A 55,786-nucleotide genomic window follows, 5' to 3' on the forward strand; every position below is an offset into this window, starting at 1 on the left:
CACGGCGGTTCGCTGACCCTGATCCGGCCCAGCCTCGGGGACTTCATCGCCGATCGGTCCGAACTGCTCCGACGGGCCGCCGATGTGTTCGAGTGGGTGCGCTCCAAGGCGCTTGAGGTCACCGTAACGGGCCGCTACGCATTGTCCGAAGCCGCCCAGGCCCACAGCGATCTGGAGGCTCGGCGTACCACCGGCAAGCTGCTCGTCATACCCGATGCGGCCGCTATCGGACGCCGCGAGGAGACGCAGAGCTGATCGCGGGTGACGAGGTCGGGGATCTTGGAGACTGAGATGTCGACGGCATGGCCGACCGTCCACAACCTCCCGGGACGGAGCACCTAGCGCTTTTCGAAGAGCTGGAGTGTCTTGGTTCGGCGGGCGTCGAGACGCTGGGACACGGGCTCGGGGAAGCGGATTCCCTCGTAGTAGTTGCCGACCTTGGTCTGGTCGTGACACACCGGGGCAGGACCGCGGTAGCGGCCGATGCAAGGGAGAACGGCGTTAGCTGTCTCCCAGCAACGGAAGATCCCGCTACTCAACTCCTGCCGGCACCCCGGAGAGATCGAAGGACGCAGGACGGCCAGCGGAACCGTGACGTCACGTTCGACGTCACCCACGGCCAGAAGGACCCCAAGGCCGGGAACATCATCCGCGGTTGACGTCCCCTCCCACGTTTCTCTGCAGTCAAGAGCTGCCCGCCCGCCTTGCCGAGGGGTGAGGGTACCCGCAACTCACACGCCGGTCCCGCTCCTGAGCCGCGCCTTCTCGAATTCGGACACCGGGTCGCCTCCGACGCTCCAGGGCCAGGCCGCGACTATGCCGTTGATCGCCTCGAAGACCGGACGGGCCTCGCCTCGCCGCTCGGCGGCCACCAGCGCGTAGGCCAGCAGATTCAGGTCCGCGAGGGCCGCCGCGTGGTGGAAGAACCCGGGCTGGGCCCAGATGTGTGCCGCACGGTCGAGGGCCTGGGCGGCCGATCCGCGCGACCAGTGGTGGCGTGCCAGCAGCGCCTCGACTCCGCCCCGGGTGAGGACGGATTGGTACTGCAGAACCTGGGCGGTGAGCTCGGTGGCCGCGCAGGGCGCGTTCGCGGGAGTGCGGGCGCGGACCGCTTCGACGAAGTCCAGTACCTGGATGCGCGATCCCATCTCCTCCCGCCCCAGATAACGCAGCATGCCCAGGTGCGCCTCGCGGTTCCAGCGGTCGCGGGCCACTACCTCGTTCAACAGACCGAACACCTCCGGCTGGCTGCGGCGCTCCAGCCGTGACAGGCCCAGCAGGACCACCCAGGGAGTGGGGTCCTCCGGCGCCAGTTCGGCGGCGCGTAGACAGCTGTCGGCAATGCCGGCCGCGTCCTCCAGAGACCCCCGGGAGCGTCCGCGTTCGAGCTGCGCCCATGCGGACAGAACGAGCGCGCTCGCGTTGCGCGGCTCACGAGCGGCCCAGGCACGGGGCCCGTGCGATTCGGACAGGTGGTAGGCCAGCACGGAGAGCTGGTGCGTGCGGCGGTCCCAGTCGGCCCGGCTCTGGTCCAGGAGGCGCGATACCTGGGCCATGAACAGGTCCATCGTCCCGATTGTGCCCGTACTTGCCGTCGCCTGGAGGGACTTCAGCAGCCGGCCGAGGGCAGCGTCGTCGAACTCCAGGACAACACGTGCCCGCCTGCGGCGACTTGAGAGAAAGGCCATGCACGGAGGCTAGAGGTGACGAGCCGTGACGCAAGGTGTGCACCGAGATCGTTATCAATTCCATCTGCAATCGAGCCGTTACCTGCCGGTACGTGAGACGAGGCGCGTTGCGCGATGGTCGGCTGTGCCGGGTGCTGTACCGGGATGTGCATCAAGGGCCTGGCCCACGCCGACGACCTCCAGTTGAGGACCGTGCTCTGTAGCCGTCGCTGCAGTTCACAGACGGGCGGCGACCTGCGGCCCGTACCGCTCGACACAAAAACGTGACAACCCGGCCGCGAATGCCTCGATGCTGCGCAGCGCGTAGTGCCCGGCGTCCCACGCCGCGTGCAGGTGGATCTGCAGCGGTTCGCCCGTGCTGTCGAGGATCAGCAGCGGGTGCAGGTCGAAGCGGGGATCGTCGGAGACCACCGCGACACCATGGCCCGAAGCCGCCATGGCCTGTGCGACGTGCGGGGTGTCGCATTCGAGCACGATGTCGTACGAGGCGTCCGCATCCTGCACGGCGTGGTCCAGGATGCGGCGGGTGCCATGTGCCGGGGTGAGGACGATGAGGGGCTTCGCGGCAAGTTCCCTGATGGTGACGTCATCGCGGTCCGCCCAGGGATGGTCGGCACGGACGTAGGCCCACAGCGGCAGGCGGGCCACCGGGGCCCCGGCGAAACGGTGCCTGGGAGGTGCCGAGGAGATGGCTACATCGGCGCCACCCGCAAGGGCCTGGTAGGCACGTGCCGGACTCTCGGCCTGCACGGTGACGAGCGGATCCTCCGGCCCCCAGGTGGCCAGGAACGGCGCGATCACGTCGGTGATGGTGGTGAGCGGCGCCGCCACGGTGATCCGCATGGCACGACCGGCAGCCAGCGCACCGACTGCGGCCTCGGCGGCGTCCGCCCGGGCGACCAGGTCGCGGGCCAGGGGAAGAAAGCGCCGCCCGCCCGCCGTCAGGACCATCTGCTTGCCGCCGCGATCGAAGAGCGTCATCCCCAAGGACCCTTCCAGGCCGCGCAGTTGGCGCGACAGTGAAGGCTGGGCGACGCGGACCACCTCGGCAGCCTTGGTGACGGAACCGGTCTCCACGATGGTCAGGAAGTAGCGCAGCACTCGAATTTCCATGGCGTGGTCCCTCGGGCGACGGAGGAGGCACGACACCTTCATGCCTCAAAGGCATGATAATAAACCCTTCCAAGTATTTGAGGCTATGGCTGACTGGACGCATTCTTATCTCACCGGAACTTCTGGTTACCGGCACCCGAATCTTCGCCGACTTCTCCTCGTAGAACCCTCCCTTCGATTGGCTGGTGTCCCCCATGGCCCGCCCCCTGCCCCTGATCCTCGCCCAGGCGCCCGGCCGCCCGGCCGACGACCTCGCAGGCTTTGCCGCCGACGTGGAGCGGCGCGTGAAATTCCACGCCCCCGGCGCCCTCGTCGTCTACCCCGAACTGCACCTCGGCGAGAGCGCCCCCGGCATCCCGGCCGCCCCGGAGCAGGCCGCCGAGCCGCTCGACGGCAAACGCGATGCGGTCTTCGCCGAGCTCGCGGGGGATCTGGGCATCTGGCTGGTACCCGGCAGCGTCTACGAGCAAGGCACCAGCGACCACGTCCACAACACGACACCGGTCTATTCACCACAGGGTGAGCGCATCGCCGCGTACCGCAAGATCTGCCCGTGGCGCCCCTACGAGACGACCACACCCGGCAACCGGTTCGAGGTCGTCGACCTCGCCGGGGTCGGCCGCATCGGACTGTCCATCTGCTACGACACCTGGTTCCCGGAGATCTCCCGCCATCTGGCCTGGATGGGCGCAGAGCTGATCGTCAACGTGGTCCGCACCCCGACGAGCGACCGCGCGCAGGAACTCGTCCTCAACCGCGCCAACGCCATCACCAACCAGGTCTTCGTCGCCAGCGTCAACTCCGCCGCCCCATCCGGGACCGGCCGCAGCCTCGTCATCGACCCGCAGGGCACGGTGCGCGCCGAAACCGTCGACGCCAGCGACACCACCCTCACCGACGTGATCGACCTCGACGAGGTCAGCAACGTCCGCCGCCACGGCACCGCCGGCCTCAACCGGATCTGGGACCAATTCCGCCCCGGCGACCCGGCCCTCGAGCTCCCGCTCTACGGAGGCCGCATCGACCCCGCCACCTGGACCCCCGCCCACACCACCGAGGAGCCCCCGCGATGAACAGCGAGACCGGTAACAGCATGAGACTGAAGGGCGACCTGAGCCTCTTCTCGGTCGTCCTCTTCGGCCTGGCCTACATCTCCCCCGGCATCGTCGTCACGATCTTCGGCGTGGTCGCCGCCACCAGCGACGGCGTGGCCCCCACCGCGTTCGCCGTAGCCACCCTCGCGATGCTGCTCACCGGACTGAGTTACGCGAAGATGGCGCGCGCCGTGCCCGGCGCGGGGTCGGTCTACACCTACGCCCGCAAGATGCTCGACAGCCGCATCGGCTTCCTGTCCGGCTGGGCGATGCTGCTCGACTACTTCTTCATCCCGATGGTCGGCTGGCTGATCACGGCGATCTACTTCCACGCCCAGTTCCCCGCAGTACCCAAGTGGGTCTGGCTGATCGTCTCGGTGGGCCTCACCACCGGCATCAACGTCTTCGGCATGAAACTCGCGGACCGCGTCAACAAGGTCCTCATGTTTGTCGCTCTGGGGTCGCTGACCCTCTTCGCCACCCTGTGTGTCGTCTTCCTCGGCAAGCACGGCTCCTCCGCCCCCGCCACGGACGCCCTGTGGAACTCCGGCACCTCGATCGGCGCGGTCACCGCAGCCGCCGCCATCGCCGCATACTCCTTCCTCGGCTTCGACGCCGTCTCCACCCTGGGCGAGGAAGCCAGGGGCGGGGCCAGGACGATCGGCCGCGCCATCATCGGCTGCGTCATCGCCGCCGGAGTGATCTTCATCGTGCTGTCCTTCGTGATGCAACTGGTCCACCCCGGCGCGAAGTTCGCCGACGTCGACGCGGCCGCCTACCACCTGAAGGTCCAGGTCGGCGGCAAGACGTACGCCGAGATGATCAACTTCGTCACGATCGCCGGATCCATCGCCTCCTGTATCGCCCTGCAAGCCTCCGCCGCCCGCCTCATGTACGTCATGGGACGCGACGGCGCACTGCCCAAGGCCGTCTTCGGAAAACTGTCGGGAAAGACCGGCACGCCCGTCCTGAACCTGCTGCTGACCGCGGCCGCCGGTGTCATCGCCATCAGACTCGACCTGACCACAGCCACCTCGTTCATCAACTTCGGCGCCTTCCTCGGCTTCGCCCTGGTGAACGTCTGCGTGATCGCCCACCTGGTCCGAGAGCGCCGACACGGCCGCACCCCCAACCTCTTCTCGTACCTGGTGATGCCGGCCATCGGCGCCGGCGTCTCCATCTACCTGCTCACGAAGCTCGGTGACGTCGCACTCCAGATCGGCGGCGTATGGCTGGCGATCGGCGTCGTCTACCTGGCCGTCCTGACCAAGGGCTTCCGCCGGCCCGCACCGGAGATGACCTTCGACGACGACATCCCGGCCGCGGACAGAGTCACCACGTAGCTCCCCTCCCTCACTCGGGCTCGTCGTGCGGTGTCGCGACGCCATCACCCGGCCGTACGCCCTCCGAGCTGCCTTTGCCCTGCCTCCAGGGCCGGCTGCGGAGAAGTCGACGGAGGGAAGCGAGTCCATCAGCTCGCACACGGCGAAGCGGATGGCGCGGCGGATCAGACCAGCCGCGTACGCCTCCACCGACACCGGAAAGTGGACCCCTTTGGCGCCGCACCAAGCACAAGAGAGTGTCCGTCCCACGCTTACCTAACGCGCACCACCACCCGTCCTTGAAACCTGTCGCCGGTCGTGAGACCGCCGCCCCGGCCACGAAGCTGGGGCGGCAGCACCGGCAGCAGCCAGTGGGGGAACCCCAGACCCGGAACCGCCCAGGTTGCGGGCAAACGGGCAGCTTGCCTCGGTGACGAGTAGACATGCCCCGACCTCCGGGAAGCACCATGCGCCTCATCAACACCTCCTGCACTGCGCCGCGTCGACCCCTTGCCCTGGCTTCCCAGGTGCACAGCGTCCGCGTAACAGCACCAGCACAGGCCGGATCCGTCGGCCTTCTCAGAGAACGTGCCTCCGCTCTCTTCGCCGCCTGGGCAATGAGCGCCGACGCCCAGGCCACCGCGAAACTGGTGATCAGCGAGCTCTTGACCAACGCGGTGCTGCACGGACACGACGTGATGACGCTCGCGATCGCTCGCACCGGCCCGACGCTGGAGATAACAGTTACCGATCACGGGCAGCCCAAAACGGCCACCGCGCCCACTGACCCCGACGAGCACGGCCGCGGGCTGGCCATCGTCGCGGCTGTTACTCATGACCTGCAGATCGATGAGACGCCACGAGGCTGGCGAACTCAAGCACGCATGAAACTCGATTCCTAGTGGTCGGCCCCGGAAATCCTTCAGGGGTGACGTGAGGGTACGAGCCGCCCTGAGCCGTGATCAGTGTCATAGTGCCACCTGAGCCACGTTTGCCCTGCGGTTCGCAGCCTGCCATGGGTAGTTTCTGCACGTCAGCCGTGACCGTGCGTCCCCAACGTCGAGTCACGCACCGAGTTGTGCACGGATGAGCGTGTCGAGTCGCCGCCATGCCGGGGACCAGGCATTGACCGTCCCCTGCACGAGGGCCGGGATCTGGGGGTCCGCATTTCTGCCCGGGCAGGAAGCTGGTCGTCAGGTAACCATTGGCGCGCTCGACCAGGCCCTTCGCCCCCGGATCGCGGGGCCGCCGGCTCCCTGGTGACGGGTCAGGTCCGCGCCTACGACCTGCTGCGGACGCTCGGCCGCGAGGGCCGCCTGACCCAGCTCAGGCAGGTGTTCATGGAGTACGGGCGGATCGCCAAGACCCTGCACCTGTTGCGAGTGGTCGACCCGGTGGATGGCGCCTACCGGAGGCAGATGAGCCGCCAGCTCACCGTCCAGGAGTCCCACCGCAAGCTCGCCCGCGACATCTGCCACGGCAGGCGCGGGCAGATCATGCAGGCGTACCACGATAGCCAGGAGAATCAACTCGGCTCGCTCGGCCTGGTGTTGAACGCCGCCGTGCTGTGGACGACCCGCTACTTGGACGCCGCCGTCGCCGCGCTGCGTGAGCTGCCCGCCGAGCAGCGCGAGCACGCCGGCCTGGACCAGGACGTTGCCCGGCTGTCCCCGCTCCGCCACGCGAACCTCAACGTGCTGGGCCGATACAGCTTCCGGGCCTCCAGCCCGGCCGGCGGGGAGCTGCGGCCCTGCGCAACCCGGCCACGGACTCGGGCGACAACGAACCCACCGAGGACTGACCCTCCTCCCCGGGCCCTGTGCCGAACGGGCTCAGGAATGCGTGCGGCTGTACGAGCGCTGTCGGATCGACCCGCGTCGCATGCGCCGAGGCGATTTCAGGCCGTGACTTGGGGCTCGGCCGGGCTGAGGTAGCGCACGGAGGTCTGGTCGGCGTGCGGGGCGAGCAGACCCTGCAGTTCCTCTGCCGCGGTCTTGAGGAGGTGGCCGTCTCGTGTGGCGTGGAGGGTTTCGAGGACGAAGGCGACGTGGGTGGAGTTCTCGGTGACGCGGGTGCGGTGGGCGTCGCGGTGGTTCCAGTGGCGGGTCAGGACATCGGTGGTGTCGGTGTAGATGATCTCGCCGGGCTTCGGGTGTTCGATGGTGTCGGGTTCGCCGAGCGGGGTGAAGGTCTCGGTGCCGTCCGCGTGGCGGATGAGGACGTCGTCAGTGACCTGGTCGAGGTCGAAGGCGCCGGCAGGCAGGGCGTGGCGGACGGAGATCGCGTTGTAGGAGTCGACAGCCGGGTTGATGCGCGGCAGGGTTCCCTTCTTGGTGAGGCGACGGCCGAGGGCGTCGACGCTGGGGCGGATGCGGCGGGGGTTGGTGCCGAAGGAGCGGTAGGCGGTGTGCCAGGCCTCGATGCGGGGGTCGGTCTCGTCGGCGGGGTGCCAGGTGCCGTCGGCGAGCTTGCGCTCCAGTTCGTCCAGGGCAGCGGCGGTGTCGGGCCAGGGTTTGTGGCCGCGCACGCCGGTGGCGGTGACCAAGGCGATGAGTGTGTCGGGGAAGGCCTCGGTGACGGCGGAGTCGAGGTGGAAAGCGGTCATGGGCGTAGTTCCGTTCGTCCGGGTGGGTGGGTGGGGGTCAGGGCTTCCAGGTGCCGATGCGGTCCAGGCGACGGAGCTGCTGGCGTGCGGCGGGTGCGTCGAGGCCCAGGCCGCGTTCGGTGAGGTGGTCGGCGACGGCAGTGCGGTGCTCGACGGGCTCCTCGTCGTCGTACTTGAACTTGGCCTGCACGTCGGTGACTTCCAGGCGCAGGCCGCGGATACCGGACAGCATCCGGCCGTACGGGGGCCGGCCGACGGCGACGAGCGCGTAGTCGCCGTCCGGCTGGAAGTGGGCGAGCTGGTGGCGCAGCAGTTCGGCCTTGGCGTCGGGGTCGTCGACGATGCGGGCTCGGCAGGTGAACTGCACTGCGGTGTAGTAGCTGGTGGGGACGCCGTCGTGGGCCGGGGCGCCGGGTTCGGCGCGCCAGGGGCCGGGGATGAAGGCGTAGTCGCCGAAGACGGTGAACAGGACGTTCGGGTCGTGCTCGATCGCCTTCCAGGCCGGATTGGGCCGGGCGAGGTGGATCAGCAGGTCCTGTCCGTTGGGGGCGAAGTGGATGGGGACTGCGATGGGCGGGTGGCCGGGCGGGCCGTTGGCGCTCAGCAGGCCGAAGTCGTGGCCTTCGGCGATCCAGGTCTGCCATTCGGCGTCGTCCAGGCCGGCGTCCCAGGGGTGGACGAGCATGAGGGGTCTCCTTGCGTTCGGCGGTGTGGTGGGCTCGGGCGGGTTCAGGTCAGGGCGAGGAGGCTGACGGCGATGGCTGCGGTGCCCAGGCCGACGAGTTGGCTGCGGTGGATGCGTTCGCCGAGCACGGAACGGGCGAGCAGGACAGTGCCGGCCGGGTAGAGGGCGGTGATCACGGCGACGACGGCGAGGTCTCCACTGCGGGCGGCGAACAGGAACAGCAGGTTCGCCACGGAGTCCAGCACGCCCGCGGCGGCCGACATCGCGTACGCGGGCCGTTCGGAGCCGAGCCTGTGGCGCATCAGGGCGGCGGCGGCCAGGGTGACGGCCGAGGAGACGGCCCGGCCGATGATCAGCGGGGCGACCCCGCTGTCGGACGGCGCCTGGTGCAGGAAGATCAACTGGAGGGCGATGGCGGCGCCCGCACCGAGGGCCAGCAGCAATGCGGTACGCGAGGGGCGCGCCGATCCCGTCCCGGGTCCGGCGCTGGCCAGCACCACCGCCATCAGCGCGAGCGGCAGACCGACCAGTCCGGCAAGGCCCAGGTGCTCGCCCTGCAGCAGGCCCACGCCGACGGGCAGCGCGGCGGACACCAGCGCGGTCACGGGCGAGAGCACGTTCATCGGCCCGATCGCCAGGGTGCGGTACAGCAGGACGAAGGCGACGGCCGAGGCTAGGCCTGATGCGGCGCCCCAACCGAGGGCGCTGGCGCTGAACGAGGCGCCGAGCACCGGCCACAGCAGGAGTTCGGCCGCGAGAGAGGCCGGGGCAGCGATCATCACGGTGCGCAGCACATGGGCCTTGCGGGAGCCGAGGCCGCCGAGGAAGTCGGCGCATCCGTAGGCGAGTGAGCTGCCCAGGGCCAGCAGCAGAGCGATCACGGTTACATCCCTTACTATTCACTGGAACGACCAAACGGTACATCGGATCGACCGGCGGATGCCAACAGACCGACCGTGTAGTGCATTCAAATGGTCCAGTGGAAGGATGGTGCTCAGATGGCCGAAACGGCCGCAGCCCTGCGGACGGTCGCGAACAACGTCAGGGCGGCCCGTGTCCGCGCGGGCCTGTCCCTGGAGGAGCTCAGCCGGCGCGCGCAGGTCAGCAAGGGCGCCCTGGTGGGACTGGAGAAGGCCCAAGGCAACCCCAACCTGGCCACCCTCGTCCGGCTGGCCGACACCCTCGGCGTCTCGGTGTCCGCCCTGATGCAGGGACCGCCCGAAGGCCGCGTCCGCGTCGTGACCGCCGACGCCGTGGCACCCCTGTGGACCGGAGAACGGGGCAGCGAGGCCCGCCTCATGCTGACCACCTCGGGTCCGGCCCCCGTCGAGGTCTGGCGCTGGCAACTCGAGCCGGACGAGGAGTACCCCAGCCACCCCCACCAGGCCGGAGTCGTGGAGACTGTCAGCGTCACCGCCGGCCGGATGATCCTGGTCGTCGACGGCACCGAACACGCCCTCGAAGCCGGGCAGACCGCCACCTTCGACGGCGATGCCCCACACACCTACCGCGGCTCGGGCACCGATACCTGCCACCTGATCATGACGGTTCACCTTCCGCCCGGACCTGCTCCCACCACCTGACTCGCGCCACGCACGCGAAGGCCGCAGCCGTCTCGTCCCGAAACGCGCCCACCCCGCTACTCGGCGCGCGCCACGCGGCTGTGGCCAGGGCGCCGGACGGGCCGGGCAGTCCGGGCTCCTCAGCACCGAGCTGGAGGGCGCCGCCCTTGAGCCGTGCTCGCCGGGGATCACCGGGTACCGCTTCGAGCTGGGCGGGGATACCGGTGTGGCTCACAGATCGAGGAGCCGGAGGTGGCCGAAGGCGGGGATGAGGTCGCGCTCGACGCACGCGGCCTGGCCAACGTATGTGTTCGGCGTCAGGTGCGGCTCCTTCGTGGCGAGCCACTCGCGCAGGTAGCTCGCGACGGTGGTGCGGCGGTTCTCGTAGCCCCCCAGCTCGCCGTCGAGTACAGCCTTCATCTCCCGGGCGGCCCCCGCACGGCTGGCGAAGCCGCCACGTCGACGCGTACGGCCCTTGCCCTCCTCCCAGGCCAGGTCGACGCAGTACGGCCACGACCGGTAGCCCGCCTCCTCCAGCAACCGCACGGACCACGGACTCAACTGCATCCCGTGCCCGTCCGTACAACCACACCGCCGATAGACGGCTGGTCGCTCCCCAGGGCTCTGTGGGCCCTGCCGCTGCATCAGGCGCGCTCCTTAGCGTCGCTCAGGGGCCGCTTGCCGGACGGCTTGGTCCGCGAGGCGCATGGTCGCGGCCATCAGGTCGAGCTTGGCCGCAACGTCCGACCTGGTCACTTCCCACCAGCCTGCCCGGTCGTACATCCACCAGGACTCCCTGTACCTGGTGAAGTCGCGGATCGTCTCGCTCATGTACCAAGCGGTGCCGTCCGCGAAGGCAGCGTCCATGGCAGCGTGGCTGAGGTCGGCCGACATGCTCGGGTCATTGATCACCTTGCTCCCCCTCACGGCCGGATGGTCGGCTGGATGGTGGGGGCTTGCTGCGCCGGTGGCGGTTGCAAGAGCGGCGCCGACTCCACCTGGGGGGCCGGCGCGGTCGCCCTAACGTCCAGGCTCGGCTTGGGCTCCGAACCGGGGCCGCGGGAGGTCACGTCGATACTGCCGAAGTCGCTCGCGAGCTTCGCCCGGATGTCCTCGGCCATGATCTCCCCGCCGAGTTCGACGGCGGCACCGACGACGACGGCTGTGGTGGCGAGTCGGGCGAGGTAGTCGGGGCGCTCTTCGACGCTCACCTCGACCTTGTCCTCATAGCGCTCCGGGTCCTGCCGGTACACCTCCCACTCGACGGTCAGCTGGTCGACCGGCTCACCGCGCTCGGCGACGACGACGATTGCCTCGTAGACCTCTCTGCGGGCCCCTGCCTCGAATGCCTCGGGGTAGAGCCAGGCACTCACTTCCCGGACGTGCTCGGGGTGTTGAAGGAGATCGGCGAGCACGGTGTCCTGACGCTCAAGCCGGAAGTCGACCTGGGCCTCCTGTCCGCTCGTCGGCCGTGCTCGCGGCTCGTACAGCTCGGGGGCAGGCTCGTTGAACTTGGCGGACGGCAGAGTTTGTTCGGCTCGCTGTGCCAGACGGTCGAGCAGCGGGTCGGGCCCACGCTGGCCTGTGGCGGTCGTCCGGAGCCGGTCGACGTGAAGTGCGAGGTCCCGCCGGACGGCGGCTTCTTGGACGAGTCGGGCGTAACTGGCGATGTGGCGGGGCTGCGGCGCAGCGTCGGCAAGCCGTCGGAGGTAGTCGGCACCGACGCCCCGGACGGCGGCCCTCTGGGCGATCAGGTCCGGCATCCGGGTGGCGGATGCGGTCGGGTCGCTGGTTCGCGACTCGATCAGGGCGGTCAGCAGGGCGCGGTTGGTGGGGTGGGCCATCCGGTCCGGGGTCAAGTAGGCGATCTGGTCGAGCCGTTGGGGCTCGCGCAGTGCGGCACCGATCACGGCTTGCTCGGCACGGAGCGCGAGATCGGGGTTGGTCATCTGTTCGTCCTCGACTTCGATCCGGTGGTGGCTTCCCTGTATCGGTGGGCGGCGTCATCGGCGGCGGCCATCCGGGCAGCTGCCTCTTCGAGCCTCTCCAGGAGGTCCTCGTTGGCGACACGCAGCCAGTCGCCGCCCACCTCGACAGCCCACCAGGCATCGGCGAACTTCATGTACTCGGGGATGCCGGGGCTGATCGGCGTGGCGAGGCCGCGGGTGCGCGCGTCGTCCATCTGGGCGGCGGTGAGACGGTCGGGGCTGCCGGATTCGGCAGTGTCCGCGTGGGCGGCCAGCAGTCGGCTGGGAATCCCGGCCCAAGCGTCGGCTTCGGTCCAGCGTTTCTGGAGTTCGGGGGATTCAGCGGCCCGAACTTCCGCTCTGCGGTGCCCAGTTCGGCAAGCCGTGGCATAGACACCGGTCGCGTTCGCCACTACCGCGCGCAGTTCGGCGTGCCAGTAGCGGGCGGCTTGGCCCACCTGCTGGTCCGGGGCGGCTCCGTAGATCTCCTCGCGCCAGACCTTGAGTGCCCACAGCTCCTCGATCAGCCCGGGGTGCTCCGCCCAGCACTGGGGCAACCTCGATTCCACGGCCAGCTCGTAGCGGTCGTGGAGCCAGATCACCCAGTCGCAGAGAGTGGCCCAGGCTGCGACGCGTTCGGGGCCGGTCATGGTGTGCCACTCGACCAGCTGGATCCGAGGGTTCGCCACGGCGGTGGTTGAGCCTGTGTCGGCAGCTGGTGGGCTGTCGGCGCGGCGCTGTCGGAGGGGTCGAATCCGGGCGTGCGGGCGATGCTTGACTCGGCCGATCGGCGTGATCGCGTGCTCGGTCATCTCTGGTCCTGGAGCTGGGCGGGCAGGGTGCGGGTGGCTTCGGGGAAGCCCGGGCACAGGTCGGCGTCCGTGTGCGGCTCGGCGTGGTACCCGCTCCATGCGGGTCGCGGGGTCACGCGGCCACCACCTCGGCTGGGTCGAGCTCGCCCGCGCGGTAGCGCCGGGACCACTCGATGCTCTCTTCGTATGCCTTGCGGTCGGGGCCTTCGTAGTGGCGCTGCATACGGATCTTGGTGATGGGGGTGGTGGCGTGGATGACCAGGGCTTCGCGCTTCTCCTCGTCCAGGGTGCGAATCTCGTCCGGCGTGACGGTCTTGCGGTCCTGGAGGGTGGTCTGCATCGTGGTGCCGTGGCTGCCGCTCTGGTAGGTCGTCAGGGACTCGCGGTAGATGCCGGCCAGCTTGCTGAACTCTTCGAGTTCGTCGCCGCCGAGGCCGCCGAGGGCGACCTTGACGGTGGAGCTGCCCCAGAGCATCTCCGCCCCGTCGCGCCCCCAGACCTTGCGGGCCTGGGCCATGTTCTGGAGCACGGCGACGACGTAGATGCCCGAACCGCCGGCAAAGCTCATCAGGTCGGGCAGGTTGGGCAACGGCGAAACGTTGGCGACCTCGTCCAGCAGGGCGCCCAGTGGCGGGTCGAGTCGGCCGCCGGGTGAGCGGTCGGCGAGGCGTTTGGCGGTGGCGAACACCTCGGAGACGAAGGCGGAGATCAGCGGGGCGAGCGCGGTGGCCTCCTCCTTGTCCACCAGCAGGTAGATGGTGCCGTTGCTCCGCAGCCAGTGCTCGATGTCGATGCCGTTGCCGGCCTTGGGGACGAAGGTGACGCGGGCCCGGGGCGAGAAGAGGGGCGTCAGCGCGGTCTGCACCGTGCTGAACAGGTTCGCCCGGGTCTCACCGGGTTGCCGGTACAGGGCGTCCAGCATCTCGGCTACGCCGGGCTCGGCACGGTGGGATTCGGCGAGCAGCCGGATCGGCTCCTCGACCTGGGGATTGAACGCCCAGCGGAGCACATCCTCCATGCTGCGGCCGGTGATCTCTGCGGCGTGCAGCCACGCGGCCAGCAGGGATGTCGCGGTAGCGCCGAAGAACCCCGCACCGCTGGAGTCGGAGGTCTCGCTCTTGCCGATCTTGACCATCAGGTCCGAGCGTTTCATCGCCTTGCCGAAATCGGCGCAGCCGCTGGCGGGCGACCACTGCACCTGGTCCGGCCACTCGACCATGCCAGTCGGCGCCATTGCCAGGGTCGGGCCGAGGTGGCGTCGGATCAGCGCGGTCGCGTCGAGCACGTCGCCGCGGACGCTGGTGACCAGCATCGGGCCGTGCCACGCCTTGATCCAGGGGATGATCACCTGGCTGGTCTTGCCCTGTCGGGGGGCTGCGAGCATCAGCACGGAGTTCTCGATGCAGACCCACAACAGCATCCCCGCCATGGTCCGGCCGAGCTGCACCGCAACGTCTTCGGGGGTGAACCGGCTGCCCTTGAGGGAGGGCCGGACGATGAGCCCGCGCTTCACGACCGCGTTGGCGGATAGCGTCTTCGACAGCTGCCTCGTAGAGGCGAACCCACGTACGGATCGGCCACGACGCAGACGGCGCAGGGCGAAGGCGCACGCCGTGATCATCGTTGAGGCGACGAACCCGGCGGCGACGGCGAAGCCGACGGGACCGGGCAGGTCTGCGCGGACGGGCTCGGGCCAGGCAACCTTCGGGTCGTCCAGGTGGTGCGGAATCTGCTTGGCGACGGCGAAGGCGTCGCCGAACGGAACGGCGGGCCAGGCGGAGTGCGTGATCAGTCCGGCGACCTGGCCGGTGGCCCAGGTCCCCACGGTGACAGTGACCACCACGATGATCAGCAGAACGATCAGGTAGTCCGCTGGTCCGTCCAGTACCGGCCGCCGGGCGACGGTGGAGTTCGAGGCAGCCACCATCAAACGGCCATTCGCTCGTTCGTGTAGTACAACTGACGCTCGATCGGACTGAGGATGGTCTGGACGACGTGGCTGGAGTTCCTGCCGATCTTCCAGATCGCGCGGCCGATCTGTTCACCGCTCCACGAGGCGATGTGCGCGCACTCAGTGTCGGTCAGGCCGATCGCGTCGCGCGTCATCGCCAGGGGCGCGGTGTCCTGACGCAGGCAGATCCGTACGTCGCAGGACGCGATCAGGTTGCGGGCGATGCTGACTTCTTCGCTGCCCTGGGCGCCGACGGCCTCGAAGTCCGAGAGGCGGTGGGTGCTGAGCACCTGGATGGTGCCCTGTGCGCGGGAGAGCCGGAGGTCGGAGTCGAGCTTGCGGATCATCGCCGGCACGCGCATCGCTCTCCACAGCTCGTCGCGCACGACCAGGCGCACGGGCCCACCGGGCTCGTCGATCGCTGCCTGACCCCAACTCGACACGCAGGCCAGGGTCATGGCCACGGTCTCGTCGCCGCGGCCGTCAATCCGGGACAGGTCGACGGTCTGGATCGGCGCTCCGAAGTCCGGCCTGACGGTGGTGGGGCCGTCGAACAGCCCACTGAGGGAGCCACGGACCATGTTGCCGAGTGCGTCGGCGGCGGGCCGGATCATCTCGCGCAGTTCGCTCACGTCGTCGCCGCGGACGCGCAGGTCCTCGGCCATCTCGGGCAGTGGGTCGCGCAGCAGGGCCCAGACTTGCGGGATCGTCGGGTCAGTGAGGTGGCTGGCGCCGGTGGCTTGGCCGGAGGCGTGCTGGATGGCGAGGGAGAGGGCGGCTTCCTCGGTGGGCGTCAGGTTGCGGCCAAGTCGCATGACCAGCAGGGAGGAGAGCAGGGTGATGCGTCGACGGTGGACTTCGTCCAAACGCTCGCGCAGTTCCTCCGGATCGGTGGGCAGATGGCTGCCGAGTGGGCCGGAGTCCAGCGGGTTGAGCCGGTTCCGCAACCCCGGTCCGAGTTCCACCGGTTCGACGCCGAACGCCCTTGCCAGCGCGGCGTACTCGTTCTTGATGTCCCCGAGGATGAAGGATCGGACACCGTAGGCGGCCAGACGGGTCACCAGTGCCTTGATGGTCGCGCTCTTGCCGGTGCCCGGGACTCCGGTGATCAGCAGGTTCGGGTTCGTGATGAGCCCGCGATGCAGCCACTCGATCGGATGGCAGGAGAAGGCCCCGCCAGCCAGGCAGTCCACACCGATGTAGGCGCCCGCCGGGGGCATGGACGCCCCGTACAGCCAGGGGTACAGCCCCTGGACCTGACCCGTGCTGCCTCGGAAGACTGCGGTCTGCGGCATCCTCGGTGCCCTGCCGGCGTACGGGCGGGCGTAGCCACGCCGGGGCGCAACTGGCACACAGCGCTGCTTCGGTGCCTTCTGCTTGCCGGAGATCGCGGCCACCGGGGCCGGGCGGCCAAGGACATTGGTCAGGTCGAGAATGGGGAGGTCTGGAGCGGATCGACGGAACATCACGCCACCCGCTTCTTGGGCAGACCCATGCCGACCGGCAGCGCGCCGATGGCGAACCCGATGTCCTGGGCCATCCACATCCGCTGAAGTTCGATCCGGCCCTGGTTGGCGTCGGCCTCCAGCGCAGCGCAGGCGTCTTCGAGGTCGGCCGGGTCGGTGACGGTGACGGTGCAGTAGGCGGTGTAGCGGACCAGGCCGTGGCCAGCCGCGCGCTCCTGGTCCTGCGCCTCGGCGTGGCGGAGAGCCTGCTTCTCGTGCTCCGGGATGATCTGGCCGGTCTTCTGCCGCATGCTGACGGCGACCTCGCGGGCGGTGCGTTCCTGCATGACCTCGCGTTCGGCAGCGCGGGGGCCGCGCGGCTCGATGTGCAGGTTGAACGTCCGGCGGTACATGCCCTCGCCCAGCAGCGGAGCCAGAGCGGTCGAATGCACCTGGTTCTTGGGCCAGTTGAGGACGTTGTAGGTGACGGAAACGGCGCCGTCGTGCTCGTACCGGCCGCGCCGGTTCCAAGCGGCGGATGGGCCGGCCGCTGCCGGATCCACTCCTGCTTCGAAGGGGACCTCGTGCCCGCGGAAGACGGCTGCGGTGGCTGCCGCCTTCCGCTCGGCGAGCATCCGGCTGGAGTCCGGGTCGAAGGCCGTCCGCATGACCTCGGCGAGCTCACGGGGGTTGAGCCAACTCTCGACCTGGAGGTCCGCGGAGGCGATCGAGGATGTCAGGGCCCGCAGGTGGCGGACCAGGACGGCGGCGGCTCCGGCCGTGCCGCCGCCAGCTGCCTTGATGGGACCGGCGGCGCGGGCTGCGTCCATCGTGATCGCGAGGTACGCCTCTCGCTGGCTGGTGGCGAGGGTGGCGCTGGACAACAGTGACTTGGTGATATCGACCGCGACGGTGGGCGCCTCGTCCGCAACGTGGTCGGCGTGCCAGCGCTGGAGCGCGGCGCCGGACTCCGGGACCAGGCGCTGAAGCGCCTGGATACGGATGATCGGGTTGCCCTCGGTGCACATCCCGTTGAGCAGCTGACCCCAGCTGGCCACGCGCTGGTCGCGCCGGTGGGAGTCGACCAGACCGATGCCAGGAAACCGCACACGGGCGACTGCCGTGTGGGTGCGGTCGAGCTGGTGGTGGACCACGGCGATCGGGGCACCGCCGCCCCCGTCGGCTTCGAGGATCGTCAGCGGGGCGAGGATGCCGGGCAGGTCCATCTTCGGCTCGGCCGTGCCGCCCCTGCGCGGTGCGAAGGCACCGGAGAGGAAGCGGTTCTGCCCGCGGAATCGGAGGATTTCGAAGGACACGAAGGCGACCGCCCATTCGTCAACTGTTCGTCCGGCGATCCGGACGAACGCGAGAAGGAAGAGAACAAAGGACAGAGGCCAGGTCACGAGGCCGGCCCGGACGTGGGAGATGGCGAACGGCCAGATGGTCAGGAGGACTGCCGCCCCGAGCATCGCCGCCCGCTGGGCAGACAGGCCGAACAGGAAGTTGACCTTCTCCTGCTGCCACCCGAAGTAAGTGCGGGTAGCGGCCCTGTCGGTGCTCACGACTGGTCGCCTCCTTCGGGTTGGTCAGGGTCAGTGGTCGTGGCGGGCGGCGCGCTCGGGCTGTCGCCCCGGACGGCCTCCGGCCGGGGCACATGGGGACGGTTCACCGGGGCCGGAACGGGAGTGGGTGCCTGTTCCTGGGGTACAGCCCGCTGCGGGCCAGGGGCTGGCCCTGTCGTGTTGAGCGGGGCCGCACTGGTAGCCGACCGAGAAGTAGTGCCCGGGGCCTGCGTCGCTGCAGGCACCGCCGCGCCGGACGCGGAGGGTGCGTTGCCCGAGCTACCCGGTTGGGGCACCCTGGGCGGAGAGCCCGGCCCGGGACCGCTCTGCGGTGCGGGCCCTGCTGAGGTGCCACCGGCCGCTGCGGCACTGGCGGGGACCGCAAGCATCTCGATCGTGGGCGGGTCACTGCGCGGGGTACTAGCCACCCGCAGATCCGGAGTTGCGCCTTGGAGCGCCTGCTGATGGTCCGTCTGCTGGCCGACCGGTTCGACCGGAGAGTCCTGCTGTCCCGACCAGTCCGGCTCCGGCTGGTCCGGCAGCAGTCCGCCAGCGGTGGGCAACGGCGCGCCCGCGTTGCGGTTGACGTACCCGGCCGGTGTCGCGGCGTAGGGATTCGCCCCGGGCGCCCCGGCATGCCCAGCCATCTTCTCCATACCACCGGCCAAGCTGTTGGCAGCTTGCTGCGCAAGCCGCACCCCGGCAGCCGCAACCATGCCGATCGGACCGGCTGCGGCACCACCACCGGCCGCCGCACCTCCGGCGCCGCCAGAAGCTGCACCACCGGCAGCGCTTCCGCCCTTGCTGGCGAAGCTGCTCATGGTGCGGCTGGCACTCTCCTGACCGAAGGAGTCAGGGGAGGGGCCGGACGTCGGCCCACCGGCCGTGCTGAGGCGGCCTCCAGCGAAACCGAGCAGCGCAGCGAGACCGGCGCCCCCTCCGACCTGGACGGATGCGAAAGTGAAGAACCGCGCGATCGCGGGCCAGGCGAGCGCCGCGAGCAGCAGGACGAGCATCCCGGAGAGGGTGGTCGTCAGGTCCTGGCTGTCCCCGGCCATGGCGAAGCCGAGCGCGAAGACGAGCGCCACGATCGGCTTGAGGATGATCAGCTGGACAGTCATCGCGACGAGCTTCGACCACCAGGACTTGGTGGACTCCGACACCTGTCCAGCCGCACTGATCGGCGACGTCGCGACAAGCACCGCGATGGCCGCGCCGCGCAGCAACATCTCGAACCACAGCACCAACGTCAGCAGGATGCCGATGATCGACAGGATCAGCACCAGTGCGACCGAGTTGCCCGGTGGCATGGACACCAGCTTGGAGATCTTGTCGCTGAACGCCTGTTGCCCGCCCAGGCTGTTGTCCACGATGTACTTGGTCAGCTCGTCGCTGGCCACCAGAGCCGTGGAGGCGATGGTCAACGTGAGTGCGAAGGCGAGGACCGCTCGCCCGAGTCCCACCGCAGCGGTGGCCAGGGGCCGACCGTCGTGCGTCACGGCGGAACGGATCACCTGACCGATGACCAGCAGGCACGCCACGAGCGCCGCCACCCCCAGAGACATCGCGTAGACACTGCGTATGCCATGGGCAGCGAGGTCGACGGGCGGGATCTTGACGAAGGCGTCGGCGAAGACTTTGAGCAACTGCGTCAGAGCGTCGGCGAAGGACTTGCAGATCGACTCCCAGGCGGAGGTCGCCAGTTTGCCGACGGCGTCGCCTGTCAGGCCACCGAGCACGGTGTCGCTGACGCAGCCGATCGGATCGGTCAGGCCGCAGGGCATGCCGTCCCCCCGTTCATGGTGCTCATGGTTATCGCTTCAATTCCTGCCAGCCCTTCGCCGATGCCTGGGGACTGCCCGGCTCGGCGATAAGGCTGGTGTAGTCGGTAGTGGACTTGCCCGACGGGGATGGGATGCGCCAGTCGCCCCCGGACCAGATGAGGTCGAGCGGGTAGACGCCCATGCGGGTCTGCATACCGCTGCCCGGCACGCTGGTGGTGTAGGTCGCCAGCAACAGCACCTCGATGCTGTCCGCACGGACGGCCCGCACCTGGTACTCCACTGGCGACAGCACGACCGAGGACCCCGGATCCAACTGGCCGCTCACGGACAGCCCGAGGGCCTTGCGCGTCGCAGCCGGCCCCTTGGCCAGGGCATCCGCCGCATCGGACCAGGCGTCGTCAGCAACGATCCGGCCGACGGCCGCGGCCCGATCGGCCTCCAGCGTGCTGCCGAGCTGCCGCCAGTACTCGACTGCCGCCGACACCGCGCCTACGCTGGAATGCGGGTAGCCCACCGCGACACCGTTGACCAGGCGCGCCCCGCGCACGAGCTGGAGCGGGCCAGTCAGTCCGGTTGAGGGTGACCCGCTGGGCTGCACGCCGGTGACCGAACCCGGCGCCGGGATGGCGGCTGGCGGTGTGTACACCTTGGGGCTGCTGGGACCGCTCTCCGACTGGATGGCGACGCCAACAGCGATGAAGCCCAGGAAGACAATCACGGCGACGAGAAGGAGCGGAAGAACTCGGCGACGCGGACGACGGTCGAGGAACTCGTTCATGGCGATTCCCTAGGCCGCGGCACCGAAGACGGTGTTCACGAGGGGGATGGCACAGGCGGTGACGATCACGCCGCCGAGGCTCCAGACGAGCGAGCGCTTGCCCTTCTCTGCCGAGTCAGGCCGGTTGCTCAGGTGGCCGATGCCCATGAGACCGCCGGAGACCACGGCCGCCACGGCACACGCGATCAAGGCGCCCCACTTGGCGTACGACAAGAGGAGTTCGGCGCCCTTGGACCCATTCGTGGGGTCGGCCGGAGCCGGATTCTGGATGTCGGCGAGGTACTGGACGACATGCAGGGTGGTGGACATAGAGGCTCCCGGAAGTGCGGATGTGCCAGCGGCCTGCAAGGCCGGTTGGCTACAAGGAGCCGCCCCTGCTCGATCGGCGCGGGGAGGCAGGAAGCCCTGGCTTCGGAGTCGGCACGCCAATAGGTGCGATTCACTCTGGCTAACGGGCTGTAGGCAAACGATAGACGTACGTGAACAGACCCCGTCAACCAAAGTGAATGTGAGGAGCCTCACCACAACACTCTCTGTTTTCAGTGGCTAATAAGCGTCACTGTGCGCAACGATGAGGCCCAGTCAGCCGAGAGGAGTGCTACGCGCGTCATGTCAGACGAGATGCCCCCCGAGGGTGGAATGGTCGCTGCGCGGCTCACCCACCTCTTCAGCACCATCCACCCCGCCGACCGAGGGCCGTACAGCAACCCGGAAGTCGCGAAAGCGATCAACGAGAAGGCAGGCGACCAAGTCCTGAGTGCCACCTACCTGTGGCAGCTGAGGACAGGCAAGCGTTCTGACCCAACTCACAGTCGCATCAAGGCGATCGCCGATTTCTTCGGGGTCGACGTCGCCTACTTCTACGAAGACGACGCCGCCCGCCGGACCAACGAGCAACTCAGCCTCGCGGCCGCCCTGTCTGATCCGCTGATCCGGCAGCTGGCACTCTCTGCGAACGGCCTCTCCAACGAGACCCTTCGGGCAATCGAGGCCATGATCCAGTCGGCACGGAAGATCGAGGGCCTCACCACCTCCGACCAGACGGGCGAGTGACGCGCACCACTGCACCGGATCATCACAACTTCATACACCCCTCACGCTCTGGGCAACCGTTCGCATACGCTTCTGCAAGTCCGGGGGCGAGTGACCGACTGACCACGTCACCTCGTAGCAAGTGCCTCCCGATTGGGAGGCATTTTCATGAGCGCGATCTTCTGCGGTGCCTGGCGGCCTGGCCGTCGGCACGCACCGCCACAGGCAGACCCGGGCACACCTGCGGTTCCACCGACCCACGCCGCGAAACCACTGGTGGCGTCGACGCTCCGCCTGGGCGCCGCCGCCCCGGATCGCACTGCTGGCGCCGACTCGACCCCGACTGGCCAGCCTGTCCCATCAGCACTGGCGGCCCTATTTCCCGACCTTCTGCCGGCCGCACTCCAGCACATGCTCGGCGGACCCTGAGCCTCCTCCGGTGAACCCGTTCCGGATGATGCCGACCAGGGCCGTGCCCCACGAGACGCCGAACGGGACTCCTTCATCCTGGCTAATTTGTTGGCCTCATCACGTTCACTTTGGTTGACCTGACTACCTCACTTCAGCCTATGGTTTGAGCCCATTCCATTAGCTGAAATGAAGTGCCTGGCGCCCGTTGCGCGCTGGCCACCTGAGGTGCTCGTGAAGCAGGCAGCCCAGATAGCAGTCGTGGCAGTCCTCGCGCCGTTCGGCGTCGTCCTCGGCGTCGCGCTCTCCGGCGGTAGCGCGTCGGCGACAACACCACTGGCCGCAGTGGGTAGCGGCATCGGGGGGATCGGCTGTTTCAAGCCGGTCGGCCCCGAAGAGGCCGTCGCCGACGGGCAGCAACTGACCACCGAGCAGATCAACAACGCTCAGATCATCTACCAGGTGTCCGTCCAGCTCCAGCTTCCCGCGCGCGCCGCAGTTGTCGCCCTCGCCACCGCGATGCAGGAGAGCACGTTGACGAACCTGGCGTGGGGGGACCGTGACTCGCTGGGCCTGTTCCAGCAGCGGCCGAGCCAGGGATGGGGAACCGCGGCCCAGATCATGGACCCCGTCTACTCCTCGAAAGCGTTCTACGCCCAGCTCGTGAAGGTGCCACTGTGGGAAGTCCTCCCGGTCACCGTGGCGGCTCAGCGCGTACAGCGGAGCGCCTTCCCCGACGCCTACGCGAAGTGGGAGGGGACGTCCCAGCATCTGGTGGCCACCTTCGGCGGCTCTGCCACCAACTGCTCGACCGGCAACGGCGACGGGGGCGGAGGAACGGCAACCGAGACAGTCCTGCCAGCAGGCTTCTCCCTCCCGGCCGGCACCCCGGTCCAGGTCGTCACGGCGATCACCTTCGGCGTCTCCAAGCTGGGCATGCCCTACCAGTGGGGCGGTACGGGGAACCCGAGCTACGACTGCTCGGGCCTGCTCATGCGCGCCTACGAAGCGGCTGGGATCCATATCAGTCGGACGACCTTCGAGCAGGTCTACGACGGGACGCCCGTCTACAACGCCTCCCAGCTCAAGCCGGGCGACCTGATCTTCCTGGCCGGCTCCGACGGCACCCCGAGCGCACCCGGACACATCGGGATGTACCTCGGCTCGAACCTGGTCCTCGACGCCCCCCGAACTGGAAAGAACATCCAGATCACCACGTTCGCCGGCGGTTACTGGGACAAGGAAGCGGTGGCCTTCCGCCGCATCGTCCCGTTGTAGATGCCGGTTGGACCGATCAGATTCCGATCGAGTCGTCACCAGGTTCTCGGTGTATTACCACCAGGCCCTCGGGCAGGTGAATTTGCCCTGGCCGCTCGTTCGAACACCGACGAGCGGCCGGGGTTGCCCGGCCAGGGCCAGCCTGGCGCGGCAACCGCAAGCGCACCAGAGCGAGGTGGCTAGGTTTCGGCAGTTGGCTCAGGAGCCAACTGGGGCGTCGATCTTCGCTTTCGCGACCACACTCACCGCTGTCGTCGCGGCACCCAGCCCCGTCAACAACCCCGTGATGTCCGCGATGCTGAGATTGCCGCCTTGGACGGCATAGACATGGCCCCTCTGCGCTGATTCGCCGATGGCGACCGCCCCATCCGATCTGGTGGCGCCGGGCCCAGACCCGCCCTCATCAATCGGCTGACGAGGCGCCTCATGGTCGCCATGGTCGGCCGTCTCCTCGCCAAGAGGCTCAGGTTCCGTTGACATGGCGTCAGAGTATGGCTCCAAGCCTGATGCGAATAGGGGACCGACCTCACCCCGAGCACCTCGCTTGACTTAGCTTGGCATCTATCCCCGCCGGGCTTAGTGCAGAGAAGTTGGTGACGACTCGAACGGACGGTTCCCCCTCGATACGCTGACGCCTCAAGTACGACCGGGCGTGGATCATCAGACGGAGGACGCTGTGAGCGGGGAGTTGGTCATCGCAATCACGACTGCGGGTGTCAGCGTGAGCGCCGCCGGGATCGCGATCTGGCAGGCCGTCATCGCGAGGCGCCAAGCGACGACTGCCAAGGATGCAGCTTCGTTCGCCCAGCGACAGGCTGCCGCCGCCGAGGTTGGGGCTGTTGCTGCCCAGGAACAAGTCGCACTGATGCGCCGTCAGCTCGACGCCGAAGACACTGAGCGCCGACAGGCTCGCGGCCCGGAGTTCACCGTCACCTCCGGGGTCGTCGACCGGGTGACGGATAACAACTACGTCCGGGCGGTGGTGACGCTGCGGCAGACCTCCGGTCCATCGCTGAGCTCCATCGTGGTCATCGCAAGCGGACCGGTCATGACCAATACTCAGGACACCCGCGCGCAGTTCGGTCCGATAGCTGCTGGCGGAAGCGAGACGATCACGTTTGATCTGGACTGGGATGCCCCGTCCGAGGGCCGGATCGTCCTGAACCTTGAGTGCGTGGGGAACTCCGGGGACTGGTGGGAGCGATCGGTGTCGCACGACCTCGTCCCTGTGCCTGACCTCTCCCCCCGGTTCCGGCGGCTGTGACCGGAAAGGAACCGGTACCCCCTCTCACGATTGAAGGCTGGGGACCTCGCCGTTCGCGGTGAGGTCCCCAGCCTTCTGTCTGCTCACTCCCTAGTGAGTGTCCCTCTATCTATGGCGGTCCATCCTGTGGAAGCCACCCTCCCTTCCGAGGGTGGCCACTCGACATGAACGCCTCCGGGTCGAACATCGAGGATCAGGCCGCGGAGGTACCGGCCGGTGCCGTCCCGGGAGGTCGAGAGCCAGTGCCGACCGACCCAGGTGGCGGGGGGCTGCTCGGCGTAGCGGTTGTGGGTGAAGTTCTGCATGGTGATCTCCTGCGGATGCTGGTTTTGGGTGTCCGAGCGGCGCTGTGGGCAATCAGCAGCCCTCAAGGTGGGCGGGGCGGCTGCGAGACTGCGCCCAGCCGGGCCGGTCGACGCGTGGGGAGCGCCTCCCGTCCCCCGGTCACCGCGCTGCCCGGTTCCAACTGCGGCCGTCGCGCACCAACCCCGTCGAGGCCCACAGTCGGACATCCGCCGGCCGGTAGTGCCGAGCCGCATCTGAGCCCTCGGTGTACTTGGGCCCGATGCCTGCGACAGTCAACTCCCGCAGGTCCGAGGTCGTGATGCCGAGATGGAAGGCCGCGTCGTCCACGGACCACCAGGAGTGGCGGCGGGCTGCGTTGCTCGACCGCTTCATCGCGCGCTCCCCGTGTCGGAGGAGCGGGCTTCCAGCCACTGCCGCACGTCGGCAGGGTCGTAGCGCCTGTGTCGGCCCACCTTGAAGCTCCGCGGCCCGGTGCCCTTCCAGTTCATCTGGTAGATCGACTGCGTCGGCAGCCCCAGGAACTCCGCGAGCTCCTGCAAGGACCACAACCTGTCCGTACTCATGAGTACTCACATTCATCTCGTTCGTCATTTCGACAACCTGAGCTGTCGTTTGAACAACCGAGATGAGCATCAGCCAGGCCTAGCCAGCTTGTCAATACGACTCATTCATTTGTCATATCGACAAGAAGGCCGCGAACTGCAGCCACCAAGGCTGGCGACCCGTCGAAACGACACCAGTGGCAGCCGGCTCTCTGTCGATTGCACAATCGAGAGACGGTAGGTAGAGTCGCCGATACGACAAGCAAGGAGGCCAGATGTCCAGCGGCTCAGCTCCACCGACGCTGTCGGTGAGCGACGCGGCAGCGGTCCGACTGCGGGAGGCTCGTACTCGACGCGGGTGGACCACCAAGCAGCTGGCGGACGCCTGCGGCGCGGCTGGCGCGACCAAGCTGACAGCCGCCGTGCTGGCCAACATCGAAACCGGCCGGAGAGACTCGGACGGTGTTCGGCGTCGCGAGTTGTCGATCGACGAACTCGTGGTCCTGGCGGTCGTGCTGGATGTCGCCCCGCTCCATCTGTTGGGCTTGCCCGACAGTGCCGAGCCGGGAACGAAGATCCAGTTGACTCCTGAACTCGCAGTGAGTGACGGCGAGTTGCTGCTGGAGTGGCTCTGCGGGCAGCGACCGTTGCCCCAGACCGACTCTCGGCAGTTCTACTCGGCGACTCTCCAGCGGATGCCGGCCGCCGACGGTCAGCAGGCCATCGCCGACCTCACCCGCTCGGTGCTCCAAGACCGGGCCGCAGCAGTAGTCGAGTCCTTCAACTCGGAGCTGGCCGCGACTCTGGAGAAGATCAACGCCGCAGTTCAGTCGGGTGCGAGCCCGGAGGAACTTGCCGCACTGCTCAAGTCCGACGAGTCCGGCTCGAAGTAGACCCTGCACCACACCGGCGTCCGGCACGGCCGCGACGCCAGTTCAACGAACCCGCTTGCGGAGCCGTCCGGCTCCGCATCCGTACGGGCAGAGAAGAGGAAGCCTCATGACATGGATGAATCAGCGATTGGCAGAACGACATGCACCACGCTCGGATCGAGGACCGCGGTAAAAACGCGGACTACCTGACGGCCGTCGCACGCGCTCGCGCGGCCGGCCGAACACCGCCGGACCGCTACCGCATCCGCTGGCGCGACGAAGAGCTCGTCCTCCGCAGTATGAGCGTGGCGACTAGGGATCTCGCGAGAGCCCTGCAGGCCGATCTCGCCTACGGCTGGCCTCCGTTGACGCTGAACCATCTCGTTGAGCTCTGGTCCGCGATGCCAGTGGGACCCTCCCGGACGCTCGTGCCGCAGCAGCTGCCCAACCGCAGACCACTCGACTTGCACGCACTGCCACGCCTCGGGGCCAAGCTCGCCATCACGATCACCGGAGCAGACATCGAGCGCTTGATGTCAGCGCTTCACGCCGAAGGCCACCTGAGCATCGCCACGATCAACGGCATCCTCTCAACGCTCAAGCGCGCCTTGCAGTTTGGCGTCAGTGGCAGACACCTCCCCAGCAACCCTGCCTTCGGCATTCGGCCGATTCCCCGGCCAGCCTGATCCGCCCTGCAGCAACCGGCCCCTGCCCCCGCTCCCCTGCACAGAGCAATCTCCACTCCGATGTCTGCGTGCAGCCCCCTTGGCAAATCATGCAACCCGAAATGCGGCAGAAGCCGATCATGAGAACGGGCAGAAAGAAGGAATCGATATGACCGTGGAAACTGCGAAGCAAATCAAGGTGATTTATGTCCCGCGTGTGGATAGAAGACCGGATTAACCATGCCGCCTTCAAGGCGGCCGTGAAAAAGGCCAAGGCCTCCGGGCGCACACCTCCCGGCCGGTACCGCGTCCGGTGGTATGACCCGGACGGCCAGTCCCGGGCGAAGACCGTTCACCTCAAGATCGAGGCAGAGACGGCACGTGCGGAGCTCAACGAGAGGCTGGGCAACGGAACTTACCGAGACCCGTCGGCAGGACGTACCAAGCTCACCGAAGTCGCGGAGGAGTGGTTCTCGGCGAAGCTCAACGTGAGGCGGTCAACTCATGCTCGGTACCGGGGCATCCTGGACACACACATTCTCCCCAAGTGGGGAACGACTCCAGTCGCTCGCATTCAGTTCGACAGCATCGCGACGTGGCTGGGCGATGTCCTGAAAGACTCTGTCGCCAGCGGAAAGGCGCTCTCGGCCAGCACAATCAAGAAAATTCATGTCGTCCTCAAGGGAATTCTCGACTACGCGGTGCGGTCCCGACGGATCGCGTTCAATCCAGCAGTGGGAGTCCCGCTCCCCCGATACGTTCCTGCCGAGCACGTCTACCTGGACAACCTCCAAGTGGAAACGCTCGCGGACTCGTCTGCCGAGTACCGCACGTTGGTCCTCTTTCTCGCCTACACAGGTGTTCGCTGGGGCGAGGCAACAGCCATCAGGGTCAGCCGAGTTGACCTCACGGCACGTCGGGTTCGCATCTCCGAGACCTGGAGCCGCGACAAATCCGGGCCCTACCTCGACGCCCCGAAGAACCACGAACGGCGGTCGGTCCCCATCCCGGCCTTCCTGGTCAAGGAACTCAAGGCCCTCATGGCCGGCCAAGCCCCGGACGATCTCCTCTTCAGGGCACCCGAGGGCGGCATGCTCCATCTCAACAACTTCACCCGGCGCCGATTCAAGCAGGCCCTGGATGCGGCCGGGCTCGCACTTCGCGGGATCACGCCGCACAAGCTGCGGCACACTGCTGCTTCACTGGCCATCGCCAGCGGGGCCGATGTCAAAGTCGTTCAGACCATGCTCGGCCACAAGACCGCGACCCTGACCCTCGACACGTACGGTCACCTGTGGCCGGACCGGCTTGACGAGGTCTCGGACCGTCTCGACACCCAGCGCACGAAGGTCCTGAAGCAGGCGCAGAAGAAGGCCGAGAAGGCCAAGCGGAAGGCGGAGAAGCTCGCTGCCGAGCTGGCCGCACTGGAGGCCGAGGCGGACACCCACGGAGCCTGATGTGTACTGAATGTGTATGGGGCCCCGATCCGAGCCCTTAAAACAGCAACCCGCAGGTCTCTGACCTGCGGGTTCGTTGTGGGCGCAGACGGTTTCGAACCGCCGACATCCGCCTTGTAAGGGCGGCGCTCTACCGCTGAGCTATGCGCCCCCATCGTGGCGCGCCGAGGGTCCGGCGGCGTACGACGAGAGCCAAGAGTACCTGGTCCGGGGAGTGGTCCGCCGCAGGCTTTCGGGCCGGGGGGCCGGAAGGGTGCCGGGATCGTGGGGTGATCGGCGAGAATGGGGCGGAGGCGTGCGGACCGGACTGGGAGTGTGGGCGTGAGGGTGGCCGGTGGCGGCGGCGGGCGGGGTGGCTGGTGGCGGCGGGCCGATACGCAGCGGGCGGAGGCCCAGGCCGCCAGGGACGCGGCGCAGCAGGCGTTCTACGAGCTGGACTCCGCTCAGCGGGAGGTCGAGCTCGCGGTCGAGACGATCCGCGCGGCCGAGGACGACCGGACGGCCCGTCAGGCGCTCACCGACTTCCAGCAGCTCTCGGGCCGGGTCAACGAGGTGAGCGTCGAGTACCTGGCCGCGCTGGACGCGCACGATCTGGAGGACGCGGAGCTGGACGCGGCCACCGCGAACCAGGCCCGCCGGCAGCTGGATCAGGCCAAGCAGAAGCTGACGGGCACCCAGACCGAGCTGACCGGCTTCCTGGCCCGGCTGCAGCCGATACTGCAGCACGCCGAGGCTCAGCTGATCCGGGTCACCCCGGCGGTGGAGCGGGCCAAGCGGGCGCTGCTGGGTGCCACCACCGCACTGGAGGCGGTCCGCTCTGCGGGGCTGAAGGCGGACGACCTGGCGGCCCGACTCGCCGAGCTGGCACCGGAGTTGACCAGGCTGAACGAGGGTGCGGGCCGGCACGGCGTGGCGCCGACGCTCAAGCGGGCCGAGGACGTGGCGCTGCGCGCCGAGGCGATCCGGACCTCGGCCGAGCAGCGGCCGGAGAAGGCCCGGGAGATCGACCGCAGGGTGGGCAGCCTGCGCACCCGGATCCAGGCGCTGGAGACGAAGAGCGAGAGCATCGAGCCCGCGCTGAGCGAGCTGCGCCGCCGGTTCAGTCTGGCCTGCTGGCAGGACCTCCAGCACGTGCCGGAGCAGGCCCACGAGGCCGCTGTCGCCGCCCGGGCCAAGCTGACCGAGGCGGTCCGGGCCCGGGACGAGCAGCGCTGGCCGGACGCGACCGGGGCGATCGGGACGGTACGGGCGCTGCTGGACAGCGCGGACGGCTCGATCGCGGCGGTGCACGCGCGGCTCCGGCAGCTCAACGAAGTGGCGCACGACCCGCACAAGGAGATCGAGCGGGCCAGGTTCGCGATCCGGGACGCCCAGCGGCTGGCGATGGCCGGGCGGCAGACGCCGGACCCTCGGCACGCGGCCCCGCTGGACGCCGCGGTGGCCCGGCTGGACCGGGCGGTGGCGACGCTGGAGGAGGCCGGCCGGCACCCCGACTACTGGCACTTCCTGACCGAGCTGACGGCTGTCCGGGACAGCGCCGCCGAGGTGGTCACGCTGATCCGGGGCACTCACGGCTGAGTGACGCCAGTCACATTACCCGCCGGTAACTTCCTTGCTAGAGTCGCCCCATGGCACGCAAGCGCACCCTGAGCGCCACCACCTTCCGGCGCGGCATCAACCTCTGGCCGCCGTTCCTGTTCGCGGGCATCCGGGTCCTCGCGGTCTCACCGGACTTCCGCTCCGCGAAGGTCCGACTGCGGCTGCGCTGGTTCAACCGGAACTGGGTCGGCACCCACTTCGGCGGCTCGATCTTCGCAATGACCGACCCGTTCTGGATGCTGCTGGTGATGCAGAACCTCGGCCCGGGCTACGTGGTCTGGGACGCGGCCGCCGAGATCGACTTCGTCGCCCCCGGGCGCGGCGACGTCTTCGCCGAGTTCGTGCTCACCGAGGACCGGCTGACCGAGATCCGCGAGCTCACGGCGGACGGCAAGAAGGCGCTGGTCTGGTTCCACACCGAGGTGCTGGCGGCGGACGGCTCGGTGGTCGCCCGGCTGCGCAAGCAGGTGTACATCCGGGAGAAGCGCAAGTCCGACTGACGCCAACGACTGACGCCAAGTCCGGCCGACACTGGGTACGCTGCGGGCATGCCTCGCTACGACTTCCGCTGCCGCACCTGCGGAGCCACGTTCGAACTCCGCCGCGCCATGGCCCAGGCCGGCGACCCGGCCCTCTGCCCGCAGGGGCACACCGACACCGTCAAGCTGCTCTCCGCCGTCGCAGTGACAGGCGCCGGCAGCAGCGCCCCGCAGCAGCCCTCGGGCGGCGGCTGCTGCGGCGGAGGGTGCTGCGGGTAGCAGAAGAAAGGGGCGCGGAGACCAATCAGGCCCCCGCGCCCCGACCTCACGACCCCGCTTGGACAACCCCCGCCGGCCGGGCCGCACCCACCGTGGCCAGGAACTGCCGGACGATCTCCTCGCCCGCCGCCACCCCGATCTGGGTCAGCGCGGTCACCCCGGGCGCGGTCCAGCCCGCGTCCGCGAGCTCGCCGTGGCCCGGGCGCCAGCCGTGGTCGGCGGCCAGCAGCAGGTCAGCGTCCAGCAGCGAGTCACCGGCCGAGAGTACGGTGGCCGCACCGACCCGGCGCTCCACCTCGGCCAGCGCCGAGCTCTTGCTGAGCGGCGTGGGCACCGCGTAGACCTTGCGGCCCTGCAGCGAGACCGACCAGCCGCGCTCGGCGCACCAGCCGGTGAGCTCCTCGATCCAGCCGGCCGGCAGCATGGCCCGCTCGACCACCAGGTACGCGAACAGGTTGTCGGCCACCCGGCGCTTGTGGGTCCACTCCGGGTCGGCGGCCATCGCCAGGTGCTCGACCACCTCGGCCAGCGGCGAACTGCCCTCCTTGAGGCGGGACTTGACCTCGCCCTGCCAGTCCTTGTCCGGCACGCCGCCGACCAGCAGCTGTCCACCGTTGGCGCAGATCGCGTACGGCGGCACCCAACCGGGCGTCGGGCCCGGCAGGTTGACCCGCTCGTACTGGGCCCTGGTCCGGGTGGTGGCGGGCACGAAGACCACCTGCTGGACCAGCTCGACCAGCAGCTCGGCGGCCTGCTCGGTCATGAAGGACAGCGCCTTGCCGTCGTGCACCTCGACCGAGAGCAGCCGGGGCGCCAGCCGGTCGGGCACGTCCAGGGCAAGCGCCCGGTTGGAGTAGATGAGGGTACGGTCCAGATCGCTGGCGACTATGAACTGACGGTCCATCAGTGCTCCACCTTGACTGCCGTGCCGTCGGCGCCGGTCGCGCCGCGGCTGAAACGGGGGTGGATCAGCCCGACGCAGGAGTACGGCAGGTCGTCCACCTCCTCGACGAACACGCCGCGCTGGGCGGCGAGCAGACGTACGTGGTCGAGGTCCGCGCCGGTGCCGCGCTTGGCCAGGATCCGCCAGGGCACCCGGCGCAGCAGCACCCGGGTGGTCTCGCCGACACCGGGCTTGACCAGGTTGACGCTGTCGATGCCGTACTCGGCGCTGATCCGCTCCATCGCGGCCCAGCCGGCCCAGTCCGGGGTGCGGTCGGTGCCGGCCAGCTCGTCGGCGGCCTTGACCGCGTCGGCGTGCACAGCAGCGAATCGGCCGGCCACCGCCTCGACGAAGCTGCGGGAGACGTCGGCCCCGGCCAGCTCGCGGTAGTACTTGGCGCCGTGGAAGTCGTTCGGGCCGATCAGGTCGGACCGCAGCACGGTGCGCGAAATCAGGCCGGAGACCGTGGAGTTGAGGCAGGCGGACGGGATCAGGAAGTCGTCCCGGGTGCCGAAGGTGCGCACGCAGCCGCCCGGGTCGGAGAGCACCGCGAGCTCGGGGTCGAACGGCATGCCCTCCAGCGCGGCGGCCAGCTCCCGGGTGATCGCGCCCTTTCCGGTCCAGCCGTCCACGAAGACCACCTGGCGGGAGTCGTGCTGCTCGGCCAGGTAGCGCAGCGCGACCGGGTCGATGCCCTTGCCGCGGATGATCGAGACCGCGTAGTGCGGGGTGTCCAGGCCGTACGCGAAGGCGAACCAGCGGCGCAGCAGGATGCCGACCGGCGTACCGGCCCTGGCCAGCGAGGCGAACACCAACTCGCTACCGGCGCCAAGGCGTTCGCGGTGCAGCGTCTCCGCCACGGTGCCGACGGCGAGGGCGATCCGGTCCACCGAGGTGGTCAGCGCCTGCTGGAACAGCTCCTGGTACTCCGGGCTCGGCTGGTACTCGACCGGCAGCGACTCGGCGTAGTGCGCGCCCCCGGACTGGACCGCCTCCTCGCGCTCCTCGGTGGGCGCCTCCAGGGCGACCTCGGAGAGGTCGGTGAGCAGCCAGCTCACGTCCTCGGCAGGGTAGGAGGAGAAGGCAGGACCGTGCAGCGGGGCGGGAGTGCTCATCGGGCTCACAGACGGTAGCTGGCTCACAGGAACGGACGGCAGTACGGCGAGCACCACCAGGTCGGTGACCCGGCTCAGTTGGCGCAGCAGCGCCTGCTCGCCCTCGTGCAGGGCCGGGGTGTCGCCGGGCTGGTCGACCACCAGCACCACGGCGTCGAAGCGGCGCCCGGCGTCGTTGCCGGGCGCGACGTTGTAGGCGTACCGCTCCCCCGGGCCGTCGGCCGGGTCGTCGTGGGCGGGGAAGGCCAGCCGGGTCCGGATCGCGTAGCCGGGGTGGTCGACCGCCAGCACCGGCGAGCGGGTGGTGGTGGAGAACCGGACCCGGTCCTCGCCGATCAGCCCGCCCAGCGCGCCGGCGATCCGCAGCGGCGCGTACATCAGCTCCTCGAAGCCGAGCACCAGCACGTTCCGCCGGTCGGCCAGAAGAGCGGCCAGCGGAGCCGCAAGCTCCGGCAGCACGGCGTCCAGGCGGTCCGCGTCGACGGTGGAGAAGCCGTGCCGGCCGCCCTCGGGCAGCCCGGCGGGCCAGGGCAGGTCGACCCGCTCGACCGGCGCGGACGGGCCCTCCGGCGGGGTCTGGGCGGGGGCGGCGGCGATCAGCTCGGCTGCTCGGTCCAGTACGTCGGCGGGCAGCTCGACACCCCCGGTGGCGGTGGCCAGCAGGTCGAGGCGGGCGCCGAGCTCGGCGGCGGCCTCGGTCAGCCTGGCCTGGTCGGCCGGGGTGCGCAGATCGACCAGGGCGACCACCACGTAGTGCGAGCGCGGGTGCCTGGCGTGCAGCGCCCGGATGGTGTTGAGCACGGTGGTGCCGGTGGAGAACTCGTCGTCCACCAGTACCAGCGGCCCGTTCCCGGCCAGGAAGGCCGGGTCGGCGGGCAGCAGCAGGTGCGAGGTGGCGTGCGAGTGCTCCTCCTCGAAGCCGCCGACCGGGGCGACCCCGGCCACCGGCCGTCGGGTGGAGTGCAGGTAGGGCGCACCGAGGCCGTCGGCGACGCTGTGGCCGAGCGCGGTGGCGGTCTCGGCGTACCCGAGCACCACCGCCTCGGCGGCGGCGTCCGGGCCGAGCAGCTCGCGGACCCGGCGGCCCAGCTCCACCCCGGTGCCGTGCACCACGGCGGGCCGCTGCGGCACGTGCTTGCCGAGCACCTGGGAGACCAGCAGGTGGGCCCGCTTCTTGTTCTCCCGCAGCGCGAGCCCGATCAGCTCCGGCAGTTCGGGCGAGCCGGTGAGCCGGAGACCGAGCCGCTCGGTGACCCAACCGCCGGTCCACGTCCCTGATGCGTCCTGAACTGCCAAAACTCCTGCTTTCTCGGTACAAACGGACTCGGTCGACAGTGAGTGTCGACGGTAACTCAGGTGCAGAGGCAGACGCCGAGCAGCTCGGCGAAGCTGACCTCCTCGCGGGCCACCCCGAACACCTGGGCGCGCAGCATGATCCGCTCGGCCCAGGCCCGGTGCGGCTTCGCCTCGTTCATCTTGTTGGTGTACGCCGAGCGCAGCACCCCGCCGCCGCCCTGGTGCTGCTGCAGGATGTCCCGGGCGTCCGAGTACTCCTCGTGGGTGACCACGGAGAGCGCGTGCACCGCCGGGACGTGGCTGGGGTGGATGCAGGTCTTGCCCAACAAGCCGTTGGCGCGGTCGAGTTCGATCTCGCGGATCAGGCCGTCCAGGTCGTGCTCGATGATCCGCTGGCGCAGCCCCTCGGCCGGCGGGTGCGCCTCGGCGAACGGGGTCCGGCGCAGCTGGGGCTTGAACATCCGCTCCTGGACCGGGAAGTACTCCCAGACCGGCCCGGTCACCGTGTGCCCGGTACCGTCGGCCCGGCCGAGCACGTTCACCACGTCACCGATCACCCCCGCGACCAGGGCCACGTCGTAGGCGGTCAGGTCGGGCGAGCGGCGCAGCCCGTACGCGGAGCACAGGTCGGTCACCCCGAGCCGGACGGCGAGCACCCGCTCGCGGTACTTCTCCAGCAGCCGGGCGATGCCGAACAGCTGCTCGCGCCGGGTCTCCAGGTGGGCCAGCTCGGGCGACTCCAGCACCGGCATGGCGAACAGCCGGTGCCCGGAGGCGGTCTCGGCGGCGGTCAGCGCCTCCAGGAAGGGGCCGCCGCTCTCCTCGGTGAACTTCGGCAGGACGTACCCGGTGAGCAGGGCGACCGCCGGGCCGAGCCGGTCGGTCAGCTCGGTGATCTGCTCGGGCGTGCGGACCCGGACGAAGAGCAGCGGGAGGTCGTCACCGGGGCCGGCCGCGTGCAGCTCGGTGAGCTGGGCAACCAGGTTGGCCTCGGCGGCCGGGACCTCGTGGTCGGCTATCGCGTCCTCCAGGCAGAGCACCATCGACACCACGCCACGGGCGGCCTGCTTGCGGACGTCCGCCAGCAGCGTGCTCCGGGTGGCGGGGCTGTAGAGGGTGGCACCCAGTGCGGTGGACAGCAGCTCGGCGGGGCTGTCCCGGTGGAACTCACCCGGCTGTTCCAGGAAGAGGCGGCTGCGGTCGGCTGCAGCGAGATGGCCGAAGTGGCGCATGGTGCTCTCCCGGGATGTCGGAGTGGCTGACTCTGGATAGACGGATGGGCCGTCCCGATGGTTCGCGGGACGGCTCGGCGGGGTAGGAAGGACCTTCGGGGCCGGGTGAGTTGGTGACCGGCGCCCACAAGCGGCCATCGTACGGTCGATTTCGGCCATGCCGAACACCCGAAACGTCGATTTCTCGGAAGATTACCGTCCGCGTCACAAAGCAGGCGTCCGCTGTCCAGCACCGGGTGGACTGGGCGCGGAGGAAGGGTGTGGACCGAGGGCAGGTGGGTGGAGCAAGCCGTCGCGTTGTCCACAGTGCTCGGGAACCGGCAGGATGGTCCGCTATGACGCACGTGATGGCCAAGGGCGCCAACATCTCGCTGACGGCCGCCGCCGTCCGTGCCGTGCTGCGCTGGACGACGGCACCGGGTGCGCCCGACGTGGACGCCTCGGCGCTGCTGGTCGGCGCCGACGGCAGGGTCCGCACGGACGCCGACTTCGTCTTCTACAACCAGCCCCGCCATCCGTCCGGGCTGGTCCGCCACCTGCCGAAGCAGCGCAGCGGCGCCGAGGTCGCCGACACCGTCGAGGTGGAGCTGGGCAAGCTGCCGCCGGACGTGGACCGGGTGGTGCTGGCGGGCTCGGCCGAGGGCGGCGCCTTCCCGGCGGTGACCGACCTGCGGGTGGTGCTGCACGACGCCGCGTCGCCGAACGGTGCGGCACCGATCGCCGAGTTCTCCTGCACCGACGCCGGCCAGGTCACCGCCCTCGTGGTGGCGGAGCTGTACCGCCGGGGCGGCGGCTGGAAGTTCCGCGCGATCGGCCAGGGGTACGCGGAGGGCCTGGGCGCACTGGCCACCGACTACGGCATCACGGTCGAGGACGACGCCGCGCACGCGCCCTCGGCACCGCCGACCGTCGTCCCGGTCACCCCGGTTAGCCCGGCCGCCCCGGAGCCGGAGAGCTACGCCCTGACCCCGGCCGCGCCCCGCCCGATCCCGCCGCCCCCGCCCTACCAGCCGCAGCAGGCACCGCAGCCCCAGGCACAGCCGCAACCGCAGCCCGCGTACGGCTACCCGCCCCAGCCGCCCGCCTACCAACCCCCGGCGGCCCAGCCCCCGTTCGCGCTGCCGCCGCAGGGCCCGCAGTTCCAGCCGCGCTGACGACAGCAGGTCAGCTCTCCGGCGTGCTCGCCTTGTAGCCGCGCTGCCACTGCATCCCGAAGCCGTACAGCCGGTCCAGGTCGGACTGGAATCCGTGCACGTACCGAACCTCCCGACGGACCGTCAACTGCCCGTCCCCGGTGTTCTCGATCAGCACCACCGCACACGAACGGGCCGCCGCCGCCCGCTGGTCCAGCGCGATCTCCAGCCGGGGGCCGGTCTGCGGCACGATCGTCACGGTGGCGTGCGTCCGGTCGAACGCCGGGGTGTCGTCGTAGATGTAGACGAAGATCAGCAGCCGCCGGAACTGGTCCTTCTTCTCCAGGTTGATGTACATCGTCTCGCCGGACGGCGCCCCGTAGACGTCGTCCCCGCTGAGCTTGATGTACGGCGGGCGCTGCAGGTCGCCGAAGTACTTGCCGAGCGGCTGCACCACCCCCCGGGTGCCGTCGGTGAGTTCGTACATGCAGGCCAGGTCGAGGTCGACGTTGACCTGCGGGCGGGAGTAGCTGTCCGGCTCCATCGGCCGCAGGATCCGCGGGCTGAGCAGCCGCTTCAGCGAGGCGCCGGGGGCGGCGGACTCGGCGGTGCGGGTGGTCCAGTGCAGGTTGACGTACAGGTAGCCGGTGGTGGCCGCCGGGCCGGTCAGGGCGTGCTGCGGCTGGGACTTGGTCAGGGTGATCTTGTACTGGCTCCCGGTGTCGAAGCTGTCACGATCCCTGCGCAGGTAATCCCAGAACGAGACCATCGCTTCCCTCCCCAGATCAGCCAGCCCACCGTACCGGACCCCTACCCAACCGGGGGCCCGAGTCACCGTCAGATACCGGGCGCGTCACGCTGGCAGATGGATAGTCACCTCCCGTAGCATGCACGCCCCCTGGACGCGATATCGTCTAGCCGCACATGTGTACCTGCCGTCACGTACGGGTACGCTCGGACCTCCTGCCGCGGCGCCGTCGACGCGCCGCCCGGTCCGGCGCACCCGCCGCTGCCCCGAACTGCGGAAAGCCGAGGCCCACGCCGCGATGAACCTCTCCTCCATACAGCTGGTCTGGACCGTAGTAGGTGGCTCAGCCCTGTTGTTCACCGCCTTGCTTGTGGCCGCCCTGCGGTTCAAGAACGACAAGGCCGAATCCACCGAAGACTCCTGGGAGCGCAGTGAGGAGCGCCGCCGCCGCAAGGAGCTGGTCTACGGCATCTCCTCGTACGTGCTGCTGTTCTGCTGCGCGGGCGTGGCCGCCGCGCTCTCCTTCCACGGCCTGGTCGGCTTCGGTACGGAGAACCTCGGCCTGACCGGCGGCTGGGAGTACCTGGTCCCGTTCGGCCTGGACGGCGCCGCGATGTTCTGCTCGGTGCTCGCCGTCCGCGAGGCCAGCCACGGTGACGCCGCGCTCGGCTCCCGCCTGCTGGTCTGGGTCTTCGCGATCGCCTCGGCCTGGTTCAACTGGGTGCACGCGCCGCGCGGTGGCGGCCACGACGGCGCTCCCGAGTTCTTCTCCGGGATGTCCATCTCGGCCGCGATCCTGTTCGACCGGGCGCTGAAGCAGACCCGCAAGGCCGCGCTGCGCGAGCAGGGCCTGGTGCCCCGCCCGCTGCCGCAGATCCGGATCGTCCGCTGGATGCGCGCCCCGCGCGAGACCTACGCGGCCTGGTCGTTGATGCTGCTGGAGAACGTCCGCAGCCTGGACGAGGCGGTCGACGAGGTCCGCGAGGAGCGTCAGGCGAAGATGGACGCCAAGACCCGGGCCCGCAGTGCGGACCGGCGCGAGCGGGCCGAGCTGAAGGCGATCTCCCGCTCCAGTGGCGGCGTGCTCGGCCGCAGCCGGGGTGGCCGCCAGGTGGCAGCCCTGACCGCGGGCTCCGGCGACGGCCAGTCCGCTTCGGAGCCTGCGCTATCGGATGACCCGATGGCCAAGGTCGGCCCGTCCGCGCTGGAGCCGGCCGCACTGACCGCGGGCCGCCGCCCGCGGGCCGCCGTCGGCGGTGGCTCGACGATCGACCTGACGGTCGACGACGACACCCAGTCGATGCCCAAGCTGGACTCGCTGGACACCCTGGAGCGCAAGCTCCGGGCGATCGAGCAGCGCCTCGGCTGACACCCGAGGACACACGAAGGGCCCCCGACCTCAGGTCGGGGGCCAGCACCGAGGAGGCGAAGGCGGCGGCGATGAAGCCGACGCCCACCAGACCGGTGACCAGCTCCGGCACGTGGTACTCGATCCCGACCAACAGGATCACCGCCAGCACGCCGATCGCGTAGTGCGCGCCGTGCTCCAGGTAGACGTAGTCGTCCAGGGTGCCCTTGCGGACCAGGTAGACCGTCAGCGAGCGGATGTACATCGCGCCGATGCCGAGGCCCAGCATGATCATGAAGATGTTCTGGGTGATCGCGAACGCGCCCACCACGCCGTCGAACGAGAACGAGGCGTCGAGGACTTCGAGGTAGAGGAACAGGAAGAAGGCCGCCCGGCCGCCGACCTGGATCAGGGTCTTGCCCGACTTCTCGGCCTCCTCCTCGGCTTCGGCGTCCTCCTCCAGGCGGTGCTCGAAGACACTGGAGAGGCCGTTCACCGCGAGGTAGGTGGCCAGGCCGAGCAGACCGGCCAGCAGCACCGTCTCGGCGTTGTCACCGGCGAACACGTTGGCCGCCACGGCGATGGTCACCAGGGCGATCACCGAGGAGAAGGCGTCCAGCTTGCCGACCTTCTCCAGCGGACGCTCCAGCCAGGAGAGCCAGTTGAAGTCCTTCTCCTCCAGGATGAAGTCCAGGAAGATCATCAACAGGAAGATGCCGCCGAAGGCCGCGATCGCCGGGTTGGCCATCTCGAGATACTCGCCGTAGGTGTACCCGGCGTACTCCTTGCCCTCGTTGAGGGCCAGGTCGATCACGGTCGAGGGGCTCAGGTGCGCCGTGAGGCCGACCACCAGCAGCGGGAAGATCAGCCGCATACCGAAGACGGCGATCAGGACACCGACGGTCAGGAAGATCTTCTGCCAGAACGGGTTCATCCGCTTCAACACGGTGGCGTTGACCACCGCGTTGTCGAAGGAGAGCGAGATCTCCAGGATCGAGAGGATCAGCACGACGCCGAAGCCCTCCCACCCCCAGAGCAGGCCGGCGGCGACCAGGCCGGCGGCGGTGATGCCGAACGACCAGCCGAATGTACGGAGGACCACGGGAGTTGTTTACCTTTCAGGTGGCAGGAGGAGCTGGGGAGACAGGGGTTACTGGACGTTGACGCCGAAGTCCAGGGCGATGCCGCGCAGGCCGGAGGCGTAGCCCTGGCCGACCGCGCGGAACTTCCACTCGCCCTGGTACCGGTAGAGCTCACCGAAGATCATCGCAGTCTCGGTGGAGGCGTCCTCGGAGAGGTCGTAGCGGGCGATCTCCTGACCGTCCGCCAGGTTCACCACCCGGATGTACGCGTTGCTGACCTGGCCGAAGTTCTGCAGCCGGGTCTCGGCGTCGTAGATCGAGACCGCGAAGACGACCTTGTCGATGGTGGCCGGCACCAGTTCGAGGTTGACCACCACGGTCTCGTCGTCACCGTCGCCGTCACCGGTCAGGTTGTCGCCCTGGTGCTCGACCGAACCCTCCGGGCTGCGCAGGTTGTTGTAGAACACGAAGTGGGCGTCGTCCGGCACCCGGCCGCCGCTGCACAGCAGCGCGCTGGCGTCCAGGTCGAAGGCCGCCCCCGTGGTGGAACGGGCGTCCCAGCCCAGACCGATCTGCACCTGCGTCAGATTCGGCGCGGCCTTGGTCAGCGAGACGTTGCCGCCCTTGGCGAGCGTGACACTCATGATGCTTCCTCCAGCTCCCCCCGTCGCCGGGGCTCCCGTCCGTACCGCACCCGGTCCACGGGGGCCGTACGGTGCCGCGGGTTCGGCCCTCCCCCGGGCGATCGACCTCCCAGGTGTACGCCCCCGCGACGCTCTCCGGGCCCTTACCGGCCCGCTGAACTTGCTGAACTCACCCACCCGCGCCGCACGGCACGGCGAAGGCCGGGGCCGATCGAAGCGCGTACGCTCCGGCCGACCCCGGCCTCAAGCCTATTCACCCGGATTCGGGCGAGGCACTCAGGTCAGACATTGACCCCGAAGTCCTGCGCGATGCCGCGCAGACCGGAGGCGTAGCCCTGGCCGACGGCCCGGAACTTCCACTCCTCGCCGTTGCGGTACAGCTCGCCGAAGACCATCGCGGTCTCGGTCGAGGCGTCCTCGGAGAGGTCGTACCGTGCGATCTCGGCGCCGCCCGCCTGGTTCACCACCCGGATGAACGCGTTCCGGACCTGGCCGAAGTTCTGCTGGCGGTTCTCGGCGTCGTAGATCGACACCGGGAAGTTGATCCGCAGCACGTCGGCCGGCACGGCGGCCAGGTTGACCTTGATCTGCTCGTCGTCGCCCTCGCCCTCACCGGTGGTGTTGTCACCGGTGTGCTCGACCGAGCCGTCCGCGCTCTTCAGGTTGTTGAAGAAGACGAAGTTGCCGTCCGAACCGGTCTTGCCCTCGGCGTTCAGGAGCAGCGCGCTGGCATCCAGGTCGAAGTCCGAGCCCGTGGTGGTCCGGACGTCCCAACCGAGGCCGATGATGACCGCGGTCAGGCCCGGGGCCTCCTTGGTGAGCGAGACGTTGCCGCCCTTGCTGAGGCTGACACCCACTTGGTCCTCCAAAAGCGCTGATGGTGTTTCACTCTGCCCAACGGCCCGATCGTAGTGCCGGGTTCCCCACCGTGGGCAGTGACCCGGCCCGGTCGACCGTACGAATGTCCACCAACGCACGCCGAGGCCCTCCGGCACGATCGCCGGAGGGCCKCGGAAGGGTCTCAGAGCGCGTCGACGGCGGCCAGGTAGGCCTGCTCGTCCCGGGCGTCCGGGAGGCCGTTGACGATCGACCAGCGGACCACGCCGGCCTTGTCGATGACGAAGGTGCCGCGCACCGCGCAGCCCTTCTCCTCCTCGAACACGCCGTACGCCTTGGAGACCTCGCCGTGCGGCCAGAAGTCCGAGAGCAGCGGGTAGTCCAGGCCCTCCTGGTCGGCGAAGACCCGGAGGGTGAACGGCGAGTCGTTGGAGACCGCGAGCACCTGGACAGAGTCGTTCTGCAGGCGCGGCAGCTCCTTCTGGATCGCGCAGACCTCGCCGGTGCAGACACCGGTGAACGCGAACGGGTAGAAGACCAGGACGACGTTCTTCTCGCCCCGGAAGTCGGAGAGCTTGACCAGCTCGCCGTGCTGGTTCTTCAGCTCGAAGTCCGGAGCCTCGGTGCCTACCTCGATCGCCATGCTGGTCCTCCTGCGTGAATGCCTCTGGTCGGGTGCCTCAGGCATCCTTGCATCCGTTTGAGGCCGTTCCGCCGAACGAGTGAGGGCAGTTGCCCGATCCGTCCCCGATTTCGCCCTGGGTGAACAAGGTCACCGGCAGCAACTACAGGCCATCCTCGGAAACGAACGGGCCCCGCTGGAGAAAACTCCAGCGGGGCCCGTTCCGAGATGTTCCGAGTCAGCGCTTGCCGGTCTTCGCCGCCTTCGGGGTGGCCAGCCGGGTGCCCATCCAGTCCTTGGCGAGGGCCACCGAGCTGGTCTGGGAGAGTCCGGCGGTCTTGGCGGCGTCGGCGATCTCGTGCGCCTCCACGTGCCCGTCCCGGCCGGTCTTGGGCGTCAGCAGCCAGACCAGGCCGCCCTCTGCGAGGTACTCCAGGGCGTCGACGAGGGCATCGGTCAGGTCCCCGTCCTCCTCGCGGTGCCACAGCAGGACGGCGTCGGCGACGTCGTCGTAGTCCTCGTCGACGAGTTCAGTACCGGTGATCTCCTCGATGCCCTCGCGGAGATCCTGGTCAGTGTCTTCGTCGTACCCGAGCTCCTGGACGATCTGGCTCGACTCGAAGCCGAGACGGTGCGCCGGGTTGGACTTGTCCGCGGGGTCCGCGGTCGCGCTCACGGGAATAACCTCCAGTATTCGGCTCGACATCCTTGCCGAGGCTTGGCCGTAGTCCACACGGGACCGGCGGTTCGCGCAAGTACCCGCACCCCGATCCCACCCAAAGGTTGACGGTTCGGGCGGGGACACGCCCGATTGGCGTGTCAGGAATCACACCGATTTGCCCTTTTCTGTACGGACCCTTGATGCTGCCGGGGCCACTGGTACCGAACCGCCAGGATGACCGAGATACGAACGGCATTCGGGTTACGCACCCATGCGGGCGTAAAGTCTCCTGTTGGCCCTCGTCCCGGATGTCCGCCATCGGACCCCCGGGAAGCCTGGAAGAGATTCCAGGTCCAAGGTCGGTCCACCTCTTCGTACCACCCGATGGCGCGTTACGGGCAGCGACGCTCAGCGCACCATCCGATCGGACCGCTCACCAGGCGGAACGGTTACCCATCGGTAGATATGACGGATCTCCGAGTTGCGGTACACGATGGAGGCGGCGCGACACACCTCAGTTTCGACCGACAGTGAAGGAACAGCGTGGCTTCCGGAGCAGATCGCAACCCGATCATCATTGGCGGCCTTCCGAGTCAGGTCCCGGACTTCGATCCCGAGGAGACCGCGGAATGGCTCGAGTCGCTTGACGCGGCCATCGACGAGCGGGGCCGCGAGCGCGCCCGCTACCTGATGCTCCGTCTGATCGAGCGCGCCCGCGAGAAGCGTGTCGCCGTGCCCGAGATGCGCAGCACGGACTACGTCAACACGATCGCCACCAAGGACGAGCCGTTCTTCCCCGGTAACGAGGAGATCGAGCGCAAGGTCCTCAACGCGACCCGCTGGAACGCGGCCGTGATGGTCTCCCGGGCCCAGCGCCCGGGCATCGGAGTCGGTGGCCACATCGCCACCTTCGCCTCTTCCGCGTCGCTGTACGACGTGGGCTTCAACTACTTCTTCCGCGGCAAGGACGCCGAGGGCGAGTCCGGCGACCAGATCTTCTTCCAGGGTCACGCCTCCCCCGGCATCTACGCCCGGGCCTTCCTGCTGGACCGCCTGAGCGAGACCCAGCTCGACGCGTTCCGCCAGGAGAAGTCCAAGGCGCCGTACGGCCTGTCCAGCTACCCGCACCCGCGGCTGATGCCGGACTTCTGGGAGTTCCCCACCGTCTCGATGGGCCTCGGCCCGCTCGGTGCGATCTACCAGGCCCGGATGAACCGCTACCTGGAGCACCGGGGCATCAAGGACACCTCGTCCTCGCACGTCTACGCCTTCCTCGGCGACGGCGAGATGGACGAGCCCGAGTCGCTCGGCCAGCTCTCGCTGGCCGCCCGTGAGGGCCTGGACAACCTGACCTTCGTGGTGAACTGCAACCTGCAGCGCCTGGACGGCCCGGTCCGCGGCAACGGCAAGATCATCCAGGAGCTGGAGTCGCAGTTCCGCGGCGCCGGCTGGAACGTCATCAAGCTGGTCTGGGACCGCAGCTGGGACCCGCTGCTCGCCCAGGACCGCGACGGCGTGCTGGTGAACAAGCTGAACACCACGGTGGACGGCCAGTTCCAGACCTACGCGACCGAGACCGGCGCGTACATCCGCGAGAACTTCTTCGGCGGTGACCTGCGGCTGCGCAAGATGGTCGAGAGCATGACCGACCAGCAGATCCAGCACCTGGGTCGCGGCGGCCACGACCACGCCAAGGTCTACGCGGCGTACAAGGCGGCCCGCGAGCACAAGGGCCAGCCGACCGTGATCCTGGCCCAGACCGTCAAGGGCTGGACCCTCGGGCCGAACTTCGAGGGCCGCAACGCGACCCACCAGATGAAGAAGCTCACCACCGAGGACCTCAAGCGCTTCCGCGACCGGCTGCACCTGCCGATCACGGACAAGCAGCTCGACGAGGGCTACCCGCCCTACTACCACCCGGGCAAGGACTCCGAAGAGATCCAGTACATGCACGACCGGCGCAGCGAGCTGGGCGGCTACATGCCCACCCGCAAGGTGCGCCCGCGCAAGCTGGAGCTCCCGGGCGACGACGCCTACAAGGCGGTCAAGAAGGGTTCGGGCAACCAGACCATCGCGACCACGATGGCCTTCGTCCGCGTCCTCAAGGACCTGATGCGGGACAAGGGCATCGGCAACCGCTTCGTGCCGATCGCGCCGGACGAGTACCGCACCTTCGGTATGGACTCGCTCTTCCCGTCCGCCAAGATCTACAACCCGCTCGGCCAGACCTACGAGTCGGTCGACCGCGAGCTGCTGCTGGCGTACAAGGAGTCCAAGACCGGCCAGATGCTGCACGACGGCATCTCCGAGGCGGGCTGCACCGCCTCGCTGATCGCCGCCGGTTCGTCGTACGCGACGCACGGCGAGCCGCTGATCCCGGTCTACGTCTTCTACTCGATGTTCGGGTTCCAGCGCACGGGTGACCAGTTCTGGCAGATGGCCGACCAGCTGGCCCGCGGTTTCGTGATCGGCGCCACGGCGGGCCGCACCACGCTGACCGGTGAGGGTCTGCAGCACGCGGACGGCCACTCGCAGCTGCTCGCCTCGACCAACCCCGGCGTCGTCGCGTACGACCCGGCGTACGGCTTCGAGATCGCGCACATCATGCAGGACGGCATCAACCGGATGTACGGCTCGTCGGAGAAGTTCCCGCACGGCGAGGACGTCTTCTACTACATGACGGTCTACAACGAGCCGATCAAGATGCCGGCCGAGCCGGAGAACGTGGACGTCGAGGGCATCCTCAAGGGCATCCACAAGTACGCCCCGGGCACGGCGGGTTCGATCCCGGCGCAGATCCTCGCCTCGGGCGTGGCGGTGCCGTGGGCGCTGCAGGCCCAGCAGATCCTCGCCGAGCAGTGGAACGTCAAGGCGGACGTCTGGTCGGCGACCTCCTGGAACGAGCTCCGTCGCGACGCGGTGGAGGTCGAGGAGTTCAACCTGCTGCACCCGGAGGAGGCGCAGCGCGTCCCGTACGTCACCACCAAGCTGTCCGGCTCGGAGGGCCCGTTCGTCGCGGTCTCCGACTGGATGCGTGCGGTGCCGGACCAGATCTCGCGCTGGGTGCCGGGCCAGTACCAGTCGCTCGGTGCCGACGGGTTCGGCTTCGCCGACACCCGTGGTGCGGCGCGCCGGTTCTTCCACATCGACGTGCAGTCGATCGTGCTGGCCGTGCTGACCGAGCTGGCCAAGCAGGGCAAGATCGACCGCTCCGCGCTCAAGGAGGCGATCGACCGCTACCAGCTGCTGGACGTGGCCGCCGCCGACCCGGGTGCCGCGGGCGGCGACGCCTGATCACCGGTTGAACCGAAGGGCCGCTCCCGCTGGGGGCGGCCCTTCGGCCTTTCCTGACGGCGCGTCGGCTGCGCTCCCCGGCGGTGGGGCGGGACCATGACGGGTGCCCGTCGCCATCGCGCTCTTCACCCAGGACCTCCGGCTGCACGACAACCCCGTGCTGCACGCCGCGCTCGCCGCCGACCGGGTGGTGCCGCTGTTCGTGCTCGACGACGGCCTGGCCGCCACCGGCTTCGCGGTCCCCAACCGGGCCGCCTTCCTCGCCGACTGCCTGCGTGACCTGGACACCGGGCTGCGCTCGCGCGGCGGGCACCTGGTGCTGCGGCGCGGTGACGTGGTCGCCGAGACCGCCCGGGTGGCGGCCGAGACCGGCGCCGGGGCGGTGCACGTCGCGGCTGGGGTCACCGCCTTCGCCCAGCGGCGGGAGGGCCGTCTGCGGGCGGAGTTCGGCGACCGGCTGGTGGTGCACGACGCCGTGCTGACGGCGCTGGCGCCGGGCGCCGTGACCCCGGCGGGCAAGGACCACTACGCGGTCTTCACGCCCTACCTGCGAGCCTGGTCGGCCGCCCCACGACGGAAGCCGCTCGCTGCGCCCCGGGCCGTCCCGGTGCCGGACGGCGTCGCGAGCCTGCCCGTTCCCGTCGTACGCCCCGACTCCCCCGAGCTGCCGCCGGGCGGCGAACGAGCCGGGCGGGCCCGTTGGAAGCGCTGGACACCGGGCTCCCGGGACGTGCTCGCGGCCGACGGGACGTCACATCTCTCCCCCTACCTGCACTTCGGCTGCCTGTCGGCGACCGAGCTGGCCGCCGGGACGCCGGACGAGGACTTCGTCCGGCAGCTGGTCTGGCGGGACTTCCACCACCAGGTGCTGGCGGCCCGGCCCTCGGCATCGCGGGCGGACTACCGTCCGCGCGGCGACCGCTGGCACCGGGACGAGGACGAACTCACCGCCTGGCAGGCCGGGTTGACCGGCTATCCGATCGTGGACGCCGGGATGCGGCAACTGACCGCCCAGGGCTGGATGCACAACCGCGCCCGGCTGGTGACGGCGAGCTTCCTGGCCAAGACGCTCTACCACGACTGGCGGGAGGGGGCCGAACACTTCCTCGCCCTGCTGGTCGACGGCGACGTGGCCAACAACCAACTCAACTGGCAGTGGGTGGCAGGCACCGGCACCGACACCCGGCCCAACCGGGTACTCAACCCGCTCCGCCAGGCCGAACGCTTCGACCCCGACGGCACGTACGTCCGCCGCTGGGTCCCGGAGCTGGCGCACGTGCCGGGCGGCGCCGTGCACCGGCCCTGGCTGCTGGCGGAGCGGCCCGACTACCCGGCTCCGCTGGTCGAGCTGACGGCCGATCGGTTCGGGCAGGGACGGCCCGGATAGGGTGCGCTGGTTCGCGCACTCGATCGTTGGGATCCTTCCTTGTCCATACCCACGACCCGGCAGCTCTGCTGGGCCGCAGCAGCTGGTGTCTTCGCCGTCAGCAGCGCGCTGCTCCCGCTCATGGTCGTCTCCACCAACCGGTTGAGCGAACACGTCGGCCTGGTCGCGCTCTCGGGCCTCGGTTCGCTGGTGCTGGCCTGGGTCACCTTCCTGCTGGGCATCGCGGCGCCGGTTCGCCGACGCCGGTCCTGGCTGGCCGCGACGGCCGGCGCCCTGGTGGCGGTGGTCCCGGTCGGCCTCGGCGCCCACTGGCTGATGCTTCCGTCCGGGGACAGTGGCCTCCCGACGACGGCGGTGGCCTGGACCGCACCACTCGACCGGCCTGCCAACACGGTCACTCTGGCCGTCTGGCAGCAGGGGGAGACCGTGGTCCGGGTCCGCCCCGACGGGCTGTACGCCCATCGGGCGGCCGACGGCGGGCAGGTGTGGACCCTGCCGATGCGCGACCACGAGCGCCACTCCGGCGGGCGGGATCGCGGCGATCGGGCGGTCGCGGCCGTGAGCCGGGGGCAGGTCGTCTCCGGACGGATCGCCGTCGCAGCGGACCAGGTCCTGGTGTCCTACGGGGACCGGCTCCAGTCACTGCGGGTCAGGGACGGCGGCGAACAGTGGCAGACACCGTTCGCCAAGAGCTGCACCACGGACCGACTGGCCGCGGCCGGCACCCGGGCCGTGCTGGTCGAGTACTGCTCGGTGCAGCACCCCCAGGGCAAGGCAGCACTGCTGCAGTACGACCTGACCAGTGGGCAGCTGAGCTCGCGGACCGAACTGCCCACCGAGACCTTCCTCGGTCAGGCGGCCGTGCTCTCCGTCCAGCCGCTGGTGCTCCGGCTGGCCGAGAGCCTCCGCAGCGGGGTGAACGGGGTGCTCTCCTTCACCGACGACGGCCGGCTGCGGGCCACGGTGCCGTTCACTTCGCCCGAGTACGACCTGGACCTCGACGCCCAGGCCTTCGGCGCCGCCCCGGTACGGCCCGTGGTGGTGACGGAGGATCAACTCGTCACCCGGGTGAAGCGGGTCGGCGGCGGCGCGGCGATCGTGTCCTTCTCCCTTGCCGACGGCTCCCGGCGCTGGCTCACCGACGCGGACCGCGACGTGTACGCCCTCGCCGCGGGGCAGGGCGCGGTGGTGGCGCTGACCGCCTACGGCCACAGCTTCCATGACCAGTTGCTCCGGCTGGACCCGCGCACCGGGGAGGTCCGGTCACGGACCCTGGCGAGCGAAGCCCGGAGCGGCGGGACGGCCTGGCTCGGCGAGGCGCCGAACCGTTACGTGATCGCCAACGAGCTCGGCGGCACCGATCCGTACCGGCCGCTGATCGGCCTGCTGCGCTGAACCGGACATGGGGAAAAGAGCGCCGGACCACGCCCCCTTCCCCATGACAGTGACTCAGATGTGCACGGCCGGACCGGCGTCCGTCGCACCCCGCTTGGTGAGCAGGCCGAGCAGGGCAGCCGCGAAGGCGACGGCGGCCGCTACCGCGAAGGCCAGCGACATGCCGCTGACGAAGGACTCGTGGACGGCGGTGGCCATGCCCTGCACCACCTGCTCGGGGGCGCCGGCCGGGGCGGGCGGGGCGATGCCGAGCTGGGCGGCCTGGTCGAGACCGGCCTGCTGGGCCGGGTCGACCGGCGGGAGGCCGGCGCCGGCCCAGTTGCCGGGCAGCACGTCGGTGACCTTGGCGGCCATCACCGCTCCGAGGACGGCGGTGCCGAGCGAGCCGCCGACCTGCATGGCGGCCTGCTGGAGACCGCCCGCGACGCCGGAGAGCTCCAACGGGGCGTTGCCGACGATGACTTCGGTGGCGCCGACCATGACCGGGCTGATGCCCAGGCCCATCAGGACGAACCAGAGCGACATCACGCCGGTGCCGGAGTCGGTGGTCAGCGTGGACATCCCGTACATCGCCACGGTGGTGAGCACCATGCCGACCACGATCGGGATCCGCGGGCCGACCTTGCCGATCGCGGCCCCGGCCGCCGGGGCGCCGACGATCATCATGCCGGTCATCGGCAGCAGGTGGACGCCCGCCTGAACGGGCGTCATGGCGTGCACGTTCTGCAGGTAGAAGGTGACGAAGAAGATCGCGCCGAAGAACGCGAACGCCATCAGCACCATCAGCAGGGCGCCGGCCGAGAGCGGCACCGAGCGGAACAGGCTGAGCGGGATCAGCGGCTCCTCGGCCTTGGTCTGCCAGAACGCGAACAGCACCAGCGCGAGCACCGCACCGCCGAGGAAGAGCAGCGTGCTGCTGTCGCTCCAGCCCCAGGTCGGGGCCTTGATGATGCCCCAGACCAGGGCGAACATCGCCACCGAGAGCAGCAGGATGCCGGGCACGTCGAAGGACTTGGCGGCGTTCTCGGCCCGGACGTCCTTGAGGATCCAGATCCCGAGTGCCACGGCCGCGATGCCGACCGGGATGTTGATGAAGAAGACCGACTGCCAGCTGACGTGCTCGACCAGCAGCCCGCCGACGATCGGACCGGCGGCGGTGGAGGCACCGATCACGCCGGCCCAGATGCCGATCGCCATGTTGAGCTTGTCGGCCGGGAACGCGCCGCGCAGCAGGCCGAGCGCGGCGGGCTGGAGCAGCGCGCCGAACAGGCCCTGGAGCACCCGGAAGGCGATCACCAGCTGGATGTTGCCCGCGAACCCGATCGCGGCGGAGGTGGCCGCGAAGCCGGCCGCACCGACCAGGAAGGTGGACTTGTGGCCGAACCGGTCGCCGATCTTGCCGGCCGTGATCAGGAAGACCGCGAGCGCCAGCAGGTAGCCGCTGGTCACCCACTGGATGTCGGCGGGCGAGGCGCCCAGGTCGCTCTGGATCACCGGGTTGGCGATCGCCACCACGGTGCCGTCCAGCGCCACCATCATCACGCCGACCGCCACCGTGAGCAGGGTCAGCCAGGGGTGTCCCTGGAACCGTGCGAGACCGGTGGGCGGTGTGCTGCGCTGCGGCGGCACGGCCGCTTTCGCGGTCTTGGTTAGGGGCTGGCTCATCTGACGGACCCTCCGGGGCTTTTGATCGCTGTGACCGCTGTGACCTGTGTCCTGTGATCAGGGCACGGCGGTGGCGCCCCGGCCCACCCGTCCCCACGAGTCGTCCGGCCTGACGGGCGCCACCGCCGGATGAGATTATGTCAGTCCCTGACATTCGGCAAACACTGCCTTGTGCCGCTGGCTGACTTCTGCCAAGGTCTGCCATTTGTCAGCGCGCTATCGTTATGAACGCAGTGCTGATGTGCACAGTCCCGCTCTGTCCCGGAAGGCCCAGCCATGGCCGCGCAGCCCCTCCCGTCCGCCGAACCGGCCGCCTGCCGGGTGCTCGGCCTGCGCGAGCGGAAGAAGCAGCGCACCAGGGACGCCCTGGTCTCGGCCGCCCACCGGCTCTTCCTCAGTCACGGGTACGGGCGCACCACCATCGACGAGATCGCGGCCGAGGTCGACGTCTCGCCGCGCACCTTCTTCCGGTACTTCGCCAACAAGGAGGAGGTCGCGCTCGCCGTCCTGGCCGACGCCGAGGACTACTTCGTCGCCACCCTGCGCGAACGCCCCGCCTCGGAGAACCCGCTGCAGGCGCTGCGGAGTTCGATCGTGCTGGCCTGGCGCGACCTGTCCGACACCGGGACCTCGGACACCGGGGTCACCGCGGCGCTCGAACTGATCCAGTTGATCGAGGAGACGCCCACCCTGCTCGCCGCCCACCTGCGTCGGATCACCGACCAGGAACGCCTGATCGCCGAACTGATCGCCCGCCGGGAGGGGCTGGACCCTTCCGTCGACCTGCGGCCGCGGGTGCTCGCCGCCGTCTTCGGCGGGGTGCTCCGCTCCGCCCACCTCGCCTGGAGCAGCGACCACTCGGCCCCCGGCCCCGAGGGCATGATCGCCGTCATCGAGTCCCACTTCGACCAACTCGGCCCGGCCCTCGCCGCCGACTGGCGCTGACCTTTTCGCAGTCGCCCGGCCATCTGCCTCCAGGGGCTCGGGGAACTGCGAGGAGATCTGGCGCCGGGGTCACGTACGAAAGTGCCTGACCACTTACGCACGGATCACCTGTTCCGAGGTCGGCGTCGCAGTTCCCCGAGCCCCTGGTGGCCGATGCCCGGAGCGCAGGTCATACCCGGGTACTACGGCGAAGTCCGGTCCGGGGTACGACTCCGGGCGGGTCGGTGCGGCCTAGGCTGGGCCGGGATGAAGCCTCAACTTCCCTCTTCTGTCCTGGACCTGCTGCAGCCGGTGGGTGATCAGCTGGCCGACCTCGGCCGGGCGCTGCTCACCCCGGTCGAGGGCCGGTCCCCGCTGATGTCCGGGGCGCAGCGTGCGTGGGTGCGCTGGCTGCCGTACCTGTTGGCGATCTCGGCGGTGGCGGCGCTGCTGCCGGTGGGCACGGTGGTGCTGACCAACGACTACGGGGTGCCCGGCGCGGTGGCCGGTGCGGTCGCGTTGCTGCAGTCCGGGCCGCTGCTGGTGGCGGTGACCCGGCCGTTGCAGGCGTGGTGGGTGATGGCCGCCGGGACGGTACTGGGGGCGCTGCTCACGATGAGCAGTCCGGCGGGTGCCGGGCCGTGGCCGTGGCCGGTGACGACGTTGCTCGGGTACCTCTTCCTGATGCCGGCGCTGGCACTGCGGGAGCGTGGGCGGACCCTGCTCGCGGTCTGGCTGGTCACCCTGGCGGCCACCATGGTGGCCTCCGAGCTGCACCAGTCCCGGGCGGATGAGAGCGCCCCCTTGACGGTGGCGCTCTCGGGGGCGGTGCTGCTGCTGGGCTGGAGCGTGCGCGGCCGGGGCGAGGCGCAGAAGTTGCTGGCCGAGCAGGAGCAGATCAGCGAGGCCGAGCGGGAGCGCAGCACGCTGCTGGAGGAACGGGCCCGGATCGCCCGGGAGTTGCACGACGTGGTCGCGCACCACATGTCGGTGATCACGGTGCAGGCGGACAGTGCGCCGTACCGGATCAGTGGTCTGCCGCCGGAAGCGGTCGACGAGTTCGGCACCATCGCGACGGCCGCCCGCAGTTCGCTGACCGAGATGCGGCGGCTGCTCGGGGTACTGCGCAGTGACGGGGCGGAGCCCGACCGGATGCCGCAACCGGGGCTGGCGCAGCTCGGGCAGCTGGTGGAGACGGTGGGTCAGGCCGGGGTGCGGGCCGAGCTGACGGTGGCTCCGGAGGTGGCCGCGCTGGGTGAACTGCCGTCGGCGGTGGCCCTGTCGGCGTACCGGATCGTGCAGGAGGCGCTGGCCAACGTGGTCCGGCACGCCCCGGGGGCGCGGGCCGAGGTCAGGCTGACCGCCGTCGGCCGGACGCTGCGGGTGACGGTGGAGAACTCGCCGGGCGGCCGCCCCGGGGTGGAGGGCAGCGAGGGTACGGGGCACGGGCTGGTGGGAATGCGTGAGCGCGTCCGCCTGCTGTCCGGCAGGCTGGAGACCGGCGGCACGCCTGCGGGCGGCTTCCTGGTCGCCGCCGAACTGCCCGTCAATCTGCTGGGAGAGAGCCCCCGATGACCATCCGCGTAATCATCGTCGACGACCAGGCGATGGTCCGGGCCGGGTTCGCCGCACTGCTCAACGCGCAGACCGACATCGACGTGGTCGGCGACGCCGCCGACGGCAAGCAGGCGCTGGAGGTCAGCGGGCGGACCCACCCCGACGTGGTGCTGATGGACGTCCGGATGCCCGAGATGGACGGTCTGGAGGCGGCCCGCCAGCTGCTCGACCCGCCGGTCGGCGTGGTGCACCGGCCCAAGGTGCTGATGCTGACCACCTTCGACGTGGACGACTACGTCTACGAGGCGCTCCGGGCCGGGGCCAGCGGCTTCCTGCTCAAGGACGCGCCGCCCGCCGACCTGATCGCCGCGGTCCGGGTGGTGGCCGCCGGGGACGCGCTGCTGGCCCCCTCGGTGACCCGGCGGCTGATCGAGGACTTCGCCCGCAACCGCCCGGCCCCGCGCCGCGACCCCCGGCTGCGGCTGAACGGGCTGACGCCACGGGAGACCGAGGTGCTCGAGCTGATCGCCCGTGGTCTGTCGAACCAGCAGATCGCCGAGCAGCTGGTGGTCGCCGAGCAGACCGTGAAGACCCACATCGGCCGCATCCTGGCCAAGCTCGACCTGCGCGACCGGGCCCAGGCGGTAGTCCTGGCGTATGAGTCGGGCCTGGTGACGCCGGGTCAGTAGTACCCGAGTACGACCCCTTGTTTGGCCCCGCGGTGTGACGCTCGCGGAGCCTTCTGCTTCGTACCTTCCTCTCCGTCAGCAGCGGTACGACGGAGGGTTGGAGCGGATGCGAGCACGATTCAGGCGGGCACTGGCCGGGGGTCTCCTCGCGGTACTGGCGGTCGGCGGAGCCGGCGGCTGGGCGGCGGCGGACGGCCAGCAGGCGATCACCGGGCCGCCGCCCGGCAGCGCGGCCTGGGCCGCCGACACCACCCTCGGGCTCCGGCTGCCGGAACCCGGGCGGGCCGGGGCGGCGGAGGTGGCGGCGTTCTTCGGCGGGCTGCCGCAGGCGCAGCAGCGGGCGCTGGCCGTCCGCCACCCGCTGGTGGTGGGGAACCTGGACGGCACCCCGTACGCCCTGCGGTACTTCGCCAACTCGCTGGCCCTGCGCGAGGAGCGGGAGCGGGAGCTGGCGGTGGCCGCCGACTCCACCCTGCCGGAGCGGGACCGGGCCGCCGCCCGGGCGAAGGCGGACCGGTACGCCGCGCTGACCGGCCGTCAGCTGCTGGCCTTCGACCCGCGCGGCCGGGGCCAGCTGGCCGAGGTGTTCGGCGACCTGGCCGCCGCCGAGCGGACGGCGGTGATCGTGCCCGGCTCCGACATCGACCTGATGACCGTCGACCGCGCCTCCGCCCCGTACGGCACGCCGACCGGGATGGCCAAGGCGCTCCGCGCCCAGGCCGGTGACCGGCTGGCGGTGGTCGCCTGGACCGGCTACACCACCCCCGTCAAGGTCGGCCTGGACGCCGCCACCGCCCGGCTGGCCCAGGCCGGCGCCCCTCGGCTGAGCCGCTTCCTGGACGGCCTGGTGCCCACCACCGGACCGGTCACGGTGCTCTGCCACAGCTACGGCACCGCCGTCTGCTCGCTGGCCGGCCTCGGCCCCGAGCAGGTCACCGGCCTGGTCGCGATCGGCTCGCCCGGCATGGACGTGGACCGCGCCGCCGACCTGCGGGTCCCGGTCTGGGTGGCGCAGCGCAACGACGAGGACTGGATCGGCCAGGTCCCGAACGTCTCCTTCCTCGGTCTCGGCCACGGCGCCGACCCGGAGGACCCCGCCTTCGGCGCCCGGGCGGTCGCCTCCACCGGTTCGCACGGCCACAGCGGCTACTTCGCCCCCGGCACCGCCTCGCTGGCCAACTTCGCCGCGATCTCGCTCGGCCGCACCGACCAGGTGACCAGCGCCGCCGACGCCCACTGACTCCCCGTTAGGAACCCCTGAGATGAAGCTCGTCGCGACCCTCCGCCGCAGCGCCGCCACCGTGGACGCCAAGACCCCCGCCACCCGCGACCGCGCGCTCGACGGACTGCGTGCCCTCGCCCTGCTCTCGGTGCCGGTCGGGCACTGGCTGCTCGGCGGCTTCACCAGCTCGCCGGACGGCGTGCTGCGCAACGCCAGCCCGCTCGCCTCACTCGGCTTCTTCGCCCCGCTGAGCTGGGTGCTCCAGATGCTCGGGGTGTTCTTCCTGGTCGGCGGCTACGCCTCGGCCAAGTCGCTGGCCCGCTCGCAGGAACGCGGTGCGAGCACCGTCGACTGGCTGCGGCAGCGCACCGTCCGGCTGCTCCGCCCGGTGCTGGGGGTGGCGGCGGTCTGGGCCCTGCTGATCCCGCTGCTGAACGGGCTCRGCGTCCCGGCAGGGACGGTCAGGACCGGCAGCGTGCTGGTGGTGCAGCCGCTCTGGTACATCGGCATCTACCTGGCGCTGACCGCACTCACCCCCTGGTGCCTGCGGCTCGGCCGCCGGCTCGGCGGCTGGGCGGCGGCCCCGCTGCTCGGGGTGGTCGCGCTGGTGGACGCGCTGCGGTACGGCCCGTGGGCCGACTCGGTGCCGTCCTGGCTGGCGCTGGTCAACCTGCTGCCCGGCTGGCTGTTCGCCTACCAGCTCGGCATCTCCTGGGCGCAGGGGACGCTGCGCAGGTCCGGTGCGAAGCTGCTGCTGCTCGGCGGGGCCGCGCTGTTCACCGTACTGCTGACGGTCTTTCACTACCCGGCCAGCATGGTCGGCGTGCCCGGCGTCGCCCGGACCAACTCGCACCCGCCGTCGCTGCTGGTGCTGGCGCTGGCCTCGGTGCAGTGCGGCGCCGCGATGCTGCTGCGCGAGCGGATCGGCCGGGCGCTGCGGCGGCCGCTGCTCTGGCTGCCGGTCGTGGTGGTCAACCTCTCGGCCATGACGATCTTCTGCTGGCACCAGACCGCGATGTTCTCGGTCGGCGCGCTCGGCAGCGCGCTGGGCGCCGTCCCCGGTCTGACCACCGCGCCGGACTCGCTCGGCTGGGTGCTGGCCCGGCTGGCCTGGCTGCCGGTGTTCGGCCTGGTGCTGACCCTGATCGGCCGGTACGCCCGGCGGTTCGACGCCCCGTGGCAGCTGGGCAGGGGCTGGAAGGCCGCGCTGAGTGCGAGCGCGGGGCTGTTCGCGGTGTACGCGCTCGGGGTGGTCTGATCTCGCAGTGCCACCGCCTAGGCTGGGCCGCATGGTGACGTTCGATCAGTTCCTGAGCATGAGCCTGGCGCTCCCCCGGGCCACCGAGCGGCTGACCTGGGAGAGCACGGTCACCCTGCGGGTCGGCGAGAAGATCTTCGCGATGGGAACGCCCGACTCGGGGACCGTCACCGTAAAGGCGAGCA

At 69.7% G+C, this 55,786-nt stretch carries 52 protein-coding genes, 1 tRNA gene and 2 pseudogenes (1 of these 55 cut by a window edge); 26 read left to right on the forward strand and 29 right to left on the reverse strand.

Going from position 1 to position 55,786, the window contains the following annotated elements; translation table 11 throughout:
• A partial coding sequence (locus ACXJMZ_RS10360) for a zinc-binding dehydrogenase (protein WP_457029709.1) occupies positions 1-255 on the forward strand: 255 nt, incomplete at its 5' end.
• A gap of 476 nt (positions 256-731) precedes the next feature.
• Here ACXJMZ_RS10360 and ACXJMZ_RS10365 read toward each other — a convergent pair.
• Both ACXJMZ_RS10365 and ACXJMZ_RS10370 read right to left on the reverse strand, forming a co-directional pair.
• Positions 732-1,568 (reverse strand): hypothetical protein, encoded by an 837-nt coding sequence (locus ACXJMZ_RS10365; protein ID WP_457029710.1) that lies wholly within the window; start codon positions 1,566-1,568, stop codon positions 732-734.
• A 336-nt stretch (positions 1,569-1,904) separates the two neighbouring features.
• Complete coding sequence (locus ACXJMZ_RS10370; protein WP_457029711.1) at positions 1,905-2,789, reverse strand: LysR family transcriptional regulator; 885 nt, start codon at positions 2,787-2,789, stop codon at positions 1,905-1,907.
• A 206-nt stretch (positions 2,790-2,995) separates the two neighbouring features.
• On the opposite strand from ACXJMZ_RS10370, the gene ACXJMZ_RS10375 reads away from it, so the two are divergent.
• The 4 genes and pseudogenes from ACXJMZ_RS10375 to ACXJMZ_RS10390 all read left to right on the forward strand — a co-directional run.
• Positions 2,996-3,874, forward strand: a complete 879-nt coding sequence (locus ACXJMZ_RS10375) for a carbon-nitrogen hydrolase family protein (protein WP_457029712.1) — start codon at positions 2,996-2,998, stop codon at positions 3,872-3,874.
• Entirely contained in the window at positions 3,871-5,238 is a 1,368-nt protein-coding gene (locus tag ACXJMZ_RS10380; protein ID WP_457029713.1) for an APC family permease, read from the forward strand. Before ACXJMZ_RS10375 ends, ACXJMZ_RS10380 begins: the two co-directional genes overlap by 4 nt.
• A gap of 446 nt (positions 5,239-5,684) precedes the next feature.
• A complete protein-coding gene (locus ACXJMZ_RS10385; RefSeq protein ID WP_457029714.1) occupies positions 5,685-6,119 on the forward strand; it encodes an ATP-binding protein in 435 nt (144 codons plus the stop codon).
• Between the two features lie 345 nt (positions 6,120-6,464).
• Positions 6,465-6,968: pseudogene (locus tag ACXJMZ_RS10390) on the forward strand (Tn3 family transposase); the annotation flags it as partial.
• A gap of 146 nt (positions 6,969-7,114) precedes the next feature.
• Here the strand turns inward: ACXJMZ_RS10390 and ACXJMZ_RS10395 are convergent.
• Genes ACXJMZ_RS10395 through ACXJMZ_RS10405 form a run of 3 tightly spaced genes read right to left on the reverse strand, consistent with a single transcriptional unit; the run spans position 7,115 to position 9,388 of the window.
• Positions 7,115-7,822, reverse strand: coding sequence for a B3/B4 domain-containing protein (locus tag ACXJMZ_RS10395; RefSeq protein WP_457029715.1), 708 nt, complete (start codon positions 7,820-7,822; stop codon positions 7,115-7,117).
• Between the two features lie 37 nt (positions 7,823-7,859).
• Entirely contained in the window at positions 7,860-8,507 is a 648-nt protein-coding gene (locus ACXJMZ_RS10400; RefSeq protein ID WP_457029716.1) for an FMN-binding negative transcriptional regulator, read from the reverse strand.
• A 44-nt stretch (positions 8,508-8,551) separates the two neighbouring features.
• Positions 8,552-9,388, reverse strand: coding sequence for an EamA family transporter (locus tag ACXJMZ_RS10405; protein ID WP_457029717.1), 837 nt, complete (start codon positions 9,386-9,388; stop codon positions 8,552-8,554).
• Between the two features lie 117 nt (positions 9,389-9,505).
• Between ACXJMZ_RS10405 and ACXJMZ_RS10410 the strand changes: the two genes are divergently transcribed.
• The gene (locus ACXJMZ_RS10410; RefSeq protein ID WP_457029718.1) at positions 9,506-10,090 is read left to right on the forward strand and encodes a helix-turn-helix domain-containing protein; all 585 of its coding nucleotides are present in this window, start codon (positions 9,506-9,508) and stop codon (positions 10,088-10,090) included.
• Positions 10,091-10,300: 210 nt separating this feature from the next.
• On the opposite strand, the gene ACXJMZ_RS10415 is transcribed toward ACXJMZ_RS10410, so the two are convergent.
• The 10 genes from ACXJMZ_RS10415 to ACXJMZ_RS10460 all read right to left on the reverse strand — a co-directional run bounded on the left by ACXJMZ_RS10415 (position 10,301) and on the right by ACXJMZ_RS10460 (position 20,677).
• A complete protein-coding gene (locus ACXJMZ_RS10415) occupies positions 10,301-10,636 on the reverse strand; it encodes a tyrosine-type recombinase/integrase (RefSeq protein WP_457029719.1) in 336 nt (111 codons plus the stop codon).
• A gap of 90 nt (positions 10,637-10,726) precedes the next feature.
• On the reverse strand, positions 10,727-10,996 hold the full coding sequence (locus ACXJMZ_RS10420) for a hypothetical protein (protein ID WP_457029720.1): 270 nt from the start codon (positions 10,994-10,996) through the stop codon (positions 10,727-10,729).
• Positions 10,993-12,018: a DnaB-like helicase N-terminal domain-containing protein gene (locus ACXJMZ_RS10425; RefSeq protein WP_457029721.1), complete on the reverse strand. Its 1,026-nt coding sequence runs from the start codon at positions 12,016-12,018 to the stop codon at positions 10,993-10,995. The genes ACXJMZ_RS10420 and ACXJMZ_RS10425 overlap by 4 nt, the downstream gene beginning before the upstream one ends.
• Positions 12,015-12,848: a hypothetical protein gene (locus ACXJMZ_RS10430; RefSeq protein WP_457029722.1), complete on the reverse strand. Its 834-nt coding sequence runs from the start codon at positions 12,846-12,848 to the stop codon at positions 12,015-12,017. The genes ACXJMZ_RS10425 and ACXJMZ_RS10430 overlap by 4 nt, the downstream gene beginning before the upstream one ends.
• 112 nt (positions 12,849-12,960) lie before the next feature.
• Positions 12,961-14,775, reverse strand: a complete 1,815-nt coding sequence (locus tag ACXJMZ_RS10435) for a type IV secretory system conjugative DNA transfer family protein (RefSeq protein WP_457029723.1) — start codon at positions 14,773-14,775, stop codon at positions 12,961-12,963.
• The gene (locus tag ACXJMZ_RS10440) at positions 14,775-16,094 is read right to left on the reverse strand and encodes a VirB4 family type IV secretion system protein (RefSeq protein WP_457029724.1); all 1,320 of its coding nucleotides are present in this window, start codon (positions 16,092-16,094) and stop codon (positions 14,775-14,777) included. Before ACXJMZ_RS10440 ends, ACXJMZ_RS10435 begins: the two co-directional genes overlap by 1 nt.
• 170 nt (positions 16,095-16,264) lie before the next feature.
• Positions 16,265-17,806: an SCO6880 family protein gene (locus ACXJMZ_RS10445; protein WP_457029725.1), complete on the reverse strand. Its 1,542-nt coding sequence runs from the start codon at positions 17,804-17,806 to the stop codon at positions 16,265-16,267.
• Positions 17,803-19,590: a hypothetical protein gene (locus tag ACXJMZ_RS10450; protein WP_457029726.1), complete on the reverse strand. Its 1,788-nt coding sequence runs from the start codon at positions 19,588-19,590 to the stop codon at positions 17,803-17,805. The genes ACXJMZ_RS10445 and ACXJMZ_RS10450 overlap by 4 nt, the downstream gene beginning before the upstream one ends.
• 28 nt (positions 19,591-19,618) lie before the next feature.
• Positions 19,619-20,368: a hypothetical protein gene (locus ACXJMZ_RS10455; RefSeq protein ID WP_457029727.1), complete on the reverse strand. Its 750-nt coding sequence runs from the start codon at positions 20,366-20,368 to the stop codon at positions 19,619-19,621.
• 9 nt (positions 20,369-20,377) lie between these two features.
• Complete coding sequence (locus tag ACXJMZ_RS10460; RefSeq protein WP_457029728.1) at positions 20,378-20,677, reverse strand: hypothetical protein; 300 nt, start codon at positions 20,675-20,677, stop codon at positions 20,378-20,380.
• A gap of 300 nt (positions 20,678-20,977) precedes the next feature.
• On the opposite strand from ACXJMZ_RS10460, the gene ACXJMZ_RS10465 reads away from it, so the two are divergent.
• Positions 20,978-21,421 carry an XRE family transcriptional regulator gene (locus ACXJMZ_RS10465; RefSeq protein ID WP_457029729.1) on the forward strand — a complete coding sequence of 148 codons (444 nt, stop codon included), beginning with the start codon at positions 20,978-20,980 and terminating at the stop codon, positions 21,419-21,421.
• Positions 21,422-22,069: 648 nt separating this feature from the next.
• Entirely contained in the window at positions 22,070-23,086 is a 1,017-nt protein-coding gene (locus ACXJMZ_RS10470; RefSeq protein WP_457029730.1) for a C40 family peptidase, read from the forward strand.
• A gap of 198 nt (positions 23,087-23,284) precedes the next feature.
• Here the strand turns inward: ACXJMZ_RS10470 and ACXJMZ_RS10475 are convergent, their stop codons facing one another.
• Positions 23,285-23,566 carry a hypothetical protein gene (locus ACXJMZ_RS10475; RefSeq protein ID WP_457029731.1) on the reverse strand — a complete coding sequence of 94 codons (282 nt, stop codon included), beginning with the start codon at positions 23,564-23,566 and terminating at the stop codon, positions 23,285-23,287.
• Positions 23,567-23,762: 196 nt separating this feature from the next.
• Between ACXJMZ_RS10475 and ACXJMZ_RS10480 the strand changes: the two genes are divergently transcribed.
• Complete coding sequence (locus ACXJMZ_RS10480) at positions 23,763-24,350, forward strand: hypothetical protein (protein WP_457029732.1); 588 nt, start codon at positions 23,763-23,765, stop codon at positions 24,348-24,350.
• A 444-nt stretch (positions 24,351-24,794) separates the two neighbouring features.
• Here the strand turns inward: ACXJMZ_RS10480 and ACXJMZ_RS10485 are convergent, their stop codons facing one another.
• Positions 24,795-25,028 carry a hypothetical protein gene (locus ACXJMZ_RS10485; protein ID WP_457029733.1) on the reverse strand — a complete coding sequence of 78 codons (234 nt, stop codon included), beginning with the start codon at positions 25,026-25,028 and terminating at the stop codon, positions 24,795-24,797.
• On the reverse strand, positions 25,025-25,195 hold the full coding sequence (locus ACXJMZ_RS10490; RefSeq protein ID WP_457029734.1) for a helix-turn-helix transcriptional regulator: 171 nt from the start codon (positions 25,193-25,195) through the stop codon (positions 25,025-25,027). The genes ACXJMZ_RS10485 and ACXJMZ_RS10490 overlap by 4 nt, the downstream gene beginning before the upstream one ends.
• A gap of 278 nt (positions 25,196-25,473) precedes the next feature.
• On the opposite strand from ACXJMZ_RS10490, the gene ACXJMZ_RS10495 reads away from it, so the two are divergent.
• From ACXJMZ_RS10495 to ACXJMZ_RS10505, 3 genes are all read left to right on the forward strand, one after another.
• Positions 25,474-26,091 carry a helix-turn-helix domain-containing protein gene (locus tag ACXJMZ_RS10495; RefSeq protein ID WP_457029735.1) on the forward strand — a complete coding sequence of 206 codons (618 nt, stop codon included), beginning with the start codon at positions 25,474-25,476 and terminating at the stop codon, positions 26,089-26,091.
• Positions 26,092-26,231: 140 nt separating this feature from the next.
• On the forward strand, positions 26,232-26,756 hold the full coding sequence (locus tag ACXJMZ_RS10500) for a hypothetical protein (RefSeq protein ID WP_457029736.1): 525 nt from the start codon (positions 26,232-26,234) through the stop codon (positions 26,754-26,756).
• 185 nt (positions 26,757-26,941) lie between these two features.
• Complete coding sequence (locus ACXJMZ_RS10505; RefSeq protein ID WP_457029737.1) at positions 26,942-28,192, forward strand: tyrosine-type recombinase/integrase; 1,251 nt, start codon at positions 26,942-26,944, stop codon at positions 28,190-28,192.
• Positions 28,193-28,271: 79 nt separating this feature from the next.
• Here ACXJMZ_RS10505 and ACXJMZ_RS10510 read toward each other — a convergent pair.
• Positions 28,272-28,343 (reverse strand) — tRNA-Val (locus ACXJMZ_RS10510).
• Positions 28,344-28,513: 170 nt separating this feature from the next.
• On the opposite strand from ACXJMZ_RS10510, the gene ACXJMZ_RS10515 reads away from it, so the two are divergent.
• Genes ACXJMZ_RS10515 through ACXJMZ_RS10525 form a run of 3 tightly spaced genes read left to right on the forward strand, consistent with a single transcriptional unit; the run spans position 28,514 to position 30,549 of the window.
• Positions 28,514-29,770 carry a hypothetical protein gene (locus ACXJMZ_RS10515; RefSeq protein ID WP_457029738.1) on the forward strand — a complete coding sequence of 419 codons (1,257 nt, stop codon included), beginning with the start codon at positions 28,514-28,516 and terminating at the stop codon, positions 29,768-29,770.
• 50 nt (positions 29,771-29,820) lie between these two features.
• Positions 29,821-30,291 carry a DUF4442 domain-containing protein gene (locus ACXJMZ_RS10520; RefSeq protein ID WP_457029739.1) on the forward strand — a complete coding sequence of 157 codons (471 nt, stop codon included), beginning with the start codon at positions 29,821-29,823 and terminating at the stop codon, positions 30,289-30,291.
• Between the two features lie 48 nt (positions 30,292-30,339).
• Positions 30,340-30,549: an FmdB family zinc ribbon protein gene (locus tag ACXJMZ_RS10525; RefSeq protein WP_457029740.1), complete on the forward strand. Its 210-nt coding sequence runs from the start codon at positions 30,340-30,342 to the stop codon at positions 30,547-30,549.
• Between the two features lie 46 nt (positions 30,550-30,595).
• Here the strand turns inward: ACXJMZ_RS10525 and ACXJMZ_RS10530 are convergent, their stop codons facing one another.
• Genes ACXJMZ_RS10530 through ACXJMZ_RS10540 form a run of 3 tightly spaced genes read right to left on the reverse strand, consistent with a single transcriptional unit; the run spans position 30,596 to position 35,135 of the window.
• A complete protein-coding gene (locus ACXJMZ_RS10530) occupies positions 30,596-31,453 on the reverse strand; it encodes an HAD family hydrolase (RefSeq protein WP_457029741.1) in 858 nt (285 codons plus the stop codon).
• Positions 31,453-33,903: a phosphoribosyltransferase gene (locus ACXJMZ_RS10535; protein WP_457029742.1), complete on the reverse strand. Its 2,451-nt coding sequence runs from the start codon at positions 33,901-33,903 to the stop codon at positions 31,453-31,455. Before ACXJMZ_RS10535 ends, ACXJMZ_RS10530 begins: the two co-directional genes overlap by 1 nt.
• A gap of 56 nt (positions 33,904-33,959) precedes the next feature.
• Positions 33,960-35,135, reverse strand: a complete 1,176-nt coding sequence (locus ACXJMZ_RS10540; RefSeq protein ID WP_457029743.1) for an HpcH/HpaI aldolase/citrate lyase family protein — start codon at positions 35,133-35,135, stop codon at positions 33,960-33,962.
• A 335-nt stretch (positions 35,136-35,470) separates the two neighbouring features.
• Between ACXJMZ_RS10540 and ACXJMZ_RS10545 the strand changes: the two genes are divergently transcribed.
• Positions 35,471-36,289 carry a TerD family protein gene (locus ACXJMZ_RS10545; protein ID WP_457029744.1) on the forward strand — a complete coding sequence of 273 codons (819 nt, stop codon included), beginning with the start codon at positions 35,471-35,473 and terminating at the stop codon, positions 36,287-36,289.
• 10 nt (positions 36,290-36,299) lie between these two features.
• On the opposite strand, the gene ACXJMZ_RS10550 is transcribed toward ACXJMZ_RS10545, so the two are convergent.
• Positions 36,300-37,037 (reverse strand): TerD family protein, encoded by a 738-nt coding sequence (locus ACXJMZ_RS10550; protein WP_457029745.1) that lies wholly within the window; start codon positions 37,035-37,037, stop codon positions 36,300-36,302.
• A gap of 277 nt (positions 37,038-37,314) precedes the next feature.
• On the opposite strand from ACXJMZ_RS10550, the gene ACXJMZ_RS10555 reads away from it, so the two are divergent.
• Positions 37,315-38,385, forward strand: coding sequence for a DUF2637 domain-containing protein (locus tag ACXJMZ_RS10555; protein WP_457029746.1), 1,071 nt, complete (start codon positions 37,315-37,317; stop codon positions 38,383-38,385).
• Here the strand turns inward: ACXJMZ_RS10555 and ACXJMZ_RS10560 are convergent.
• From ACXJMZ_RS10560 to ACXJMZ_RS10580, 5 genes and pseudogenes are all read right to left on the reverse strand, one after another.
• Positions 38,363-39,466 (reverse strand): annotated as a pseudogene (locus ACXJMZ_RS10560) (DUF475 domain-containing protein); the annotation flags it as partial. The gene ACXJMZ_RS10555 and the pseudogene ACXJMZ_RS10560 sit on opposite strands and share 23 nt — an antisense overlap.
• 48 nt (positions 39,467-39,514) lie before the next feature.
• Complete coding sequence (locus tag ACXJMZ_RS10565; protein WP_057238822.1) at positions 39,515-40,090, reverse strand: TerD family protein; 576 nt, start codon at positions 40,088-40,090, stop codon at positions 39,515-39,517.
• Positions 40,091-40,371: 281 nt separating this feature from the next.
• Complete coding sequence (locus ACXJMZ_RS10570; protein ID WP_057238820.1) at positions 40,372-40,947, reverse strand: TerD family protein; 576 nt, start codon at positions 40,945-40,947, stop codon at positions 40,372-40,374.
• Between the two features lie 164 nt (positions 40,948-41,111).
• On the reverse strand, positions 41,112-41,570 hold the full coding sequence (locus ACXJMZ_RS10575; protein ID WP_057238818.1) for a peroxiredoxin: 459 nt from the start codon (positions 41,568-41,570) through the stop codon (positions 41,112-41,114).
• 217 nt (positions 41,571-41,787) lie between these two features.
• Positions 41,788-42,225, reverse strand: coding sequence for a DUF3052 domain-containing protein (locus tag ACXJMZ_RS10580; RefSeq protein WP_457029747.1), 438 nt, complete (start codon positions 42,223-42,225; stop codon positions 41,788-41,790).
• Positions 42,226-42,753: 528 nt separating this feature from the next.
• Between ACXJMZ_RS10580 and aceE the strand changes: the two genes are divergently transcribed.
• The 3 genes from aceE (at position 42,754) to ACXJMZ_RS10595 (ending at position 48,286) form a co-directional block, all read left to right on the forward strand.
• Positions 42,754-45,504, forward strand: coding sequence for a pyruvate dehydrogenase (acetyl-transferring), homodimeric type (gene aceE / locus ACXJMZ_RS10585; RefSeq protein WP_457029748.1), 2,751 nt, complete (start codon positions 42,754-42,756; stop codon positions 45,502-45,504).
• Between the two features lie 103 nt (positions 45,505-45,607).
• Positions 45,608-46,891 (forward strand): cryptochrome/photolyase family protein, encoded by a 1,284-nt coding sequence (locus tag ACXJMZ_RS10590; RefSeq protein ID WP_457029749.1) that lies wholly within the window; start codon positions 45,608-45,610, stop codon positions 46,889-46,891.
• A gap of 39 nt (positions 46,892-46,930) precedes the next feature.
• A complete protein-coding gene (locus tag ACXJMZ_RS10595; RefSeq protein ID WP_457029750.1) occupies positions 46,931-48,286 on the forward strand; it encodes an outer membrane protein assembly factor BamB family protein in 1,356 nt (451 codons plus the stop codon).
• Positions 48,287-48,340: 54 nt separating this feature from the next.
• On the opposite strand, the gene ACXJMZ_RS10600 is transcribed toward ACXJMZ_RS10595, so the two are convergent.
• Positions 48,341-49,951, reverse strand: a complete 1,611-nt coding sequence (locus tag ACXJMZ_RS10600) for an MFS transporter (protein ID WP_457029751.1) — start codon at positions 49,949-49,951, stop codon at positions 48,341-48,343.
• 276 nt (positions 49,952-50,227) lie between these two features.
• Between ACXJMZ_RS10600 and ACXJMZ_RS10605 the strand changes: the two genes are divergently transcribed.
• From ACXJMZ_RS10605 to ACXJMZ_RS10630, 6 genes are all read left to right on the forward strand, one after another.
• Complete coding sequence (locus tag ACXJMZ_RS10605; RefSeq protein ID WP_457029752.1) at positions 50,228-50,896, forward strand: TetR/AcrR family transcriptional regulator; 669 nt, start codon at positions 50,228-50,230, stop codon at positions 50,894-50,896.
• Positions 50,897-51,142: 246 nt separating this feature from the next.
• A complete protein-coding gene (locus tag ACXJMZ_RS10610) occupies positions 51,143-52,450 on the forward strand; it encodes a sensor histidine kinase (protein WP_457029753.1) in 1,308 nt (435 codons plus the stop codon).
• Positions 52,447-53,121 carry a response regulator gene (locus ACXJMZ_RS10615; RefSeq protein ID WP_457029754.1) on the forward strand — a complete coding sequence of 225 codons (675 nt, stop codon included), beginning with the start codon at positions 52,447-52,449 and terminating at the stop codon, positions 53,119-53,121. Before ACXJMZ_RS10610 ends, ACXJMZ_RS10615 begins: the two co-directional genes overlap by 4 nt.
• A 106-nt stretch (positions 53,122-53,227) precedes the next feature.
• The gene (locus ACXJMZ_RS10620; protein ID WP_457029755.1) at positions 53,228-54,361 is read left to right on the forward strand and encodes an alpha/beta hydrolase; all 1,134 of its coding nucleotides are present in this window, start codon (positions 53,228-53,230) and stop codon (positions 54,359-54,361) included.
• A 22-nt stretch (positions 54,362-54,383) separates the two neighbouring features.
• Positions 54,384-55,601, forward strand: coding sequence for an acyltransferase family protein (locus ACXJMZ_RS10625; protein ID WP_457029756.1), 1,218 nt, complete (start codon positions 54,384-54,386; stop codon positions 55,599-55,601).
• 31 nt (positions 55,602-55,632) lie between these two features.
• A protein-coding gene (locus ACXJMZ_RS10630) for an MmcQ/YjbR family DNA-binding protein (RefSeq protein ID WP_457029757.1) crosses the window boundary here: on the forward strand, positions 55,633-55,786 show its 5' end (the start). It continues 209 nt past the right edge of the window; only the first 154 of its 363 coding nucleotides appear in the window; its start codon is at positions 55,633-55,635; its stop codon lies off the right edge, out of view.

The organism is Kitasatospora sp. P5_F3 (assembly GCF_054049135.1).

What these genes read in the sequence shown, in the direction of transcription:
- ACXJMZ_RS10365 (WP_457029710.1), bottom strand. Translation starts at nt 1,568, where the DNA reads ATGGACCTGTTCATGGCCCAGGTATCGCGCCTCCTGGACCAGAGCCGG.
- ACXJMZ_RS10375 (WP_457029712.1), top strand. Translation starts at nt 2,996, where the DNA reads ATGGCCCGCCCCCTGCCCCTGATCCTCGCCCAGGCGCCCGGCCGCCCG.
- ACXJMZ_RS10380 (WP_457029713.1), top strand. Translation starts at nt 3,871, where the DNA reads ATGAACAGCGAGACCGGTAACAGCATGAGACTGAAGGGCGACCTGAGC.
- ACXJMZ_RS10385 (WP_457029714.1), top strand. Translation starts at nt 5,685, where the DNA reads ATGCGCCTCATCAACACCTCCTGCACTGCGCCGCGTCGACCCCTTGCC.
- ACXJMZ_RS10395 (WP_457029715.1), bottom strand. Translation starts at nt 7,822, where the DNA reads ATGACCGCTTTCCACCTCGACTCCGCCGTCACCGAGGCCTTCCCCGAC.
- ACXJMZ_RS10400 (WP_457029716.1), bottom strand. Translation starts at nt 8,507, where the DNA reads ATGCTCGTCCACCCCTGGGACGCCGGCCTGGACGACGCCGAATGGCAG.
- ACXJMZ_RS10410 (WP_457029718.1), top strand. Translation starts at nt 9,506, where the DNA reads ATGGCCGAAACGGCCGCAGCCCTGCGGACGGTCGCGAACAACGTCAGG.
- ACXJMZ_RS10415 (WP_457029719.1), bottom strand. Translation starts at nt 10,636, where the DNA reads ATGCAGTTGAGTCCGTGGTCCGTGCGGTTGCTGGAGGAGGCGGGCTAC.
- ACXJMZ_RS10425 (WP_457029721.1), bottom strand. Translation starts at nt 12,018, where the DNA reads ATGACCAACCCCGATCTCGCGCTCCGTGCCGAGCAAGCCGTGATCGGT.
- ACXJMZ_RS10430 (WP_457029722.1), bottom strand. Translation starts at nt 12,848, where the DNA reads ATGACCGAGCACGCGATCACGCCGATCGGCCGAGTCAAGCATCGCCCG.
- ACXJMZ_RS10435 (WP_457029723.1), bottom strand. Translation starts at nt 14,775, where the DNA reads ATGGTGGCTGCCTCGAACTCCACCGTCGCCCGGCGGCCGGTACTGGAC.
- ACXJMZ_RS10440 (WP_457029724.1), bottom strand. Translation starts at nt 16,094, where the DNA reads ATGCCGCAGACCGCAGTCTTCCGAGGCAGCACGGGTCAGGTCCAGGGG.
- ACXJMZ_RS10450 (WP_457029726.1), bottom strand. Translation starts at nt 19,590, where the DNA reads ATGCCCTGCGGCCTGACCGATCCGATCGGCTGCGTCAGCGACACCGTG.
- ACXJMZ_RS10455 (WP_457029727.1), bottom strand. Translation starts at nt 20,368, where the DNA reads ATGAACGAGTTCCTCGACCGTCGTCCGCGTCGCCGAGTTCTTCCGCTC.
- ACXJMZ_RS10460 (WP_457029728.1), bottom strand. Translation starts at nt 20,677, where the DNA reads ATGTCCACCACCCTGCATGTCGTCCAGTACCTCGCCGACATCCAGAAT.
- ACXJMZ_RS10465 (WP_457029729.1), top strand. Translation starts at nt 20,978, where the DNA reads ATGTCAGACGAGATGCCCCCCGAGGGTGGAATGGTCGCTGCGCGGCTC.
- ACXJMZ_RS10475 (WP_457029731.1), bottom strand. Translation starts at nt 23,566, where the DNA reads ATGTCAACGGAACCTGAGCCTCTTGGCGAGGAGACGGCCGACCATGGC.
- ACXJMZ_RS10485 (WP_457029733.1), bottom strand. Translation starts at nt 25,028, where the DNA reads ATGAAGCGGTCGAGCAACGCAGCCCGCCGCCACTCCTGGTGGTCCGTG.
- ACXJMZ_RS10495 (WP_457029735.1), top strand. Translation starts at nt 25,474, where the DNA reads ATGTCCAGCGGCTCAGCTCCACCGACGCTGTCGGTGAGCGACGCGGCA.
- ACXJMZ_RS10500 (WP_457029736.1), top strand. Translation starts at nt 26,232, where the DNA reads ATGCACCACGCTCGGATCGAGGACCGCGGTAAAAACGCGGACTACCTG.
- ACXJMZ_RS10505 (WP_457029737.1), top strand. Translation starts at nt 26,942, where the DNA reads ATGTCCCGCGTGTGGATAGAAGACCGGATTAACCATGCCGCCTTCAAG.
- ACXJMZ_RS10520 (WP_457029739.1), top strand. Translation starts at nt 29,821, where the DNA reads ATGGCACGCAAGCGCACCCTGAGCGCCACCACCTTCCGGCGCGGCATC.
- ACXJMZ_RS10525 (WP_457029740.1), top strand. Translation starts at nt 30,340, where the DNA reads ATGCCTCGCTACGACTTCCGCTGCCGCACCTGCGGAGCCACGTTCGAA.
- ACXJMZ_RS10530 (WP_457029741.1), bottom strand. Translation starts at nt 31,453, where the DNA reads ATGGACCGTCAGTTCATAGTCGCCAGCGATCTGGACCGTACCCTCATC.
- ACXJMZ_RS10540 (WP_457029743.1), bottom strand. Translation starts at nt 35,135, where the DNA reads ATGCGCCACTTCGGCCATCTCGCTGCAGCCGACCGCAGCCGCCTCTTC.
- ACXJMZ_RS10545 (WP_457029744.1), top strand. Translation starts at nt 35,471, where the DNA reads ATGACGCACGTGATGGCCAAGGGCGCCAACATCTCGCTGACGGCCGCC.
- ACXJMZ_RS10550 (WP_457029745.1), bottom strand. Translation starts at nt 37,037, where the DNA reads ATGGTCTCGTTCTGGGATTACCTGCGCAGGGATCGTGACAGCTTCGAC.
- ACXJMZ_RS10555 (WP_457029746.1), top strand. Translation starts at nt 37,315, where the DNA reads ATGAACCTCTCCTCCATACAGCTGGTCTGGACCGTAGTAGGTGGCTCA.
- ACXJMZ_RS10565 (WP_057238822.1), bottom strand. Translation starts at nt 40,090, where the DNA reads ATGAGTGTCACGCTCGCCAAGGGCGGCAACGTCTCGCTGACCAAGGCC.
- ACXJMZ_RS10575 (WP_057238818.1), bottom strand. Translation starts at nt 41,570, where the DNA reads ATGGCGATCGAGGTAGGCACCGAGGCTCCGGACTTCGAGCTGAAGAAC.
- ACXJMZ_RS10600 (WP_457029751.1), bottom strand. Translation starts at nt 49,951, where the DNA reads ATGAGCCAGCCCCTAACCAAGACCGCGAAAGCGGCCGTGCCGCCGCAG.
- ACXJMZ_RS10605 (WP_457029752.1), top strand. Translation starts at nt 50,228, where the DNA reads ATGGCCGCGCAGCCCCTCCCGTCCGCCGAACCGGCCGCCTGCCGGGTG.
- ACXJMZ_RS10610 (WP_457029753.1), top strand. Translation starts at nt 51,143, where the DNA reads ATGAAGCCTCAACTTCCCTCTTCTGTCCTGGACCTGCTGCAGCCGGTG.
- ACXJMZ_RS10615 (WP_457029754.1), top strand. Translation starts at nt 52,447, where the DNA reads ATGACCATCCGCGTAATCATCGTCGACGACCAGGCGATGGTCCGGGCC.
- ACXJMZ_RS10620 (WP_457029755.1), top strand. Translation starts at nt 53,228, where the DNA reads ATGCGAGCACGATTCAGGCGGGCACTGGCCGGGGGTCTCCTCGCGGTA.